Source organism: Achromobacter sp. (assembly GCF_049647645.1).
Classification (GTDB): domain Bacteria; phylum Pseudomonadota; class Gammaproteobacteria; order Burkholderiales; family Burkholderiaceae_B; genus Achromobacter.
The window spans coordinates 1-41,341 of record NZ_JBARYB010000007.1; the positions used below are offsets into that span (position 1 = coordinate 1).

A 41,341-nucleotide genomic window follows, 5' to 3' on the forward strand; every position below is an offset into this window, starting at 1 on the left:
CGCTGGGCGCGCGTGCCCGAACGCGCGCCCAGCCGCCGCGAGAACTGATAGCGCGTGCTCAGCAGGAAACTGCGAGGCGTCCCGTAGTAGTTGCCGCCGTTGTTGCCTGCCAGCGTATCGAAATAGCGCTTGTCGAACAGGTTATTCACGTTCAGCTGGAAGTCCAGCTGGCGATTCACCCGATAGCCCGCCACCAGATCGACCACCGCGTAGGGTGATTGCTTGATCACATACCCGGCGCTGCTGGTCAGAGACTGCGTCGTGATCTTGCTTTGCGCGCGCACCGCTCCGCCCACCCGCCACTGCTCCAACTTTCCTGGCAAGTGATACATCGCCGACACCTTGAACTGGTGCTGCGGAACATAGCTGGCGTAAGGTTGGCCGGATGCGCCATCCACGCCGCCGCTTGAGACCTTGGCCCGGGTGTACGAATAGCCGATGCCCACATTCAGGCGCGGCAGCAATTCGCCGTTGATGTCGACCTCCACCCCCTCGCTTTTCACCTCGCCGACGGCGCGGTAGCAATTGGTGGCCACGAAGCACGATGGGATGTCCGTGACGGCTTGCGGCAGGTTGGTCTGCGTGGTCGAGAACAGCGCAATGGCAGCGTTGACGCGTTCGTCCAGGTAGCTGCCCTTCAAGCCGATTTCGTAATTGGTGCCTTCCACCGGCTTGAGCACTGTGCCGGACGTGTCCAGGTAGTACTGCGGCTTGAAAATGCTGGAATAGCTGGCGTAGACCGAATGGTTGTCGTTCAGGTCATAAATCAGCGCGGCATAGGGCGTGAAGTGGGCATCTTCGCCAAACTTGCGCTGACTGCTCCAGCTGCCCTGGGTCTGTTTATTGTCGAAGTCGAACCAATCCATGCGGGCGCCCAGGATCATGCTCAACGGATCGGCCAGGCGGAAGCGGCCCGTGGCATATAGCGAGGTCAGCTCGGAGCGCTGGTCGCGGCGCCACATCGTATCTTTGACGAAGTCCTGACGGCGCAGGGAATCCGGGTCCCAGGTCGAGGGGTCGACGCCCGAGACCATCAGATACCCGCCCGGCTCGTTCAGGTAGCTGTAGCCGTTGTCGAGCCAATGGTCGTTGCGGTAGCTCGCGCCCACCGCGATGTCATGCTCGCGGCCAAACAGCGTGATCGGGCCTTGGGCGGACAGGTCGAAGCTACGCTGCTTCTTGTCATAGTCGTAGCGGCCTCCCATCACGTCGTACACGTTGCCGCTCAGGCCACTGTCGCTGGCGACGAAGTACGCGCCGTCCAGCGACGATTTGCCATTGACGCCCCGGGCCGCCGCGCGCGCCATCCAGCCGTTAGTGAAGGTGTGCTTCAGCTCGGCGAACAGGCTGTATTCACTCTTGTCCCAATAGCTCCATGACGGCGAAAAGCGGCGCGACCGCCGGATATCCAGCGGCGATCCGTCCACCGCCGTGGGCACGCCCATCCATTCGGAGCCAGGGTTGTCTTCGCGGTTGGAATGTCCGCCCAGCGTCAGCACGGTATTCGCGGTCAGGTCGATGTCCACCACGCCGTAGTACAGCTGCCTGCGGCTGCTATAGCCGTCGGTGAAATAGTCGCGCGACTGCTGCGAGGTGACGAAGCGCCCGCGCACCGAGCCGCTGTCGTTCAGCGGCCCGCTGGCGTCGAATTCGCCCGAGAAGTTGTTCCACGAGCCCGCTCGCGCGGTGGCAATGAATTGCGCGGCGTCGGTCGGCTGCTTGCGCACAAAGTTGATGGTGCCGGAAGGATCGCCCATGCCGGTCATCAAACCGGTGGGGCCGCGTACGACTTCCACGTGGTCGTACATGGCCGTGGTGCTGTAGGTGGAGGTGTCCGTCTCGTACGACACGGGCAGGCCGTCCATCAGGAAAGTGTTGATGGTGAAGCCGCGCGAAAAATAGCGCGACCGGTCATTGCTCCAATGGTTGACCGTGACGCCGGTGGTGCTGTTGGCCACGTCGTCGATCGTCTGCATGGCGAAGTCGTCCAGCTTCTGCCGGGTGACCACGCTGACGGATTGTGGTGTTTCCTGGATGGTCAGCGGCAGCTTGGTCGCCGTGCTCATGGCGCCGGTGGTGTAGGAACCGGTGTCCTCGGTGATCGAGTTGCCCTTGCCCACGACGGTGATGGTGTTCATCACCACGCTGTTGGCGTCCTCTGCGCGCGACACCGACACATTGCTGCCCGACCGTTCAAACGCCAGCCCGGACCCTGCCAGCAGCGCCCGCAAGGCCTGGTCCGGCGTCAGATTGCCCGCCACGGCGGGCGCCTGCAGCCCCCGCACCGTATCGGGCGCGTACGCCAATTCCAGCGACGCCTGCGTCGCCAGTTGCGTCAAGGCGCCTTCCAGCGACTGCGCGGGGATATTCACGGCCAGCGGCACTTCCTGCGCGTGGACCTCACGCTGCGGCATGGCCAGCGCCAGCATCAAGGACAGGGCCAGCACGGTCAGCCCGCGCGTCGGCGCGACAAGGCGCGATGTGCCGCGCAGAGCGGGTCCAGAGGGTATACGGTTCACGGGACTAGCGTTCCTGGAGGGGGCTTGAGACAAGGCGCGCCAGTCAGCCCATGACGGAAGACGCTGGCGCAACCGCGGCATCGGATCGATGCCCTTGGGAGACAAGACGCCTGTCGCGAACAAATCCCTGATGGAGAAACGCGATTGAATAGTAACTATTCGTAATTGAGCAAGCCGACCAGATGACCGCGAGAAGCTAGCGGCGCACGATCAAGGCCGAGCCATCCGCGCCGCTTTGCACGCGCACCGGCGCGATCGCGGGCAGCAAATCCAGGAAAGCCTTGGGATTGTCGACGCTGAACACGCCCGAAATCCGCATCGCCGCCACGTCATCACCCGACACGCGGATCGGTGCGCGGCCGTAGCGGTTCATTTCGGAAACGGCTTCGGACAGCGGCACGTCGCGGAAAACCGCTCGGCCACGCTGCCAGGCCAGCAGATTCGCCACGTCCAGCTTTTCGGACGGCGACAAGCGGCCATCCTGCGCCGTGCGCGTGCCCTGACCCGCCGTCAGCAGTACCTGGCTGCGGTCCCACCAATGGCCAGACTGGACCGCCACCGTGCCCGATTCCACGGCCACGCGCACCACGTCGGCGTCGCGCCGGACATTGAAGCGCGTGCCCGTCACGCGAATGGTCACGCCGGCGGCTTCGACATAGAACGGCCGGCTGGCGTCCGGGGTCACCGAAAACGTCGCCTCGCCCGTTTTCAACTCCACCACCCGGTGGTCCGCATGCAGCGCTACCGACAATTGTGTGGCGGTGTTCAGGTCGACGATGGACGCATCGGGCAGCGACACTTGCTGACGTTGCCCCAACTGCGTTGCGTATTGCGCGGCGTAGCCCGGATCGCTCTCGCCCCATCGCGGCAACGCCACGGCCGCAACCACGGCGGCGGCGCCTGCAAGGACCAGCCCCGCCACCAGGCGACGACGCGGCGGCGCGCGGCGGCTGGATGCGGCTAACGGCTCCTGCGTCAGCGCGCGCAGCCTCTCTTCCCCCAACTGCGCGCTGGCATTCCAGATACCGCGCGCGCGGCGGAACTCCAGGTCGTGCGAGGGATTCGCCCGCCGCCACGCTTCGAACTGCTGGCGCTCAGCCTGACTCATCTGTTCCGAATGCTCGCGGGCAAACCAATAGGCGGCCGCGTCGCGGGGATCGGTCAGGGTGTCGGGGTCGATGGGGTCGGTCATTGCGCGGCGGATCAATCCGGGCAGAAGTGTTTCAGCTGTTCGCGGACTTCTCGGGTGGCGTCCATGATATAGCGCTCGACCGTATTGAGCGCCAGCCCCATCCGCGCCGCGACTTCGGGCTGTGAATAGCCTTCCAGCCGGCACCAGACATAGGCTTGCCGCTTCTTTACCGGCAAGCTGGCCAGGGCGCACTCCAGCGCGTCAGCCAACTGGCGAGCGCGGGCGCTGGACTCCGGGTCATGCCACTGCGCGGGGTCATCGGCGGCCCAGGCTTCCAGCGATACCTCATCATGCCGCGCCTGCCGCCGCATCTCGCTGATCAGCCGATTCTGCGCCGCCCGGCGCAAATAGGATTTGCCGTTGGATACGCTGCGGCTGCCGCCGCTCAGCAGGCCGGCCATCACGTCCTGCGCGGCATCCTCCGCGTCGCTCGGCCTTGAATTGCGCTTGGCCCACGCGCCCACCAACTCGCCATAATGGGCGAGCCAACCTTTGAGGCTGCTGGGAGGACTGGACATGGCGGCAATCGCGGCGAATGCGGGAAGGCCGCAATATTAACAATGATTCTCAATTCGAATACAGCATCATTGCCCGCCTTGCCCAACGGCGCTTGTCGCCCGCCGTAACAAGATCGCGCCTGTGCCTCCAGGCAACGAGAAAATTCTACTTCTGACTACATCGCTTTTACGGGGGGATTACCGTCTGGCTCTTGCTGCTGCCGTAGTCGATGCTCAGCGTCATGCCACCCGCGCTCTGCGGGTCCGCCATCACTTCGTCGTAGGTGTTGACCGCCGCCAAGGCCCGTAGTCGCCGGGGCCAGGGCCTTTATGACTTCGCAGTCGGCGAGATCGACGGTGGCGCCCTGGTGCCTAGTTTTTCATTTTGTTAAAGACCAATTTTGTTGAGATGCAATTTCGCATTCTTTCATTTGGCAAAGCGCCAGTTAATTTGCCAAACGCATCGCTGATTTTTAAAGATCTCAGAGTCCGGACGTAGAGACTGACACCTTATTTTGCCGCTATTCTTCTTGACTGTCCTCCCCTCCTCGCGGCTTAAGAATACGACCAACATCCTCCATCGTGGAATCCAACACTAGAATTGGATCCTCATATTTCTCCAGATCCTGATCAACCCATGATTCGCCATCACGTAACAAATGGAACTTTACATTTGCGCCGAATTCATCACTGGAGACTATAGCTTGAAGAACTCCTTCCCTGCGCTCCCGCCATTTCTTGAAAAGGTCATCCAAAAAAATTAGCGAATTAAGAATATAGGCTGAAGAGCAATAATCATCGATATGAATAGAATTGACAAAACACTCCCAACCAGTTTTATCTGGGAAATCATCTTTATTCACATTTCGGCGTTTAGTCGCTAAAGAGGCAAGAAATACACATTCGTTTTCTATTGAAAATCCTGGACAAAGCATATCAAGCAATTTCTCCGGAATTTTTTCTCCCTCCCAAACAGTACCTACCAGCGCCTTTTTCATCTTGGCATTCATTGCGATCAAAACTATTCTCCCAGATACTTTTTCAAACCTTTTTCAATCGCCTGCATGAACTTCTTATCCAATAATAGTTTATTAACAGATTTTGGAGCATCGGGAAATGAATTTGTGGATGAATCGTAGAGATACTTGTTTCCCTCATTATCCTGATAGTGGATCTGCCCAGGACGTTGACCTGGATTGGGATTCTCAACGTCTAAACGTTCCTTGCCTGCCCCCTTCCATATAGTCTTACTAGCTGTTTGAACGCCCCCCGCGCCCAACATACTTTTCGGGTTATCTCCCGAACCAGAGGCACTATTCCCAGCCTTGGGCTTCCCTCCCACTCCTCCATCGCTATCAAGTGGTGACAATCCTTTCACCGCCGCAAAAACTACCGGCGATGCCATCATTGTCTCAACCACGAAACGATCCACTCCGTTTGCGTAGTCGGGCGAACCAACCTGGAAGCGCACCAGCGCATCCTTCAATTCCAACCGATCATAGGTATTGTTGTGATTGGCCGCGTCCAGCAAGTCCATCCCGGCAATCAGCGGATCACTCAGTCGGTTGGTGGCAGTGGCTAGCCCCGCAACATATGCCCCCCTCTCGCGGAGCTTGTCCTGGACGCACGAGTCATTGCTCCCGCAAGCAGGTAGATCCTGCTCGTCAATAACTTTGATCCACCCCTCGAAATGACCCACTGCGGTCTGACATCCGCGATCGCCCACACATTCCGCCAACTCCTTAACCTTGGATTCAAACTTGGCTGTGTGGACGTTTGCATGGTTCTTCAGTGTGTTGTTCTCGGTTTCCAGCTTCCCGCTGTTGACGACCGCGCTCGCGTCCAATCCCAGCCCAGCGGCCAGGCCGGCCAACAGCGAAGACACCAGGTTGTTGCGGGCCTCCTTCTCCTGCGGTGACAAGGTCGAACCAGATTTGCCGTTGGCGGCATCCAGCAAGGTGTTCACCACCGAAGCGGCTCCAGCGCCCAACGCGGAAGCCCCGCAACCATCGCCGCGCACCGAGCCCGCGGCGCATCCCGCCACCGCGTGCAACGCGGCGCGCGCAGCTTGCGCCTCGACGCCTTCGCCCAGCGCATCCGCATACAGCTTGATTTGCTGCGCGGTCAGACCTTGCAGATAATTGACCGCTGCCGCCTGGACCATTTCGCTGGCGCCGCCGGTGACGTTGCCGCCCAATGCACCGAGTATTGCGGTCGCCAAAAGACGACTTTTGCTGCCAATCTCCCATCTCTTGGCGTCTTCGTATTGCGCTTTCAGCTCGTCCCGGCGTGGCCCCTCGGGTTCATCCTTCAACGCCTCTTCAAGCGCCTTCGCCTTCGCCGCCCGATTCTCGAAAAACCGTCCCGCCTGATTTCCCATTTCCTCCACAATGTCGAACCCCGCCTCGATCTTCTCCTTGTCGAAGATCGGATTAAGCGAATTCAACGTATCGCTCGTATCGCGGTTCAACAACGCGATGGTCTCGGCCGCCGTCTTGCCGGTCAGCGCCTGCTGCCCCGCGATGTCGCGGATCTCCACCGTCCCGCCGCTGATGCCGCTGAGCGTCTTGGAGTCGCTTTCGCCGAAGGCGCCGAGCGCCACTGGCGTCCCTCCTCCACCGCTGCCGCCGCTCACGGAGACCCGGTCGGCCTTGTAGCGCGCCACGTTCTTCACGTCTTCGGCCACCAGCGTGCCTGTCTTCAGCAGGTTCAAACCATCCGCCACGGCCTGGTCGCTACTGGAGATGACGCCGCCTGTCAGTGTGGTGTTGCGCTTGACGTCCACCACGAAACCGCCGTCGCCCGCCATCAGGCCGGACTGTTCCTCCACCGACTTGTAGTCGCTCTTCATCCGGGTCTGCGACACGTTGCCCGAGACCGAGCTCTTGCAATAGCCGTAGCACAGGCTGCCCTGCACCCCGCCGCCCTGCTTCTTGGAGTCGTAGGTGCTGAGGTCCTGCAGGCTCTCGATGCGCAGGTCCCGTCCTACGTCGGCGATGATCTGATCGGCGCGGGCTGTCGCGCCGATCAGGGAGGTGTCGCCGCCCGATTGCAGCGCCAGCACATTGCCCGCGGTCAGCTCGCTGTTGGTCCAGGTGGTGTCCTTGCCGTCGCTGCGGCCGCGCGAGGCGTTGGCCCCGGCGGTCGCCACGAAGCCGACGCCGTTGCTGCCTGCCGTCACGCCCACGCCCACGCTGGCGCCCGTGCTCTTGCTCTGGGTGTGCTGTTCGTAGGTGTCGCGCGCGGCTTGCAGCAGGATGTCGCCGTCCGCCTTGAGCAAGGCGTTGTTCCCGGCCGACAGCCGCGAACCCGTGACCGTGAGGTCCGAATCGGCGCCCGCGCCCTTGGCGATGACGGTGAGATCGTTGCCTGCGGCGATGTTGGAGCCGACGGACGAGGTCGTGTTGCGGGTGGTGGTGGTCTGGCTCTTGCTGCTGCCGTAGTCGATGCTCAGCGTCATGCCACCCGCGCTCTGCGGGTCCGCCATCACTTCGTCGTAGGTGTTGACCGCCGCCACGCCCGTGGTCGCCAGGGCCAGGGCCTTCATGATCTTGTTGTCGGTCTTGTCGGCGGCTTTGCCCATGCGGTTGGCGGTTTGCATGGCGTCGAGCAAGGGGGACTTGGCGTTGATGCTCAGGCCGCTTTGCTTGACCTCGTGGAACTCTCTTTCGCGGGCGGTGTCCTGGGCGGCGGCGATGTTGACCTGCTGGCCAATCAGGGTCACGTCGCCCTTGGGCGCGATCACGTTGCTGCCCACGATGTTCAAGGTCTTGCCGGCGTTGATGAGCACGTCGCCTTCGACGCTGCCCACGGTGCTGGCCGTGTGGAAGACTTTCTTGCCGTCGAGCGAGTCTGTCTGCTGGCGTTTGCCGTAGCTCAGGCCGCCGGTCGCGCCCAGGCCGGACTTGGTGACTTTCTTGTAGTCATAGCTGTCCGAAGTGTTGACGCCGGGCAGGATGTTCACGTCGCGCTCGGCGTTCATGACCAGGTTCTTCTGCGCGCCGACGTTGGAGCCGATGACGTTCAAATCCCTTCCGGCCATCAGCACGGCGGTATCGCCGGTGAAGGTCGAGCCCTGCGCCTGCGCCCATTCGCCCGACTTGATCGTGTGGGTGGTCTTGGAGGACAGGAAGCCCTTGGTCTTGAAGTGGACCTCGTCGCGCGCAGAGCCCGTCTCCACGCCCGCGGTCAGGTTGATGTCGCGTCCCGCCGCGACCGCTAGCTGCTTGCCGGCAGTGACATCGGCCGCCCTCGCGTTGACGTCCTGGCCCGCGATCAGGGTCAGGTCGCGGCCGGCCTGCATGTCGAGGGTGCCCGCCTCCACCCGCGCCACGCCGGTGAGGTGCGTGCCCCAGGTGCTGCCATGGTTTTCGGAGCCCGCGGTCGAGGTCAGCGCAATGTCGCGCCCGGCGGTCTTCATTTGAAAATTATTAATTCAATATTTTTCTTGATGAAACCGCTATTGGGCGCAGCGATTCCGCTTGCCCGCATGGGTACGGTCGTTCTCATTGGGGATGAACTTCGTGCGAATGCGCGCCTCTGGCTGTTGAGCTCAACGCACGAGTTCCGGTCTGCAATACTTGCGGCAAGTTAAGCCATCGACCGGCCGTCCGGCACCAGAAAATTCTGATAGTTGACAGGGGATAGGCCCTTTTTCGGCCCTCCATACCCCCGTCCGACGCCGGAAAGAGGCTATGCCACAATTGCGCCCATGCACCTGGACAACCGCCTACTTCGTTCCTCGCTGGCCACTCAGGCCGAGCAGCTCTCCCCCGCCTGGAGAGCCGCTTTTGCAGCGCGCACCGTGGCCGACGCGCTGGCCGGCGCGATCGCCCATGTGGACAAGCGCCTGGAAGAAGGCGCGGTGGTCTACCCGGCCACGCCTTTCCGCGCCCTGCACGGCCTGGCGCCGTCGGACGTGCGCGTGGTGATCCTGGGACAGGATCCATACCATGGCCCCGGCCAGGCCCAGGGCCTGGCCTTCTCGGTGCCGGACGACTGCAAGCGGCCGCCCAGCCTGCGCAATATCTTCAATGAGATCGCCCAGGAATATCCCGGCACCCGCATTCCAGTCGGCAACGACCTGAGCGGCTGGGCCGATCAGGGCGTGCTGCTGCTGAATACCGCGCTGACCGTTGAAGACGGCCAGCCTGCGTCCCATGCCAAGCGCGGCTGGGAAACAGTGACGGATGCGTTGATCGCCCTGGTCGCCAGAGATCCCTCTCCGAAGGTTTTCATGCTCTGGGGCGCCCATGCCCAAGCCAAGCGGGCGTTGCTTCCGGACAACAGCGGCCACCTGGTCCTGATGTCCAACCATCCCTCCCCGCTGTCCGCCCGGAGGCCCCCTGTGCCCTTCCTGGGCTGCGGCCATTTCCTGGCAACCAACCAGTGGCTGATCAACCAAGGGAAAAACCCTATTGATTGGGGACTAGACAAAAAAATAATTCCCATGCAAGGCGAATTCGGGTTATGATCGCCGCACTGCACAAAACGAGTTCGGCATTTACCGCCTTGATTTAGCGGAAGTTTTCGCAGTTCGCCGGGTAACAGCCCCGGCCCCATGCCGAACTATCATCGATTCCTGACCCCTTTCCTTTCGCCCTGCGTTCCACTCAGTACTAGAGAACGCGCCACGCGCATGGTTGATCCGGTCGGCACGATGCTCCATCAACCGTCGCCTGGATCCGGCCGCCTACTCCCTTTGGCCCGACCAAGCACTGCGTCGCATTGATTGCGGCAAGGGAAAGTAATGTCTTTCGAAAACCTGGGTCTTGCGCCCGCTCTGTTGTCGGCCGTCCAAGAAGCTGGCTTCGCCACCCCCACCCCCGTCCAAGCCTCCGCCATTCCCCAAGCGCTGGCTGGCCACGATCTGATGGTGTCCTCGCAAACGGGTAGCGGCAAGACCGCGGCCTTCATGCTGCCGGCCCTGCACCGTATTGCCCAGATGCCCGCCAACAAGGGCGTCGGCGTGCAAGTGCTGGTGCTGACCCCGACCCGCGAACTGGCCCTGCAAGTCACCGACGCCACCGCCACCTACGGCCGCAAGCTGGCCGACCTGCGCACCGCCACCGTCGTGGGCGGCATGCCCTACGGCGCGCAGTTGAAGGCGCTGTCGCGCCGCGTGGACGTGCTGGTCGCCACCCCCGGCCGCCTGATCGACCACCTGAACTCGGGCCGCGTCAAGCTGAACACCGTGCACACGCTGGTGCTGGACGAAGCCGACCGCATGCTGGACATGGGCTTCATCGAAGATATCGAGACCATCGTCAGCCGCCTGCCGGAAGACCGTCAGACGCTGCTGTTCTCGGCCACGCTGGACGGCACCATCGCCAAGCTGGCGGCGCGCATGATGCGCGATCCGCAGCGCATCGAAATGGCCGGCGCCAAGGAAAAGCACACCAACATCACGCAAAGCCTGCTGTACGCGGACGATGCCAGCCACAAGATGCAATTGCTGGACCACGTGCTGCGCGACGCCGCGCTGGACCAGGCCATCGTCTTCACGTCGACCAAGCGCGGCGCTGACGATCTGGCCGACCGCCTGGCCGACCAAGGCTTTGCCGCCGCCGCCCTGCACGGCGACATGAACCAGCGCCAACGCACCCGCACGCTGTCGCAACTGCAACGCGGCCAACTGCGCATCCTGGTCGCCACCGACGTGGCCGCCCGCGGCATCGACGTGCAAGGCATCAGCCACGCCGTCAACTTCGACCTGCCGATGCAGGCCGAAGACTACGTGCACCGTATCGGCCGTACCGGCCGCGCCGGCCGCAGCGGCCTGGCCTTCACGCTGGCCACGCACTCCGAGCGCCACAAGGTCCGCCGCATCGAGCACTACATCGGCCAATCGATCACGCCTGAAGTGATCGCCGGCCTGGAACCCAAGCGCACCCCGCGTCCTTCGACCGGCGGCGGCGGCGGCAAGCCGTATGGCAAGCGTCCCGGCGGCGGCTACCAGGGCAACCGCGAAGGCCGTTCCTTCGGCGGCCCGCGTGGCGAATTCAAGCCGCGTGAAGGCGGTTACCAGGGCAATCGCGACAGCGCCCCGCGTGAAGGCGGCTACCAAGGCAATCGTCCGTTCGGCGATCGTCCGGCCCGCTCGTTCAGCGATCGTCCCGCCTTCGGCGACCGTCCGCAGCGTGAAGGCGGCTACCAGGGCAATCGTCCCTTCGGTGACCGTCCCCAGCGCGAAGGCGGCTTCCGCGGCGGCGACCGCGATTCGCGTCCCAGCTTCGGCGACCGTCCCAGCTATGGCGACCGCCCCCAGCGCGATGCCCGCCCGTTCAACGAGCGCGGCCCGCGTGAAGGTGGTTTCCGCGGCGGCGACCGTGACTCGCGCCCCAGCTTCAGCGATCGTCCGAGCTTCGGCGACCGCCCCAGCTTCGGCGACCGTCCGCAGCGTGAAGGCGGCTTCCGCGGCGGCGACCGCCCGGAAGGCGGTTTCCGTGGCAAGCCCACGTTCGACAAGCGCCCCGGCGGCCCCGCCAAGCGCTTCGCCAAGCCAGCTGATCGCCGCGGCTAATCGCCCCGCTTGAGCCCACAACAAACCCCGCGCCTGTCGCGGGGTTTGTTTTTTGGGAAAATGACGGCTTGTCCACACCTGCCCCGACCATGCAACGCTCCGCCCCCGGCAATCTGCCCGCCCTTGCCCCCGCCGCCCAGGAACACAGCGCCGCCGCCGCCGCGCACCTGCGCGCCACCATCGCCGCCCATGGCGGCTGGCTGTCGTTCGACCATTGGATGGCGCAAGCGCTGTACGCGCCCGGGCTGGGCTATTACGCGGCCGGCAACGTCAAGCTGGCCGATGCCGACGACGACGTCCGCGCGCCCGCTGGCGACTTCGTCACAGCCCCCCAGCTGACCCCGCTGTTCGCCCGCACGCTGGCCCGCCAGGCCGCCCAGGTGCTGCGCCAGACACAGACCGACGCCGTGCTGGAATTCGGCGCCGGCACCGGCGCGCTGGCCGAAGGCGTGCTGCGCGAACTGGACGCGATGGGCCTGGAGCAGACCCGCTATCTGATCCTGGAAGTCTCGGCCGACCTGCGCGCCCGCCAGGCAGAAAGACTGGCGGCGTTCGGCGACCGCGTGCAATGGCTGGACGCGTTGCCGCAAGCGTTTGCCGGCTGCGTGCTGGCCAACGAGGTGTTGGACGCGATGCCGGTATCGATCTTCCGCTGGAGCGACGCGGGCGAGGTGCTGGAGCGCGGCGTGGCGGTGGATGCATCGCCAGCCTTTGTCTGGCAAGACCGTCCCGCGCCGCCCGCGCTGGCAGCCGCCGTCGCCGCCCGCATGCCGGCCCTGCCCGGCTACGTGTCCGAGATCAATCTGCAAGGCGAAGCCTGGATCGCCGCCATGGGCGGCTGGTTGGAGCGCGGCGCGGCGTTGCTGGTCGACTACGGCTTTCCACGCAGCGAGTACTACCATCCGCAGCGCGCGGGCGGCACGCTCATGTGCCATCTGCGCCACCATGCCCACGGCGACCCGTTCACCGCGCCCGGCCTGCAAGACATCACCGCCCACGTCGATTTCACCGCCATGGCGGACGCGGCGCTCGAGGCCGGCCTACAGGTACTGGGCTACACCTCGCAAGCCCGCTTCCTGATGAACGCGGGGCTGATGGAGTTGTTGGCGCAGCTGGATCCGAGCGACGTGCAGCAATACGCGCAGGCCGTCGCGCCAGTGCAGAAATTGCTATCCGAATCTGAGATGGGCGAGCTGTTCAAGGTGCTGGCGGTGGGGCGCGGCATCACCGAGCCGCTGGCGGGGTTCTCGCGCGGCGACCGCCTGGGCAAGCTGTAAAGGCGCGGGCCGCCGCGCCCTCGGAACAAGAGCAGCATCACTGCGCCCGCAGCCGTTCCAACCGCGCTGCGCGCAACTGCTCCTTGATGCGCGCCGGGTCCCCGGCGCAAGCTTTGGCGATGGCGCCGGCGTCCACGCCGCGCACGGCGGCCGCGCGCGACTGCCAGGCTTCTCGGTCCACCGGCCGCAGCACCGAAGCCGCGTCCAGCAGATCCAGAAAGCGTTCCGGCTTGCGCAGGGCATCGGCACGCTCCATCAGCGCCAACTGCGCGTCGGCGGGGTCGGCCGCTTGTTGCGCGGCATCCAGCCCCGCCAGCACTTCCGGCAGTAGCCGCGCGTAATCATTGCACTCGGTAGGTACGCGCAAGCGTCGGCCCATGGCATCGCGCTCGGGCGTCAGCCGGCACAGCAAGGCGTAGCGGCCCGGCAGCGACAGGCCCTGCGCGGCGGCGCGGTCCACCTCCGCCGCGGTTTCGTCCACGCCTTGCAGTTCGGGCATCACACGCGCCAGCGCCCCGCATTGTTGCAGGATGCCCAGCATGCGCGACGGCGCGGCTGCCATCAGACCGCGCGACAATTCCTTCCAGACCCGCTCGGCCACCAACGCATCGGCCTCGCCGGCCTCGACCATGCGGCGACATAGTTCCAGGGTCTCGGGCGCCACGGAAAAATCACCGAAGCGCGCCGCGAATCGCCCCAACCGCAGGATGCGCACCGGGTCCTCTTCGAATGCATCGCCGACATGGCGGAAGATGCGGTCGCGCACGTCGGCCACGCCGCCCAGGGGATCGACCAGCTCGCCGTCACGGGTCTGCGCGATGGCGTTGACCGTCAGGTCGCGGCGCCGCAAGTCCTCTTCCAGCGTGACATCGGCGCCGGTATAAAACGTGAAGCCCTTGTAGCCGCGCCCCGATTTGCGCTCGGTGCGCGCCAGGGCGTATTCCTCTTTGCTGCGCGGATGCAGGAAGACGGGAAAGTCGCCGCCCACCGGCACGAAACCGCGCCGCGCCATGTCCTCGGGCGTGGCGCCGACCACGACCCAGTCGTGATCGCCGGGCGGCAGGCCGAGCAGCGCATCGCGCACCGCTCCGCCCACGATATAGACCTGCAGGCCGTCCGTGGCCGGATCCCGCGTCATGGAATCGAGGTGCTTTCCGCGCCCAGCGGCACGATGTTGCCCAGGCGCTCCTTCAGGGACTGGGACTGGCCGGTGAACATGGCCGCGTAATAGACCGAGTTGGACATCACGTTCTTGACGTAGGTGCGCGTTTCGTTGAACGGGATGGTCTCGGCGAAGATGGCGCCTTCCACCGGATGCGTGAAGGTCGAGCGCCAGTTGTGCGGACGGCGCGGGCCGGCGTTATATCCGGCGCTGGCCAGCATCTGCGACCCGTTGAGGTCGCGCAACACCATGTTCAGGTAGTTGGTGCCGAGTTCGGTGTTGGTGTCGAAGTCGTTGACGCTGTCGGGCGTGAAGTTGCTCATGCCGATCTTGCCCGCGACCCACTTGGCCGTGGCCGGCATCAGCTGCATCAGGCCGGATGCGCCCACGTGCGAACGCGCGTCCATGATGAAGCGCGATTCCTGGCGGATCAGGCCGTAGACCCAGGCCGGGTCCAGCGCGATGGCGTTGGCCTTGGCGGTGACGCGGCCTTCGAAGGGCGCAATGAAACGCTGGCTGAAGTCGAACTCTTTTTCGGTGCGGTCGGAGGTGTTGACCACGCGGTCGTAGATGTTCTCGGCGCGCGCCAGTTCGGCGGCGGCCATCAGCTGGCGGTCGCTCATGCCGCGCAGCGTGAAGTTCCATTCCGGCACGGCTTCGGCGCGCCAGCCCAGGCGGAAGAGCTGGATTGCGCGGCGCAGGCCGGGATTGGCGCGAGCCTCGGTGATTTCCTGGTCGCTGATGGGCGCGGGACGCGGCGGCACGGTGATGCGGCGGCCCATTTCCTCGGCGGCCAGTTGGCCGTAGAAATCGAAGCGGTCAGCGATGCTGGCGTAGGCGGTCGCGGCCTGCTCTTTGTTGCCGCGCGCGGCCTGGCCGCGTGCCTTCCAGTACACCCAGGACGAATCGGCCTGCTGCGAGGCAGGCATCTGGTCGATGGATTCCATCACCCACTTCCAGTCGATCTTCGGCTGGCGCAAGGCGGCTCGCACCTTCCAGGCGGCGTTGTACTCCGTCATGCGGATGTGGCCGGCCTCGTGGTACCAGTCGTCGGCGCGGCTGTCGAGATTCAGCGCGGCAACCAGCGCGTACTGGCCGCGGACCCAGGCCAGGTTCGACTTGGCCATGGACTTGGACCAGTCCCCGGACTTGCCCCATTCGCGGCGCAGGTAGGAATCGGCCACACTGACGTCGGAACGCGCCAGGCGCGCCAAGGCGATGGTCACCAGTTCCTTCTCGTTGCGGCCCACGGGCTGACGGCTCTGGCGCGTCAGCCACTTCATGGGATCCTTCATGAGCAGGTCATAGGTTTTCAGGTCGCCCGGCTCGAACATGTATTGCGCGAACTTGCGTGCGTCGGTCGTCTTGTTCGCTTCGATGGCGTCGCGCAGCTGGGGCTCCAGCTGCTCCCAGCCCATGATGCCGTCGGCGACCAGTTGGTCGTACAGCGCCCAGCACGCGCCGCCCGGCGCGAACACGGCCGCAGCCTGCGCCGCCGTGGCGCGCTGCCCGGTCATGTGCTTGGCATCGAGGATGGCGCACTCGATCTGCGCATTGCTGTTCTTGACGGGCGCGAGCTTGCGCACGGTTTCGAAGTCGCCGCTGCGGGCGGCGGCCAACAGCCAGTCGCCGCGCAGGCGGTCGGCCAGGTAGGCGTCGGAATTGCCGCTGATGAATTTCTGCAGGTCGGCGGTGGGCCGGCCGGTGGCGGGCGGGGTCCATAGCTGATAGCGCAGCAGCCAGTATTCCGGGTACATGCCCAGCGGGTCCGGCTTGGCCTGCGGCACCAGCGCGCCCAACACGGACCACTGCTTGCGGTTCATGGCTTCGCGCGCCGCCACCACGGCGGCCAGCGCGGGCGTCTGGGAAGTGGGCGGCAGGCCCGCCAGCACGGCCGGCGGCACGGAAATGGCGGGTTGCGCCGCCTGCACGGCGGGCTCGGGCTGAGCCTTGATGGACGCGCTGCGCTGTTGCGCATCCACCGGCGCACAGGCCGCGGTGAACAGCGCCAACAGCGGCAGCCAGCGGCGCAGGCCGGGAGTAACTTCGGATGTGGCGGCGGGCCCGGATTTCCGCGCGGTTTTCTGATACCGTCCGGATTGCATAGTCTGTGTCATGCCCTGTCCCTCATACACTGGCCTTGCCGTACGCCAGCATGCCGGCAATCCACATGTTCGTACGCGTGTTCGTCCGCACGTTCGCCATCATTTTTCCATCCCTTTTACAGCCACCGCATGACTACGCAAAATACTCCAGAGGATACCGCAGTACAGCTACGCGCGCGATTGCGAAAACTGCGCGCCGAACTGCCGGAAGACCAGCGTAGCCGCGGTGGCCTGCTCATGCGCGCCCGCCTGTTCACCTGGCTGAACGTGGCGCGCGACGAAGCCGTGCGCGCCGGCCGCCCCGCGCCCGCCACCGTGGCCGCCTTCTGGCCCATGGCCGACGAGCCCGACCTGCGTCCCCTGCTGGAACAATGGGTCGAAAACGGCGTGGCGGTGGCGCTGCCCGTGGTGCGCGAGCGCAACGCCCCGCTGGCATTCCTGCCGTGGACGCCGGACGCCGAATTGCGCGCCGGCCCCTACGGCATCCAGGAACCGGTCTCAGGCCCCGAACTGCTGCCGGACGTGGTGCTGGTCCCGACCCTGGGCTACACCGAACAGGGCGACCGCCTGGGCTACGGCGGCGGCTATTACGACCGCACCCTGGCCGCGCTGCGCGACCGGGGCCACCCGTTCATCGCCATCGGCATCGCCTGGAGCTGCGGCGAGCTGGATGCCGACCACGAACCCGCCGCGCACGACTTCCCGCTGGACGCGGTGCTGACCCAGGACGGCTGGGTGCCCCAGGCGCCGCTGGAACAAGGCGGCACTGGCGGCGCCACGCTGCACAGCTATCGCATGAACTGACGCACCAGCTTTGCCCCACAGGCTTGCACCAAAACGGTGCATGGCCTAACATAGCCCGCGGACCGGCCCCGTTCCGGCCCCATTACACAGCACTCCGCGCACCTTGCGCGGCCCGCCTCGGCGGCGCCCACGGCGCCACCCCACCCGTTCCCCCTGGCCAAGCTTTTCCGCGCCAGCCCGACTGACCCCGTTCAACCCGCCAGCCCTGGCCAGTCCGCGCCTGGCGCCTGCGCCATCCCGTGGCCTCAGCCGCCGCGGCGATGGCGCTGCAACGCCCTTCGGAGGATATTGGTCCCCAGGGGCGCCCCCCGCTCGTGCCAGCCAGGCTGGCACGCGTGTTGCTTAATCCATTGCAACCGGCCGGACATCGGCCGGGCGGCCGCCGCGCGCGAGCGCGGCCGCCAGCACCTGTACCGGAGGAGCCATGAAGGACAGATCATCCCGTCCCGCCGCCTATGACGAAATGCGCGACAGCGCCGGCGGCATACGCTCCCATTGCCAGGCTTTCGAGCGCTGGCACGACGAGCAGTCCGCGCAGGCCATGGCCGCGCGCCGCCTGGAGGCGGACCTGAGCTTTCGCCGGGTCGGCATCACGTTTTCGGTGGCGGGCGATGCGGCCGGCACCGAACGCCTGATCCCCTTCGACCTGATCCCGCGCATCATCCCCGCCGACGAATGGCGCCTGCTGGAGGCAGGCCTGAAGCAGCGCGTGCGCGCGCTCAACATGTTCATCCACGACATCTATCACGGGCACGACATCGTGCGCGCGAACATCGTGCCGGCCGAGCAGGTGTTCCTGAACGCCCAGTACCGCCCCGAGATGCAAGACGTGGACGTGGCCGAGGACATCTACTGCCACATCGCCGGCGTGGACATCGTGCGCGCCGGCGCGGGCGAGTTCTACGTGCTGGAAGACAATCTGCGCGTGCCTTCCGGGGTGTCCTACATGCTGGAGAACCGCAAGATGTCGATGCGGCTGATGCCGGACGCCTTCAGCCGCATCAAGGTGGAACCGGTGGCGCATTACCCCGACCTGCTGCTGGACAATCTGCGCGAAGTGGCGCCGCACGGCGGCGACGATCCCACCGTGGTGGTGCTGACGCCGGGCATGTACAACTCCGCCTACTTCGAGCACGCCTTCCTGGCGCAGCAGATGGGCGTGGAGCTGGTGGAAGGCCAGGACCTGTTCGTCGAGCAGAACACCGTCTACATGCGCACCACGCAGGGGCCCCGCAAGGTGGACGTGATCTACCGCCGCCTGGATGACGACTTCCTCGACCCGCTGTCGTTCCGCGCCGACTCCGCGCTGGGCGTGCCCGGCCTGCTGTCGGTGTACCGCGCCGGCCGCGTCACGCTGGCCAATGCCATCGGCACCGGCATCGCCGACGACAAGTCCACGTACCTGTACGTGCCGGACATGATCCGCTTCTATCTGGGCGAGGAGCCGATACTGTCCAACGTCCCGACCTGGCGCTGCAACCGGGCGGACGAGTTGTCGCACGTGCTGGCCCACATGCATGAGCTGGTGGTGAAGGAAGTCCACGGCTCCGGCGGCTACGGCATGCTGGTGGGGCCGTCGGCCTCGCGCGCCGAGGTCGACGCGTTCAAGCAACGGGTGCGCGCCAACCCCGCCAACTACATCGCGCAGCCCACGCTGGCGCTGTCCACCGTGCCGACCTACGTGGAATCGGGCGTGGCGCCGCGCCACGTGGACCTGCGCCCCTATGTGCTGTGCGGCAAGGACATCCGCACCGTGCCGGGCGGCCTGTGCCGCGTGGCGCTGACCGAGGGTTCGCTGGTGGTCAACAGCAGCCAGGGCGGCGGCACCAAGGACACCTGGGTGCTGGAGGAGGACTGAAGATGCTGAGCCGAACCGCTGACAATCTGTTCTGGATGTGCCGCTATACCGAGCGCGCCGAGAACACCGCCCGCATGCTGGACGTGAACCTGCAGATGTCGCTGCTGCCGCAGGACGCGCAGACGCGCGAAGGCTCGTGGCTGGGCGTGCTGCGCATCTCCGAGCTGCAGGGCCTGTACCAGAGCAAGTACGCCTCCATATCGCCGCACGACGTGCTGCAGTACATGGTGCGCGACGCCGAGAACCCGTCGTCCATCTATTCCTGCATGCGCGCGGCTCGCGAAAACGCGCGCGCCGTGCGCGGCAGCCTCACCACCGAGGTCTGGGAGACCTACAACACCACCTGGCTGGAACTGCTAAAGCATCTGCATACCGGCCTGCTGGAGCGCAATCCGGGCGAATTCTTCGAATGGGTGAAGTTCCGTTCGCACCTGGCGCGCGGCGTCACCATCGGCACCATGCTGGAAGACGAGGCCCTGTACTTCCTGCGCATCGGCATGCACCTGGAGCGCGCCGACAGCACGGCGCGCATGCTAGACGTGAAGTTCCACGAACGCGGCGCCAACGGCCACGACGGCCGCGCCGAACCGGCCGGCGCGGCGGCGCTGCAAAGCGAGTTCTACCGCTGGTCGGCATTGCTAAGCTCGGTATCGGGGCTGGAGATCTACCGCAAGGTGTATCGCGACGTCATCACCCCCGACCGCGTGGCCGAGCTGCTGATCCTGCACGGCGACATGCCGCGCTCGCTGCTGGCCTCGATGCGCGCGGTGGCCGACGACCTGGCGCGCGTCTCCAACCAGCGCTCGACCGAAACCGAAAGGCGCGCCGGCATGCTGTGCGCGGAACTGCAATACGGCCGCGTCGAAGACATCCTGGACAGCGGACTGCACCAGTACCTGGACCACTTCCTCAACCGCATCAACGATCTGGGCAACCGGATCAGCCAGGACTTCCTGGTGCCGCTGTCGGCCTAGGGCCGCGCGGCGCAAACACGGAGACAGGAATGAAACAGATCATCACGCACCTCACGCACTACCGCTACACCGCGCCGGTCACCTACAGCATCCAGACCCTGCGCCTGACGCCGCGCGACGATGAGCATCAGCGCGTGCTGCGCTGGCACATCGAAGCGCCGGGCGCGCTGGACAAGCAGGTGGACGCCTACGGCAACATCACGCACACGCTGACGCTCAACCAGCCGCACACCGACATCGAGCTGCGCGTGGTCGGGCAGGTGCAGGTGGCGCCGCTGGAACGCGGCCTGCTGGGCAGCGAGGACAGCCGCCTGCCGGTGCACGCCTATTGCGTGCAGACGCCCCTGACGCAGGCCGACGACACCGTCATGGCTTTCGCGCGCGGCGTGTTGCCCGGCGGCCTGAACACGCCCGACGACATCCTGGCCCTGGCCACCGCGGTCAGCGACCGCGTCGCCTACGAACCCGGCACCACCGACGTCACCACCGCCGCCAACCAGGTGCTGGCGATGGGCCACGGCGTCTGCCAGGACCATGCCCACCTCTTCCTGGCCTGCGTGCGCGGCCTGGGCGTGCCGGCCCGCTACGTCAGCGGCTACCTGTACACCACCGCCGAGCACGCAGCCAGCCACGCCTGGGCCGACGTCTGGCTGCCCGACGTGGGCTGGACCAGCGTGGACATCACCAACCGCCAGTTCGCCTCGGACTGCCACTGCCGGCTGGCGGTGGCGCGCGACTATGACTCGGCCTCCCCGGTGCGCGGCGTGCGCACCGGCGGCGGCCAGGAATCCATGGAGGTCAGCGTGCAGGTCCAGACCAGCGCCCAGCAGTAACATCCCGCCGGCCGCGCCGCAATACAATGCGGCGTGGTTTTCCCAATTTCAGATCATGACCTACTGCGTCGCCGCCCGCCTTGATTCCGGCCTGGTTTTCCTGGCCGACTCCCGCACCAATGCCGGAGTCGACCAGATCAGCGTCTTCCGCAAGATGACCGTATTCGAACGTCCGGGCGACCGCGTGATGGTGCTGATGAGCTCCGGCAACCTGGCGGTCAGCCAGGCCGTGCTGAACGCGCTGGCGCGCCAGCACGACGAAGGCGGCGAAACCGTCTGGAACGCTCCCGACATGTTCGAGGCCACCCGCCGCGTCGGCGCCGCGGTGCGCGACGTCTATCACCGCGAAGCCCCGGCCCTGCGCGAGCAGGGCGTGGACTTCAACGTCAACCTGATCTTCGGTGGCCAGATCGGCGCCGAACGCTGCCGCCTGTTCCAGGTGTATTCGGCCGGCAACTTCATCGAAGCCGGCCAGGAATGCCCGTACTTCCAGATCGGCGAAGCCAAGTACGGCAAGCCCATCCTGGACCGCGTGCTGCGCCCCGACACCTCGCTGGACGAGGCCGCCAAGTGCGCCCTGATCTCCATGGACTCCACGCTGCGCTCGAACATCTCGGTGGGCCTGCCGCTGGACCTGCTGGTCTACGACACGCACTCGCTGCGCGTCACGCACTTCGCCAGCATCGACGAGCACAACGAGTACTTCCGCATGATCCGCGGCACCTGGGGCGAACGCCTGCGCCAGGTCTTCGCCGAGATCCCGGACCCGCTGTGGACCCAGCCGGACTCGCCGGATTCGCTGGTACCGCCCAGCCGCGTGCACCAGCCGCTGCGCGCGGAACCCGTGGATGTGCCCGCGGCGAGCTATGCCGCGCCACAGGTGCTGGCAGAGGATCCGGGCAAGGATCAAGCGAATTAGGGTTGGGCTTTAAACCCGATTGGAGGTTGGCACATCCCCCAGCCTTAAACCGTGATTCCGTCTGATACCGAGGATTCTCGCGATCATTTCCCCATTTCGGGTGCCTTGCTCTCTTGCGACAAGACCTGCGTTTGCTCTACAGTTTCTTCAACGTATATGCACGCCATATGCCCACCTTCCGAGGCCCGCGCAATTTATTGCCGCGGGCTTTCGTGTTTTTGTGCGGCATGAGTCATTGAGCACGTGAAAGAAGGTGCGATCTTTCCATTCACTGACGGAAAATAGGCCTGCTCCCACGCCCTACACTGCATCGATTCGCATACAAACCATATGTCGGGCAAAGGGTTACGCCATGCATTACGTCATGTATCTGGACGAGTTCGGTCACATCGGTCCCTTCATCTCCCGTGATCACGGCAAGCACCGGACCAGCCCGGTTTTTGGATTCGCTGGATTGGTCCTACCTGTGGAAGCCGTTCGCGAATTCGCCATCTACTTCTATAAGCTGAAATGCCATCTCTTGAAGTTCGAACTCGAACAACAAGACCAACCTGCGTACCGGTGGGAAAAAAAGGGCGCGCAGCTCTATACCGTCCGGAATGTGGAGAGATACCAACAACTGCGAGCCGCTACCGGTCGATTGCTCAACCAGATCAAGCAGATCGGCGGGCACGTGATCTACTGCGGCGAGCAGAAGACTGCGGATGCGGCATCACATCAACCCGCCGCTGTTTTCAAACAGCAGCTGCTGCGCATCGTTCGACGAGCGGATCAGTTTTTCTCGCCAAGGCAGTCCACCTTCATGCTATTGATCGACGAACAGCAGGCTGGCAGCCGCTGGCGTGAGATGAATGTCGAGGCTTGCACATTGGCAATGTTCGAAGATGCCGCCCACCGATGCAGAACGCTGGTCGAGCCGCTTATTCAAGGCGAGAGTCATCTGTTCCGGACGCTTCAATGCGCTGACTGGATCTGCAGCTTGGTGGGCAGACTCTGCGCCTTCCAGGTGGCATCAGCCCAATATCGGGACTGGGAGATTTTTCATCGTTACTTTCACGATCGGCTGCAGACCGTGGCACTCCCGTGCAGCGGACTCGAACCCCAAACAAGAGCGGCAAATCCGCCTCTAACCCCGCCTTCCGCGTAAACCCTCCTTTCCAGCAACCGAAGCCCGGCTTGCGGAAGCGCGAATTCTCATCCGGGCGCGAGCGCGCCACACTGGTGTCCGGCCGTCATGCTTTGCCTTGGGGGCCCCGACTACACCACAAGGAGCGAGACATGCCCCCCATCTACGCGCGCGCTTTCAAGCGCGCGGCCTGGCCCCTGCTGGCCCTGTCCTGCCTGGTCTCTGGCAACGCCGGCGCGCAAGGCGCCTATCCCAACCATCCCATTTCGCTGGTCGTACCGTTCGCGGCAGGCGGGCCGACCGACGTGGTGGCGCGCAGCCTGGGCGCGTCCATGTCCAAGACGCTGGGCCAGAGCATCATCATCGAAAACCGCACCGGCGCGGGCGGCACGCTGGCGTCCCAACACGTGGCGCGCGCCGCGCCCGACGGCTACACCTTCCTGATCCACCATAACGGCATGGCCACCGCGCCAGCGCTGTATCGCAAGCTGTCATTCAATCCGCTGACGGACTTTGCCTATGTCGGCCAGGTGGCCGACGTGCCGATGACGCTGCTGGGCCGCAAGGACCTGCCCGCGGACGGCATGAAGGACTTCATCAAGTACGCCAAGGAAAACGGCAACAAGATCAACCTGGCCAACGCCGGCCTGGGCGCGGTGTCGCAGCTTTGCGGCATGCTGCTGCAGGAATCCCTGGGCGTGCAGTTCACCACCGTACCCTATGCCGGCACGGCGCCGGCCATGACCGCGCTGCTGGGCGGCCAGGTGGACGTGCTGTGCGACCAGACCACCCAGACCATTCCGCAGATCAAGGCCGAGCGCGTCAAACTGTACGGCGTCACCACGCTGGACCGCATCAAGACCCTGCCCGATGCGCCGACCCTGCAGGAAAACGGCCTGAAGGACTTCGAGGTCAAGGTGTGGCATGGCGTCTACGCGCCCAAGGGCACGCCGCCCGAGGCCATCGCCAAGTTCAACGAAGCCTTGCGCGCCGCGCTGAAGGATCCCGCCTTCACGCAGAAGATGGCGGAGCTGGGGGCCGAAATCGTGCCGGAATCCAAGCAGACGCCGCAGGGCCTGCAGACCTGGCTGCAATCCGAGGTCGACAAATGGGGCGGCATCATCCGCAAGGCGGGCGTGTACGCGGACTGATGGCATGGAGGGCTGCGGCGGTTGCCGCTGCCCGTTCATGAATATATATTCCCGTGCATGAGTACGAACGACGTAAAAAGCGCCAGGCGCGTCCTGGACATCCTGCAGTTCTTCGCCGCGACGCGGGCGCCGGCCACGCTGTCGCAGATCTCGGCCGGGCTGGGCATCCCCAAATCCAGTTGCCTGGCCTTGCTGGACACCTTGGAAGGCGATGGCTACGCGCATCAGACTGCGGGCCGTTATTACCTCACCCGCCGTTGGCTGAACGAGGCCCGCACGGTGGCCGAGCATGACCAGCTGACCACGCGCATCCGGCCCACGCTGGAAGCGCTGCGCGACGAGCTGGACGAAACGCTGATCCTGGCGCAGCGCTCCGGCGACCACGTGGTCTACCTGGACGTGGCCGAGCCCGAGCGCATCGTTCGCTTCACGGCCAGGGTCGGCCAACAAAAGCCGCTGCATGCCTCCGCCTCCGGACGCGCGCTGCTGGGAGCCATGTCGCCCGCCGACCGGGATGCGCTGGCCGCCAGCCTGACCCTGGACCGTTACACCGGCAAGACGGTCAAGACCCACAAGCAGCTGTTGCAGCTGATCGAAGCCGAAGCCCGCCGCGGCTGGCACGTGAACCTGGCGGAACACCAGGCCGACACCTTGTCGGTGGCCGCGCCACTGGTGTTGCACGGCGCCGTGCTGGCGCTGGTCGTGGGCGCGCCGCTGGACCGTTCGGCCGCCAAGGCCGACCTCATCGGCCAGACCCTGCTCGCGGCCAGCCGCGAACTTGCGCAGCGCATCGATAGCCCGACGCCCGCCGTGCCGGCGTACTAGGGTCCCCGCACAAGGGGGCTTCCCTGCCCCCGGTTCCTGCTTGGCTCCTGCTCAGCTCCTGCTCAGCTCCTGCTCAGCTCCTGCTCGGTTCCTACCCAGTTCCCCCGCCTCCATTCCCGGCCTCGGCGCGCGTGCCGTGTCCAGTCTTCCCCTACGCCTTGCTGCTGCACCGCGCCGTCCACGCTGGCGGCGCGCTGCCGCGTCCAGTGCCGCCTTCGTGCACTCCCCCGGGTTTACGCCAAGCAAAAACCATTGCCCGCCATCGTTCATACCTATAAACTTTTGTTCAAGAGTAAGAACGCAAATCGGATTTACCGGCAGCGCCCTCTCGAAATCCGGGCCGCTGCCCGGCGCTCTCCACACGAAGGAAAGAACATGGCTGGCCTTTTTTACGAACAGTTTTCGCCCGGACAAACGTTCGAACATGCTTGGACCCGCACCCTGACCGAAATGGACAACGTGCTGTTCAGCTCCCTGACGATGAACGTGCAGCCGCTGCATCTGGACGCGCATTTCGCGGCACAGACGGAGTTCGGCAAGCCCCTGGTCAACAGCCTGTTCACGCTGGGCCTGCTGATCGGCATGACGGTCAACGACACCACCCTGGGCACCACCGTGGCCAACCTGGGCATGACCGACGTGAACTTCCCCAAGCCCGTTTTCGCGGGCGACACCCTGCACGTGCGGACCCGTGTGCTGTCGGTGCGTGAAAGCAAATCGCGTCCCAACGCGGGCATCGTCGAGTTCGAACACACCGCGCTGAACCATCGCGACGAAGTGGTGGCCACGTGCAAGCGTTCGGCTCTGATGCGCAAGCGTCCCGCCTGAGCCCGCCGCCGCCCCAGGAGGACCGCAATGACCCGCTCCCTGTTGTTCGTGCCCGGCGATTCCGGGCGCAAATTCGATCACGCGTCCGCCAGCGCCGCCGACGCCCTGATCCTGGATCTGGAAGACTCCGTCGCCCCGGACCAGAAGCCCGCGGCGCGCGCGGAAGTCCGCGCCATGCTCGAGCACGGCGCTACGGCCAAGCAACTGTGGGTGCGCATCAACGCGCTGGACAGCGGCGAGGCCCTGGCCGACCTGGCTGCGGTGATGCCTGCCGCTCCTTACGGCATCGTGCTGCCCAAATGCGCCGGCCGCGCCGGCCTGCTGCAGCTGTCGCACTATCTGGACGCGTTCGAGGCCGCCGCCAAGACGGCGCCCGGCGCCACCCGCATCCTCGCCATCGTCACCGAAACCGCGCAATCCCTGTTCGGGCTGCATGACTACCGCGATGCCACCCCCCGCCTGTGGGGACTGTCCTGGGGCGCGGAAGACCTGGCCGCCGACGTCGGCGCGCTGCGCAACCGCGACGCGGGCCGCTACACCGAGCCCTTCCGCCTGGCGCGCTCGCTGTGCCTGATGTCGGCCGCCGCCGCCGGCGTACGCGCCATCGACACGGTCTGCGTCGACCTGGACGCGCCCGATGTGCTCGCAGCCGAGGCCGGCGAGGCGTTCCGCGATGGTTTCGTCGGCAAGATGGCGATCCATCCCCGTCATGTAGACGCCATCAACGCGGCGCTGGCTCCGGACGACGGCCAACTGCTATGGGCTCGCGCCGTGATCGCCGCGTTCACGGCCAATCCGGGCGCAGGTACCTTGCGGCTGGACGGCAAGATGATCGACCGGCCGCACCTGCGCCTGGCGCGCCGCCTGCTGGGGGAGGACTGACCATGCCCGGACCGCTGCACGGCATACGCGTCATCGACATGACCAGCGTCGGCATGGGGCCCATGGCCACTCAGATGCTGGGCGACATGGGGGCCGACGTGATCAAGGTGGAATCCGCGGAGGGCGACGTGTTCCGCCACGTCACGCCCCAGCGCCACGCCGCGATGAGCCATACCCATCTGAACCTGAACCGCAATAAGCGCAGCGTGGTGATCGACGCCAAGACCGCCGAGGGCCGCGCGCAACTGGACGCGCTGATCGGCGGCGCCGACGTGTTCATTTCCAATATGCGCGCTCCGGCGATGCGCCGCCTGGGCCTGGACTACGCGACGCTGCAGGCGCGCTTTCCCGAGCTGGTCTATTGCGCCTGCTACGGCTATTCGGAGCAAGGCCCCTACGCGGGACGCGCCGCCATCGACGACACCATCCAGGCGGCGTCCGGCATGGCCTGGCTGCAGGGCGGCGCGGGCGCCCAGGCGCCGCGCTACGTCAATTCCGTGGTCGCCGACAAGGTGGTGGCGCTGTACGTGGCCAACGCCGTGACCAGCGCGCTGCTGGCGCGCGAACGCGGCGCGGGCGGCCAGGCGGTCGAAGTGCCGATGTTCGAATGCATGGTCGCCTTCCTGGCGCCCGAGCATCTGGCCGGGCTAACCTTCGTGCCGCCCGAAGGACCGGCGGGCTATGCGCGCCTGCTCAACGAGTACCGCCGTCCATTCCGCACGCAGGACGGCTACATGAGCGTGGTGCCTTACACCACGCCGCAGTGGCAGCGCTTCTTCGCGCTGGCCGGCAATCCCGAGATGGCGCAAGACCCGCGCTACCTGACGCTCAACAGCCGCAGCAAGCATTTCCCCGAGCTGTACAGCTATGTCGAAAGCGTGTTGGGCGAACGCACCACCGCGCAATGGATCGAGCTGCTGGCGACCGCCGACATCCCCTACGCGCCGGTCAATGGCTTTGAAGATTTGCTGCAAGACCCGCACCTGCGGGCCACTGGCTTCTGGCATGAATCCGAGCACCCCACCGAAGGGCGCCTGATCCAGGCGGGCCTGCCGGTCAGGTTCAGCCGCACGCCGGCAGATATCCGGCGGCACCCGCCCGGACTGGGCGAACACACGGCCGAAATCCTGGCGGAAGCCCAGACCGGCCGGACTGCCTGAGTCCAGGTTCCAAGCACGAGGAGACAAACATGAAAAACAATATCCAATCCGCCCTGATCGCCGCCGCGCTGTGCCTGCCGTCCCTGGCAGGCGCGGCCTCCAGCTACCCTCAGGCGGACAAGCCCATACACTTCGTGGTCGGCTTTCCCGCCGGCAGCACCATCGACAACGTCTCGCGCGTGGTGGTCGACGATATCCGCGCCCGCAGCGGCGCGCAGATCATCGTCGAGAACAAGCCCGGCGCCCTGGGCGTGCTGGGCGTGGACACCGTGGCGCGCGCCGCGCCCGATGGCTACACCATGATGCCGAGTTCCAGCGCCACCAGCTCGTCCGGTCCCTACCTGTCCAAGGCCTTCCAGCGCTACGACGCCATGAAGGACTTCACCCAGGTCGGCCGCGTGGTGCGCTTCGACGTGGTCATCGTCACGCGCGCAGCTGGCCAACATAGCGATGCGCACCAGCTGGTGGCGGCGGCCAAGGCCAAGCCGAACGCGGTGACCAGCGGCTATGGCTCGGGCACGGGCCAGGTCGTGGCTGCGGCCTTCAGCCGCGCCGCAGGCGCCGAGGTGCTGGGCGTGCCCTACAAGGGCCAGCCGGCGGCAATCACGGACCTGCTGGGCGGGCGCATCGATTTCGTGGCGGCCGACCTGGGAGCCGTGCTGCCCCAGATCCGCGCCAAGAACCTGAACGCCGTGGCCCTCGTTTCCACCAAGCGTTCGACCATCCTGCCGTCCGTTCCCACCGCCCAGGAACTGGGCATGGGCAGCCTGGACCTGACCGGCTGGATCGGCGTGGCCGGCCCCGGCGGACTGGCGCCCGAGGCCGCGCAGTGGTGGTCCGATCAACTGACGGCCACCATGCGCGAGCCCGCCATCCAGGAAAAACTGCGCGCTATGGGCATGGAGCCCGACCTGGCCACGGGCGACCCCCTGCAGCAGTTCGTGCGGTCGCAGTACGACGCCTGGGGCCAGCAGATCCAGCAGGCGGGCATCAAGCCGGAGTAGACGGCCGGCGCGCGCCCAAAGAAAAGCCCACCCTCGCGGGTGGGCTTGGCCTTTATGGCAGCATGCCGCCGTTACGCCTGCAGCGACAGTTCCTTCCACACCGCCATCGGCGCTTCCGCGTGGTTCAAGGTGTAGAAATGCAGGCCCGGCGCGCCGTTGTCCAGCAGCGTCTGGCACAGCTCGGTCACCACGTCCACGCCGAAGGCGCGGATGGAGGCCTTGTCGTCGCCAAACTCGGCCAGGCGCAGGCGGATCCAGCGCGGCACTTCCGCGCCGCACATTTCCGAGAAGCGCAGCAGCTGCGTGTGGTTCGTGATGGGCATGATGCCCGGCACGATGGGCACGTTCACGCCCTTGGCCTGGGCCCGGTCGATGAAATCGAAGTAGGCGTCGGCGTTGAAGAAGTACTGCGTGATGACCGCGTCGGCGCCGGCCTTCACCTTCCTCACGAAATGGTCCAGGTCGGCCGAGGGATTGGCCGCCTGGGGATGCATTTCGGGATAGGCCGCCACTTCGATGTGGAACCAGTCGCCCGTTTCCTCGCGGATGAACGACACCAGTTCATTGGCGTAGCGCAGTTCGCCCGCGTCGCCGCCCATGCCCGAGGGCAGGTCGCCGCGCAGGGCCACCACGCGCCGCACGCCGTCGTTCTTGTAGGCCTGGAGGATGTCCCGCAGGTCCTGGCGCGTGGCGCCGACGCACGAGAGGTGCGGCGCCGCATCGCAGCCCAGGTTGCGCAGCGTGCGGACGGCGTCCGCGGTGCCGGCGCGGGTGGAACCGCCCGCGCCGAAGGTCACGCTGACGTACTTCGGCTGGATGGCCAGCATCTGCTTGGCCGCGCGCACCAGCCGCTCTTGGCCGGCCAGGTCGCGCGGGGGAAAGAATTCCAGACTGAATGCGGGAGTAGTCGAGTCAGACATCAGGGGATCAGTTTGGTAAGCAAGCCAGAGATGATGCTGTAGAGGATCGCGCCACCCACGGCCCACCAGAACCCGTTGACCTGGAAGCCCTTCAGCACGGAGCCGACGAACCAGAACAACAAGGCGTTGATGACGATGAGGAAGAGACCGAGAGTAACGATCGTGATGGGCAGCGTCAGCAGCACCAGCACCGGCTTGACCAGCATGTTGACCAGGCCCAGCACCAGGGCGGCGATGAGCGCCGATCCGAAGCTGGCCACGGTGATGCCGGGCAGCAGGTAGGCAACGGCCAGCAAGGCCACCGCGTTCAGGATCCAGACGAGTATCAAGGCCATGTTCGATCTCCTGTTGTGGGTCCGCCGGCCCTGCCGCGGCGATGCAATCGCGGCAAGGGTCCCACGGACCGGAAAGCCCGCGCCGACATGGCGCGGCACTTTCCTATTTTGCTACAACCCTCAATAACGGTAGTGCTCGGGCTTGTAGGGGCCTGCCACCGGCACGTTGATGTAGTCGGCCTGGTCCTGGCGCAGGGTCGTGAGCTTCACGCCCAGCTTCTTCAGGTGCAGGCGGGCGACCTTCTCGTCCAGATGCTTGGGCAGCACGTAGACCTGGCCCGAGGTGTAGGCTTCGTTGCGCGTGAACAGTTCGATCTGGGCGATCGTCTGGTTGGCGAACGAGGACGACATCACGAACGAGGGGTGGCCGGTGGCGCAGCCGAGGTTCACCAGGCGGCCCTGGGCCAGCAGGATGATGCGCTTGCCGTCCGGGAAGATGACGTGGTCGACTTGCGGCTTGATCTCTTCCCACTGGCAGTCGGCCAGGCCGGCGACGTCGATTTCGTTGTCGAAGTGGCCGATGTTGCACACGATGGCCTGGTCCTTCATGGCGTTCATGTGCTCACGCGTGATGACGTGGTAGTTGCCGGTGGCGGTGACGAAGATGTCGCCATGGGCGGCGGCTTCTTCCATGGTCACGACCTTGAAGCCTTCCATGGCGGCCTGCAGGGCGCAGATCGGATCGACTTCGGTGACCCAGACCTGGGCGCGCAGCGCGACCAGCGCCTGGGCGCAACCCTTGCCCACGTCGCCGTAGCCGGCCACGACGGCAACCTTGCCGGCGACCATCACGTCAGTCGCGCGCTTGATGCCGTCAACCAGCGATTCGCGGCAGCCGTACAGGTTGTCGAACTTGGACTTGGTGACCGAGTCGTTGACGTTGATGGCGGCGAAGGCCAGCTCGCCCTTCTGCGACATCTGGTACAGGCGGTGCACGCCGGTGGTGGTTTCTTCCGTCACACCCTTGATCAGGGCCAGGCGGGTCGAGTACCACTTGGGATCGCGCTTGAGCGTTTCCTTGATGGCGGCGAACAGGATGCGCTCTTCGTCGCTGCCCGGCTTGGCCAGCACCGAGATGTCCTTTTCGGCCTTGGTGCCCAGGTGCAGCATCAAGGTGGCGTCGCCGCCGTCGTCGAGGATCATGTTGGCGTTTTCGCCATTGGGCCATTCAAAGATCTTGTGGGTGTACTGCCAGTACTCTTCCAGGGTCTCGCCCTTGACGGCGAAGACCGGCGTGCCCGACGCGGCGATGGCGGCGGCGGCGTGGTCTTGCGTGGAGAAGATGTTGCACGAGGCCCAGCGCACTTCGGCGCCCAGCGCCACCAGCGTTTCGATCAGCACGCCGGTCTGGATGGTCATGTGCAGGCTGCCGGCGATGCGCGCGCCCTTGAGCGGCTGCTTGGCGGCGAATTCCTCGCGGATGGCCATCAGGCCGGGCATTTCGGTTTCGGCGATGGCGAGTTCGCGACGGCCCCAGCCGGCCAGCGACATGTCGGCCACGAGGTAGTCGGAAAAGGATTTATCAGTCACAGCATTCATGGTGTGTAGGCTCCACGTGAAATACGAACGGCGCACGATATGGCCGGACAACGCGAAGACACCACGATGGTCGAGTGCTCGCCTTTCCCGCCATATGCGACAAAGGTGAGCGCCGTTGCTGTAGCGCCGCGCAAAACGCGCCGCTTGAACAAGGATTCCTGAGCCTGGCGAGCCTGGTTCCGCAGCCGTACAAGCTGGCGGGAACCGCAGGGTCGTCGCAACGCTCCTCAGGATTGCCGGGGATTGTACCCGGGAACCATCCCCCAGGGATCAAACCCCTGGCTCCCTGGCGGGCATTTCGCCGCCAGGCCGCCTGGGGAGCACGGCGCCTTCGGGCGCGCACGATAGCTCCGTGTGCTCCGCGCCGCGGGCGCTCCCGTCCAGGGGCACCAGTGCGGCCAGCAGGGTCGAGGCGACCGAGTCCCAGCTGCGCGTCAGCGCGTGTTCACGCACCGCGTGCCTATCCAGCGACAGGGCCGCGCGGCAGGCGTGGGCCAGGTCCTCGTCCAGGAAGCCGGTGACGCCTTGGCTCACCACCGCCAGCGGCGCTTCGCTGCGGAAGGCGGCCACCGGCGTGCCGCAAGCCATGGCCTCCAGCATGACCAGGCCGAAGGTGTCCGTCAGGCTGGGAAACACGAAGGCGTCGGCCGATCCGTAGAGCGCCGGCAACGCTTCGTCGTGCCGCATGCCCAGGAAGACGGCGCCGGGAAAGCGCTTCTTCAACCGCGCCTCATCCGGGCCCGCGCCCACCACCACCTTGCTGCCCGGCAGGTCCAGCGACAGGAAAGCGTCCAGGTTCTTTTCGCGCGCCACGCGGCCCACGCTCAGGAATACGGGACGGGGCAGATCGGGGAAGGCCTGTTCGGCGCCGGGTTGGAACTTGCGCGGATCCACGCCACGCGACCAGATCTGCAGGTTCGCCAGGCCGCGCCGCGCCAGCACGTCGCGCACCGTCGGGGTAGGCACCAGCACCCGCTGCGAGGGCCGGTGGAACCAGCGCAGATAACGCCACGGCAAGGCAGCGGGAATGCCCATGCGCGCCTGCAGGTAGTCCGGAAACATGGTGTGGAACGAGGTCGTGAAGCGCCAGCCCCGCGCCAGCGCCATGCGACGCGCGGCCAGGCCCAGCGGACCTTCGGTGGCGATGTGCAAGGCGTCGGGCACGATGTCGCCCAGGATGCGGCGCAATTGCCGCCCGGGCTGCAAACACAGCCGCAAGTCCGGCTCGGACGGCGCCGGCACGGTGCGGCTGCCCTGCGGGTTCACCACGATCAGCTCATGGCCCCATTCGCCGAGGATCTGCTGCATGGTCGTCCAGGTGCGGACGACGCCATTGACTTGCGGATGCCAGGCATCCGTGACCAGGACGATGCGCATGATGGAGCCGAAAGTGGGCAATAGCGCGATTTAGCCCGCGCCATGTGACATGCCCAAGACGGCCTGCGCGGCCGGACGCTAGTTGTTGCGGCGGGGATACCCTTGCGCCTTGATGCGCACCCAGACTTCGCGCTTTTCTTCTTCCGTCATGAAGACCCAGTTGGCGACTTCCATGGCCGTGCGGCCGCAGCCGCGGCAGATGTCGTCAAACAGCGTGGAGCAGACCGCTACGCAAGGCGAGTCCGTGGCTTTGAAGGCGCGTTGCGCGTCTTCGGCGTCGGGCAATTCGGACAGGTCGGCAAAGTAACGATTCATGGGCCGAAGGTTAACACCCGAAGTGCGTCCCTTTTTAGATAGCCCTATTGCGCGCCCAGGCATGGTTGCGTCCCCGCCGCGAAGGCGCGGACGGCGGTCCGCCACGGCGCCCACAGACAGGCGCCGCGCACCGACCCTCGGCGTCAGCGGGACGCCGAAAACAGGCTGTCAACGCCAGCCGAAAAACTCCGCCGCCTGCGCCAGCAGCGCGTCCGGGCATTCTTCGGCCAGATAGTGCGCCCCCGGCAGCGCACCGCCGGACACGTCCTCCGCCACCGCCCGCCACAGCGCCAGTACGTCGAAGTTCCGGCCTACCGCGCCGCGCTCGCCCCACAGCGCCCGCAAGGGCATGCGCAGGCGCTCGCCGATGGCGCGGCCGGCGCGGTCGTGTTCCAGGTCCAGCGTGGCGGAGGCGCGGTAGTCCTCGCAAATGCCGGTGGCCCAGCCGGGCAAGCGCGCGGCGCGTTCGTATTCGGCCATGGCCTCGGCGGAAAAATGCGTCAGTCCACCGGGCCGTCCGCCCATCACGGAACGCAGGTAGAACACCGGGTCGCGCTCGATCATGGTTTCAGGCAGGGGCGCCGGCTGGATCAGCCAGAACCAGTGGAAATAGGCCTGGGCGAAGGCGCGCGTGGTGCCTTCGTACATGTCCAGCGTGGGCGCGATGTCCAGCAGCATCATGTGGCTGACGGCGGCAGGATGATCCAGCGCCAGCCGGTGCGCCACCCGCGCGCCGCGGTCGTGCGCCAGCACCTCGAAGCGCTCGTGGCCGAAGGCGCGCATCAACCCGACCATGTCGGCCGCCATCGCGCGCTTGGAATGGGCCGAATGGTCCGCCGACGCGGCCGGCTTGTCGCTGTCCCCATAGCCGCGCAGGTCCGCCGCCACGCAGGTGCGATGACGGGTCAGCTCGGGCCAGACGCGGTGCCAGATGGCGTGGGTCTGGGGGTGTCCGTGCAGCAACAGCAGCGGCGGCCCCGAGCCTTCGACACGCGCGGCGATCTCGATGCCGTTGGCGGCGATGCGGCGCACGGGCAGGTCGAAGAATGCGGTCATACGGCCTCTCGGTCCAGGCGGTCGCGCACGCGGCGCGCCAGGTCTTTCATCCAGGGATGCCGCGCCCAGTGGCGGGCCTCGAAACGTTCCACCTCGTCCAGCTGCTGCAATGATGCGCCCACCATGTCCTGCCCTTGCACATACATGCGGCGATGCCGCTCGGGCAGCGTGAACGCCGCCGTCCAGCCGTCCACGGCCGTGACGCGCCCGGCCGCCACGTCGATGCCGAGGCGGTTGGTATCCGCATTGGACACCCGCGCGAGCAAGGCGTCGATCTCGGCCGGCGTCAGGCTGATCAGCAGCAGGCCATTGTTCACCGCATTGAAATAGAAGATCTCGCCGAAGCTGGGCGCGATCACCGCGCGGATGCCGAACTGCTGCAAGCCCCACACCGCATGCTCGCGGCTGGAGCCGCAGCCGAAGTTCGGCCCGGCCACCACGATGGACGCGCCGGCATAGGCGGGCTGGTTCAGCACGAAATCGGGCCGGGGCGCGCCGCTGGCGTCAAAGCGCAGGTCATGCAACAGGCCCCGGTCCAGCCCGGCCTTGTCGATGATGCGCAGGAACTGCTTGGGCATGATCTGGTCGGTGTCCAGATTGGAAAAAGGCAGCGGCGCGGCGACGCCGGCTATGGTTGCGGTCATGCTTGTTGCTCCCAGGCGCGGACGTCGACGATGCGGCCGGCCAGCGCAGCGGCGGCGGCCATGGCCGGACTCATCAGATGGGTGCGGCCCGCGCGCCCCTGCCGGCCTTCGAAATTGCGGTTGGTGGTGGAGGCGCAGCGTTCGCCGGGGCTGAGCACGTCGTCGTTCATGGCCAGGCACATGGAACAGCCGGGCTGGCGCCATTCAAAACCGGCCTCGATCAACTGCGCGGCGATGCCCTCGGCCTCGGCCTGGGCGCGCACCGCGCCCGACCCAGGCACCACCATGGCCCGCACCCCCGCAGCCACCTTGCGGCCGCGCACCACGGCCGCCGCCGCGCGCAGATCCTCGATGCGTCCGTTGGTACAGGAGCCAATGAACACGCGGTCTATCGGCAGGCCGGCGATCGGCATGCCGGGCGCAAGGCCGATGTAGTCCATGGCTTTTTCCAGCGCCAGGCGGGCCAGCGCGTCGGGCTCGGTCTGCGGATCCGGCACCACGCCGTCCACCGGCATGGCCTGGTCCGGGCTGGTGCCCCAGGTGACGAAGGGCGCGATCCCGGCGGCGTCCAGCACATGCTCGGCGTCGAACGCGGCGTCCACGTCCGACTGCAGCGTGGCCCAGTAGGCGCGTGCCTGCGCCAGCGTCTCGCCATGCAGTTCGGGCGCATGCGCGGCGACGTAGGCTTCGGTGGTGGCGTCCGGCGCGATCAGCGCGGCGCGAGCGCCAGCTTCCACCGTCATGTTGCACAAGGTCATGCGGGCCTCGGCGGACAATGCGGCGATCGCCTCGCCGCAGAACTCCACCGCATGGCCGCGCGCGCCCTGCGCGCCGATGCGATGCACGATGCAGATCACCAGATCCTTGGCCGTGGCGCCGGCCGGCAGCATGCCGTCGACGCGGATGCGCATGTTGCGCGCCACGCGATAGGCTAGCGTCTGCGTCGCCAGCACGTGTTCGACTTCGGACGTGCCGATGCCAAAGCCCAGCGCGCCCAGCGCGCCGTAGGTAGTGGTGTGGCTGTCGCCGCACAGCACCACCATGCCCGGCAGGATCATGCCGTGCTCGGGCGCGATCACGTGTTCGATGCCTTGCAGCGGATCGGTAGTGTCGAACAGCGCGATGCCTTGCTCGTCGCAATTGCGCTTGAGATTGAGCGCCTGGCGCGACGACGCATCGTCGGCGATCACGCGCAGCGCCGCCGGCACCGGATGCGTGGGGATGATGTGGTCCACCACCGCCATCTGCTGCCCGGGACGCAGCACGCCGCGCCCGCGCGCGGCCAGGCCGCTGAAAGCCTGCGGGCTGGTGTACTCGTTCATGATGTGCAGGTCGACGTAGAGCAGGATGTGCTCCGCGTCGATCCGGGCCACTTCATGGCTGGCCACCAGTTTGTCGTACAGCGTCATGCCGGGCATGTCTTGCGTCCTTCAATGTTTGGGTCTTGCGGCCCGATCAGTTGGCCTGGATGCCGGCGTCCTTGACGATGCCGGCCCAGCGCGTCATCTCGGCGGCCACCATGGCATCGGTCTTGGCGGGCGAGGAGATCAGCGGATCGAAGCCCTCGCGGCCCATCCGTTGCGCCAGCTCCGGCGAACGCAACGCCTGTTCGAGCTTGGCGTTCAAGGTATCGATCACGGCTTGCGGCGTGCCCGCGGGCGCGCTGATGACGAACCAGGTGTTGAACTCGTAGCCGGGCAGGCCGGATTCGGCGATGGTGGGGACATCGGGCAGCAGCGGCGAACGCGTGGTGCCGGTCACGCCCAGCGCCTTGAGCTTGTTGCCGTCGACCTGCGGCTTGGCCGCGGACAGCACCGGAAAACTCATCTGCACCTGGCCGCTGATGGTATCCACCATGGCGGGGCCGCCGCCCTTATACGGCACGTGCAGGATCTGCGTCTTCGATACCGACTTGAACAGTTCCGCGGCCATGTGGAAGGTGCTGCCGGTGCCCGCCGAACCGAAGCTCAGGTCATTGGCGGGACGCGCGCGCACATAGGCCAGCAACTCGCCCACATTGGCCACCGGCAGGCTATTGGTCACCGTCAGCACGTGCTGCGACGTCCCTATCGTGCCGACCGAACGCAGGTCCTTCCGCGTGTCGAACGGCATGTTCTGGAACAACGCCGGGTTGATGGCCAGCGACATGGTGTTGACGGCCAGCGTGTAGCCGTTGGGCTCGGCGCGCGCCACCGCGGCCATGCCGATATTGCCGGAGGCGCCGGCGCGGTTCTCCACCACCACGCTCTGCCCCAACGCGCGGCCCCAGGCATCGGAAATCAGGCGCGCGGCGATGTCCACGCTGCCGCCGGGCGCGAACGGCACGATGAGTGTCACGGCGCGCTGGGGAAAGGCGTCGGCGGCGGCCGGCGGGGTCCAACAGGATGCGGCGATGGCCGCGCACAAGGCGCCGGCCGCTATGTTGATCTTCATTCCTGGTCTCCTCGGTTGGCCGCGCCAGGCGGCTCTGTAGTGGTGAACCCAGTGTATAAGCCCATCCTGTTCTTATAATTAATGATCAAGATAAAGCTTTATTAAATTTAGTTTATAAATAAGCCCATGGACGCCCTCTCCGACCTTGCCTTCTTCTCGCTGGTGGTCAAGCACGGCAATCTGTCCGCCGCCGCCCGCGAACTGGGGCTGACTCCGCCCGCGGTCAGCACGCGCCTGGCCAAGCTGGAACAGCGCCTGGGCGTGCGGCTGCTGAACCGCACCACCCGCCGGGTCAGCGTCACACAGGAAGGCGAGCTGTACTTGGCCGAGGGCGGACGCATCCTGACGGACCTGGAGGCGCTGGAACGTTCCGTGTCGAGCGCCCGCGCCCGGCCCCAAGGGCTGCTGCGGCTGAACGCGACCTTCGGCTTCGGGCGCGCCCACATCGTGCCCGCGGTGTCGGACTTTGCGCGCCAATATCCGGAAGTGGAAGTGCAGATGCGCCTGACCGACAGGCCTCTGAACCTGATCGAGGAAGGCTTCGACGTGGCGGTGCGCTTTGGCGACCTGCCCGACGCGCGCCTGACCGCGCGCAAGATCGCCTCCAACCGCCGGCTGCTGTGCGCTTCGCCGCGCTATCTGGAAACCCATGGCGAGCCGCGCGCGCCGGGCGACCTGCAACGCCACCGCTGCATCGTGGTGCGCGAGAACGACGTGGCCTACGGCACCTGGCGCCTGGAATCGGGCCTGCGCGCGGAAACCGTGAAGGTGCGCGGTCCACTCAGTTCCAATGACGGCCAAAGCGCCTTGGAATGGGCGCTGGACGGCCACGGCATCGTGATGCGTTCGGAATGGGAAACGGCGGACCATCTGCGCGCCGGCCGCTTGCGCGTGGTGCTGGCCGACTGGCGCACGCCGCCCGCCGACATCCATGCCCTATACCCCGAACGTCTGAACCTGCCGGCCAAGACGATCGCGTTCGTGGAGTTCCTGTCGCAGCGCTTCGCCCGCCATCTGCGGGCGCCGGGCTCGGACGACGCGGTCTGGTGAACAGACTCCCGCATCCCGTCCCGCAACGGCCGGGACCGGGACGGAGCCGCTAAACGTCCGCCCCCAGCCGCGCGCCGGCGCGGACAATGCCGCAGCGCTTGTGCGCCCGCATCACCACGCCGACTTCGCTGTTCAACACGCCGTCCAGCTCGCCCAGGCGGCGTGTCACCACGTCCCACAGATGCAGGCTGTCGCGGCACAGCACGTGCCAGAACAGCTGCGACGCGCCGCTGGTGCCGAACAGGCAACGGGTGTTGGGATCCAGCGCCAGATGCGCGGCCAGCGCGTCCACGGCCTGCGGGCGCACCTGCACGGAAATCACCGCCTCCACCGGAAACCCGACCAGCGCCGGCTCCACTTCCACGCGGAAACTCAGCGCGCGGCGCTCCACCATGTTGTGCAGCAGGCGCTGCGCGGTGGGTTCGCTCACGCCGGCATGCTCGGCCAGTTCCGCCAGGCTGGCGCGGCCGTCGCGCATCAGGTAGGCCACCATGCGCTGTTCAGCGTCGGTCAGGGCGGCGGGCGGCTGCGACAACGTGGGCTCGGCTGCGGCGCCGGCCGCCTGGGCCTGGATGCGCCACTGGCCGGCGCGCCGGAACGGCCGCAGCACCAGCCGCGCCTCCACGTGTTCCACCCCGTCGATAGACGGCAGCACGCGCGTCACTACATCCGGCATGTCGGCCGCGTCCGCCAGGGTCAGCTCGGCCATCAGGTCGGCCGAGCCGGCCAACGTGACCACCAACTGGCTGATCTCCAACCGCGCCAACTGGTCCGCTACCTCCGGCACGCGGCCCGAACGGCAGCGCACCCAGGCGTGCAGCACCACGCCGCGGCCGGTCGCCAGCGGATCGGGTTCGGCGATGACACGCAAGGCGTCGGCATCCATCAGGCGCTTGAGGCGGCGCGCGACGGTGCGCTCGGCGATGCCGGTCGCCGCGCCCAGCTCGCGCCAGGACGCGCGCGGGTCCGCCTGCAGCGCGATCAGGCAGGCGAGATCGGTATCGTCGAGCCCCGGAGCTAGGGGCTTACCCTTACTTGACGTGTCCATATTCATTAAATTAACGTTCGCGCATTGATAAAAACATAAAATTAAATGGTCTTTTTGACCAAAAATAAATTCTTATTTGAGGTTTTCATGAGCAGCACATCAGCGCCCCTGCGCAAGCCGCAGGGGGCAGCCGCCTCGGCCGGCCCCGCGCCCGTCTCCCGCGCGCGCACCATTCTGGCCGGTAGTGTAGGCAATGCCGTCGAATGGTTCGACTGGACCATCTACGCGTCCTTCGCCATCTTCTTTTCCAGCCAGTTCTTCCCCGAAGGCAACGAAACCACGGCCCTGCTGGCCACGTTCGGCATTTTCGCCGTGGGCTTCTTCATGCGTCCGGTCGGCGGCTGGCTGTTGGGCATTTTCTCCGACCGCTACGGCCGCAAGGCCGCGCTGGGCCTGACGATTCTGATGATGGCCGGCGGCTCGCTGATCATCGCCGTCACCCCCACCTACGCCGCCATCGGTCTGGCCGCCCCGCTGCTGCTGACCGCCGCGCGCCTGCTGCAAGGCCTGTCGCTGGGCGGAGAGTATGCCTCGGCCACGACCTTCCTGGCGGAAATGGCGCCGCCCAACAAGCGCGGCTTCTATTCCAGCTTCGTGTTCTTCAGCGCCGCCGTGGGCATCCTGGCCGCCTCGGCCATCGGCTGGGTGCTGACCTCGACCCTGAGCAAGGCCGAGATGGCCGCCTGGGGCTGGCGCATTCCGTTCTTCCTGGGCGCCCTGGGCGGCCTGGCCGGCATGTGGATCCGCCGCTCGATCCCTGAAACCGAGGCGTTCTCGCACGCCAAGAAGGCCGGCGTCGAAAAGCAGCCGCTGCGCACCCTGCTGCGCGACCATCCGCGCGAAGTGCTACGCATCGTGGGCTTTTCCATCCTGACCACGTTCGCGTTCTACATCTTCGTGGCCTACGTGCCCACCTATGCCATCCGCCAGGTGCACGCCGACCCGAAGACCGCGTTCGCCGCCAACACCGTCGCGCTGATCGTGTTCATGCTGGTGCAGCCGTTGTTCGGCATCCTGTCCGACCGCATCGGCCGCAAGCCGCAGCTGATCTTCTTCGCCGCCGGCTACCTGGTGTTCTTCTATCCGCTGATGACCACGCTGGGCCCCTCGTTCGGTTCGATCCTGGCGGTGGAACTGTTCGGCCTGGTGCTGTACGCCATGTACACCTCGATCGCGCCGGCCATCATGTCCGAGCAGTTCCCCACCAGCGTGCGCGCCGTCGGCATCGGCACGCCATACAACCTGGTCGTGGCGCTGCTGGGCGGCACCACGCCCTATCTGCTGACCTGGCTGCAAAGCAAGGGCATGGAGCGCTGGTTCTTCTACTACGTGCTGGCGGGCGCCGTGATCACGCTGATCACCTTCATCCGCATGCCGGAGACCAAGGGCCAGACCCTGAAATAAACCAAACGAGCGTCACGTACTCGCGCTTTCCGGTTCCCGCAGGACCGGAAAGCTTTTTCTTTTTCGATGAGATCCATGCCAGCACAAGACACCGCCCTGCACTTCCAAGACGCCCAGGCCCTGGCCGGCGCCATCCGCCGGCGCGAACTGAGTTCGCGCCAGGTCACCACCCACTTCCTGGACCGCATCGAGCGCGCCCCCGCGCTCGCCGCCTACAGCGAAGTCACGGCCGAGCGCGCGCTGGCCCAGGCCGACGCCGCCGACCGCCTGCTCGCGGCGGGCATGGTGCTGGGTCCCTTGCATGGCGTGCCGGTGGCGGTGAAGGACAGCGTGCAATGGGCGGGCGTCAGCGCCAGCCTGGGGTCACTCGCCCTGCAGGGTCGGATCAGCGGCGAGACCGCGGCGCCGCTGCACAGGCTGGCCGCGCAAGGCATGGTGGTGCTGGGCAAGACCCGCATGACCGAGTTCGCCTTCGGCCTGTCAGGCCAGAACCCCACCCAAGGCACGGCGCGCAATCCCTGGGATGCACAGGCCGCGCGCGCGCCGGGCGGTTCGTCCAGCGGCGGCGGCGTGGCGGTGGCC

Annotated in this window: 35 protein-coding genes and 1 riboswitch; of the genes, 18 read left to right on the forward strand and 17 right to left on the reverse strand. The window is 66.1% G+C overall.

Going from position 1 to position 41,341, the window contains the following annotated elements; genetic code table 11:
- The 5 genes from WBB14_RS00495 to WBB14_RS00515 all read right to left on the reverse strand — a co-directional run.
- Positions 1-2,519: TonB-dependent siderophore receptor (locus WBB14_RS00495; protein ID WP_424238096.1), on the reverse strand; the 2,519-nt coding region annotated here is incomplete at its 3' end.
- 196 nt (positions 2,520-2,715) lie between these two features.
- Positions 2,716-3,711: a FecR family protein gene (locus tag WBB14_RS00500; RefSeq protein ID WP_424238097.1), complete on the reverse strand. Its 996-nt coding sequence runs from the start codon at positions 3,709-3,711 to the stop codon at positions 2,716-2,718.
- 11 nt (positions 3,712-3,722) lie between these two features.
- The gene (locus WBB14_RS00505) at positions 3,723-4,229 is read right to left on the reverse strand and encodes an RNA polymerase sigma factor (protein WP_424238098.1); all 507 of its coding nucleotides are present in this window, start codon (positions 4,227-4,229) and stop codon (positions 3,723-3,725) included.
- A gap of 500 nt (positions 4,230-4,729) precedes the next feature.
- A complete protein-coding gene (locus WBB14_RS00510) occupies positions 4,730-5,206 on the reverse strand; it encodes a hypothetical protein (RefSeq protein WP_424238099.1) in 477 nt (158 codons plus the stop codon).
- 23 nt (positions 5,207-5,229) lie between these two features.
- Positions 5,230-8,628: a hemagglutinin repeat-containing protein gene (locus WBB14_RS00515; RefSeq protein WP_424238100.1), complete on the reverse strand. Its 3,399-nt coding sequence runs from the start codon at positions 8,626-8,628 to the stop codon at positions 5,230-5,232.
- A 291-nt stretch (positions 8,629-8,919) separates the two neighbouring features.
- On the opposite strand from WBB14_RS00515, the gene WBB14_RS00520 reads away from it, so the two are divergent.
- From WBB14_RS00520 to WBB14_RS00530, 3 genes are all read left to right on the forward strand, one after another.
- Positions 8,920-9,681 (forward strand): uracil-DNA glycosylase, encoded by a 762-nt coding sequence (locus tag WBB14_RS00520; RefSeq protein ID WP_424238101.1) that lies wholly within the window; start codon positions 8,920-8,922, stop codon positions 9,679-9,681.
- Positions 9,682-9,957: 276 nt separating this feature from the next.
- Positions 9,958-11,730, forward strand: a complete 1,773-nt coding sequence (locus WBB14_RS00525) for a DEAD/DEAH box helicase (protein ID WP_424238102.1) — start codon at positions 9,958-9,960, stop codon at positions 11,728-11,730.
- Between the two features lie 89 nt (positions 11,731-11,819).
- Positions 11,820-13,007, forward strand: a complete 1,188-nt coding sequence (locus WBB14_RS00530; protein ID WP_424238103.1) for a class I SAM-dependent methyltransferase — start codon at positions 11,820-11,822, stop codon at positions 13,005-13,007.
- 37 nt (positions 13,008-13,044) lie between these two features.
- On the opposite strand, the gene WBB14_RS00535 is transcribed toward WBB14_RS00530, so the two are convergent.
- Both WBB14_RS00535 and WBB14_RS00540 read right to left on the reverse strand, forming a co-directional pair.
- Positions 13,045-14,145: a CCA tRNA nucleotidyltransferase gene (locus WBB14_RS00535; RefSeq protein WP_424238104.1), complete on the reverse strand. Its 1,101-nt coding sequence runs from the start codon at positions 14,143-14,145 to the stop codon at positions 13,045-13,047.
- Positions 14,142-16,286, reverse strand: a complete 2,145-nt coding sequence (locus tag WBB14_RS00540; RefSeq protein ID WP_424238105.1) for a transglycosylase SLT domain-containing protein — start codon at positions 16,284-16,286, stop codon at positions 14,142-14,144. Before WBB14_RS00540 ends, WBB14_RS00535 begins: the two co-directional genes overlap by 4 nt.
- 117 nt (positions 16,287-16,403) lie before the next feature.
- Here WBB14_RS00540 and WBB14_RS00545 point away from each other — a divergent pair, with 117 nt between their 5' ends.
- The 12 genes from WBB14_RS00545 (at position 16,404) to WBB14_RS00600 (ending at position 28,638) form a co-directional block, all read left to right on the forward strand.
- Complete coding sequence (locus tag WBB14_RS00545) at positions 16,404-17,078, forward strand: 5-formyltetrahydrofolate cyclo-ligase (protein WP_424238106.1); 675 nt, start codon at positions 16,404-16,406, stop codon at positions 17,076-17,078.
- Positions 17,079-17,502: 424 nt separating this feature from the next.
- Positions 17,503-18,936, forward strand: coding sequence for a circularly permuted type 2 ATP-grasp protein (locus tag WBB14_RS00550; protein ID WP_424238107.1), 1,434 nt, complete (start codon positions 17,503-17,505; stop codon positions 18,934-18,936).
- Positions 18,937-18,938: 2 nt separating this feature from the next.
- Positions 18,939-19,910: an alpha-E domain-containing protein gene (locus WBB14_RS00555; RefSeq protein ID WP_424238108.1), complete on the forward strand. Its 972-nt coding sequence runs from the start codon at positions 18,939-18,941 to the stop codon at positions 19,908-19,910.
- A gap of 29 nt (positions 19,911-19,939) precedes the next feature.
- Entirely contained in the window at positions 19,940-20,743 is an 804-nt protein-coding gene (locus WBB14_RS00560; RefSeq protein WP_424238109.1) for a transglutaminase family protein, read from the forward strand.
- A gap of 55 nt (positions 20,744-20,798) precedes the next feature.
- Entirely contained in the window at positions 20,799-21,662 is an 864-nt protein-coding gene (locus tag WBB14_RS00565; RefSeq protein WP_207472647.1) for a proteasome-type protease, read from the forward strand.
- 352 nt (positions 21,663-22,014) lie between these two features.
- Entirely contained in the window at positions 22,015-22,809 is a 795-nt protein-coding gene (locus WBB14_RS00570; RefSeq protein ID WP_424238110.1) for a DUF3800 domain-containing protein, read from the forward strand.
- A gap of 131 nt (positions 22,810-22,940) precedes the next feature.
- Positions 22,941-23,939 carry a tripartite tricarboxylate transporter substrate-binding protein gene (locus WBB14_RS00575; protein WP_332016123.1) on the forward strand — a complete coding sequence of 333 codons (999 nt, stop codon included), beginning with the start codon at positions 22,941-22,943 and terminating at the stop codon, positions 23,937-23,939.
- 57 nt (positions 23,940-23,996) lie between these two features.
- The gene (locus WBB14_RS00580; protein ID WP_424238111.1) at positions 23,997-24,764 is read left to right on the forward strand and encodes an IclR family transcriptional regulator; all 768 of its coding nucleotides are present in this window, start codon (positions 23,997-23,999) and stop codon (positions 24,762-24,764) included.
- 375 nt (positions 24,765-25,139) lie between these two features.
- Positions 25,140-25,592: a MaoC family dehydratase gene (locus tag WBB14_RS00585; protein ID WP_424238112.1), complete on the forward strand. Its 453-nt coding sequence runs from the start codon at positions 25,140-25,142 to the stop codon at positions 25,590-25,592.
- Between the two features lie 27 nt (positions 25,593-25,619).
- Positions 25,620-26,474: an HpcH/HpaI aldolase/citrate lyase family protein gene (locus tag WBB14_RS00590; protein WP_424238113.1), complete on the forward strand. Its 855-nt coding sequence runs from the start codon at positions 25,620-25,622 to the stop codon at positions 26,472-26,474.
- Between the two features lie 2 nt (positions 26,475-26,476).
- Positions 26,477-27,634 carry a CaiB/BaiF CoA transferase family protein gene (locus WBB14_RS00595; RefSeq protein ID WP_424238114.1) on the forward strand — a complete coding sequence of 386 codons (1,158 nt, stop codon included), beginning with the start codon at positions 26,477-26,479 and terminating at the stop codon, positions 27,632-27,634.
- Between the two features lie 29 nt (positions 27,635-27,663).
- Positions 27,664-28,638: a Bug family tripartite tricarboxylate transporter substrate binding protein gene (locus tag WBB14_RS00600; protein WP_424238115.1), complete on the forward strand. Its 975-nt coding sequence runs from the start codon at positions 27,664-27,666 to the stop codon at positions 28,636-28,638.
- A gap of 71 nt (positions 28,639-28,709) precedes the next feature.
- Here WBB14_RS00600 and metF read toward each other — a convergent pair whose 3' ends face one another.
- From metF to WBB14_RS00645, 9 genes are all read right to left on the reverse strand, one after another.
- Positions 28,710-29,558, reverse strand: coding sequence for a methylenetetrahydrofolate reductase [NAD(P)H] (metF, locus tag WBB14_RS00605; protein ID WP_424238116.1), 849 nt, complete (start codon positions 29,556-29,558; stop codon positions 28,710-28,712).
- The gene (locus WBB14_RS00610; RefSeq protein ID WP_006389784.1) at positions 29,558-29,893 is read right to left on the reverse strand and encodes a phage holin family protein; all 336 of its coding nucleotides are present in this window, start codon (positions 29,891-29,893) and stop codon (positions 29,558-29,560) included. Before WBB14_RS00610 ends, metF begins: the two co-directional genes overlap by 1 nt.
- 120 nt (positions 29,894-30,013) lie before the next feature.
- The gene (ahcY, locus tag WBB14_RS00615) at positions 30,014-31,432 is read right to left on the reverse strand and encodes an adenosylhomocysteinase (RefSeq protein WP_424238117.1); all 1,419 of its coding nucleotides are present in this window, start codon (positions 31,430-31,432) and stop codon (positions 30,014-30,016) included.
- A 100-nt stretch (positions 31,433-31,532) separates the two neighbouring features.
- A riboswitch (S-adenosyl-L-homocysteine riboswitch) is annotated at positions 31,533-31,667 on the reverse strand.
- 35 nt (positions 31,668-31,702) lie between these two features.
- Complete coding sequence (locus WBB14_RS00620) at positions 31,703-32,809, reverse strand: glycosyltransferase family 4 protein (protein WP_424238118.1); 1,107 nt, start codon at positions 32,807-32,809, stop codon at positions 31,703-31,705.
- Between the two features lie 78 nt (positions 32,810-32,887).
- Positions 32,888-33,124: a DUF1289 domain-containing protein gene (locus tag WBB14_RS00625; protein WP_332016115.1), complete on the reverse strand. Its 237-nt coding sequence runs from the start codon at positions 33,122-33,124 to the stop codon at positions 32,888-32,890.
- 168 nt (positions 33,125-33,292) lie between these two features.
- Positions 33,293-34,180, reverse strand: a complete 888-nt coding sequence (locus tag WBB14_RS00630) for an alpha/beta fold hydrolase (protein ID WP_424238119.1) — start codon at positions 34,178-34,180, stop codon at positions 33,293-33,295.
- Positions 34,177-34,824 carry a 3-isopropylmalate dehydratase small subunit gene (gene leuD / locus WBB14_RS00635; RefSeq protein WP_424238120.1) on the reverse strand — a complete coding sequence of 216 codons (648 nt, stop codon included), beginning with the start codon at positions 34,822-34,824 and terminating at the stop codon, positions 34,177-34,179. Before leuD ends, WBB14_RS00630 begins: the two co-directional genes overlap by 4 nt.
- Positions 34,821-36,242 carry a 3-isopropylmalate dehydratase large subunit gene (gene leuC, locus WBB14_RS00640; RefSeq protein WP_424238121.1) on the reverse strand — a complete coding sequence of 474 codons (1,422 nt, stop codon included), beginning with the start codon at positions 36,240-36,242 and terminating at the stop codon, positions 34,821-34,823. Before leuC ends, leuD begins: the two co-directional genes overlap by 4 nt.
- A gap of 37 nt (positions 36,243-36,279) precedes the next feature.
- Positions 36,280-37,257: a tripartite tricarboxylate transporter substrate binding protein gene (locus tag WBB14_RS00645; protein WP_424238122.1), complete on the reverse strand. Its 978-nt coding sequence runs from the start codon at positions 37,255-37,257 to the stop codon at positions 36,280-36,282.
- Between the two features lie 126 nt (positions 37,258-37,383).
- Between WBB14_RS00645 and WBB14_RS00650 the strand changes: the two genes are divergently transcribed.
- Entirely contained in the window at positions 37,384-38,307 is a 924-nt protein-coding gene (locus tag WBB14_RS00650; protein WP_332012648.1) for a LysR family transcriptional regulator, read from the forward strand.
- A 49-nt stretch (positions 38,308-38,356) separates the two neighbouring features.
- On the opposite strand, the gene WBB14_RS00655 is transcribed toward WBB14_RS00650, so the two are convergent.
- Positions 38,357-39,361 carry an Lrp/AsnC family transcriptional regulator gene (locus WBB14_RS00655; protein WP_424238123.1) on the reverse strand — a complete coding sequence of 335 codons (1,005 nt, stop codon included), beginning with the start codon at positions 39,359-39,361 and terminating at the stop codon, positions 38,357-38,359.
- An 81-nt stretch (positions 39,362-39,442) separates the two neighbouring features.
- On the opposite strand from WBB14_RS00655, the gene WBB14_RS00660 reads away from it, so the two are divergent.
- Together WBB14_RS00660 and WBB14_RS00665 are read left to right on the forward strand one after the other, a co-directional pair.
- Complete coding sequence (locus WBB14_RS00660; RefSeq protein ID WP_207472661.1) at positions 39,443-40,759, forward strand: MFS transporter; 1,317 nt, start codon at positions 39,443-39,445, stop codon at positions 40,757-40,759.
- Between the two features lie 75 nt (positions 40,760-40,834).
- On the forward strand, positions 40,835-41,341 hold a 507-nt coding region (locus WBB14_RS00665; RefSeq protein ID WP_424238124.1), incomplete at its 3' end, for an amidase family protein.

Coding starts and splice junctions, on each gene's coding strand:
- leuD (WP_424238120.1), bottom strand. CDS start 34,824: ATGACCGCAACCATAGCCGGCGTCGCCGCGCCGCTGCCTTTTTCCAAT.
- WBB14_RS00620 (WP_424238118.1), bottom strand. CDS start 32,809: ATGCGCATCGTCCTGGTCACGGATGCCTGGCATCCGCAAGTCAATGGC.
- WBB14_RS00580 (WP_424238111.1), top strand. CDS start 23,997: ATGAGTACGAACGACGTAAAAAGCGCCAGGCGCGTCCTGGACATCCTG.
- WBB14_RS00585 (WP_424238112.1), top strand. CDS start 25,140: ATGGCTGGCCTTTTTTACGAACAGTTTTCGCCCGGACAAACGTTCGAA.
- WBB14_RS00590 (WP_424238113.1), top strand. CDS start 25,620: ATGACCCGCTCCCTGTTGTTCGTGCCCGGCGATTCCGGGCGCAAATTC.
- WBB14_RS00515 (WP_424238100.1), bottom strand. CDS start 8,628: ATGAAGACCGCCGGGCGCGACATTGCGCTGACCTCGACCGCGGGCTCC.
- WBB14_RS00520 (WP_424238101.1), top strand. CDS start 8,920: ATGCACCTGGACAACCGCCTACTTCGTTCCTCGCTGGCCACTCAGGCC.
- WBB14_RS00500 (WP_424238097.1), bottom strand. CDS start 3,711: ATGACCGACCCCATCGACCCCGACACCCTGACCGATCCCCGCGACGCG.
- WBB14_RS00625 (WP_332016115.1), bottom strand. CDS start 33,124: ATGAATCGTTACTTTGCCGACCTGTCCGAATTGCCCGACGCCGAAGAC.
- WBB14_RS00530 (WP_424238103.1), top strand. CDS start 11,820: ATGCAACGCTCCGCCCCCGGCAATCTGCCCGCCCTTGCCCCCGCCGCC.
- WBB14_RS00575 (WP_332016123.1), top strand. CDS start 22,941: ATGCCCCCCATCTACGCGCGCGCTTTCAAGCGCGCGGCCTGGCCCCTG.
- WBB14_RS00595 (WP_424238114.1), top strand. CDS start 26,477: ATGCCCGGACCGCTGCACGGCATACGCGTCATCGACATGACCAGCGTC.
- WBB14_RS00600 (WP_424238115.1), top strand. CDS start 27,664: ATGAAAAACAATATCCAATCCGCCCTGATCGCCGCCGCGCTGTGCCTG.
- WBB14_RS00610 (WP_006389784.1), bottom strand. CDS start 29,893: ATGGCCTTGATACTCGTCTGGATCCTGAACGCGGTGGCCTTGCTGGCC.
- ahcY (WP_424238117.1), bottom strand. CDS start 31,432: ATGAATGCTGTGACTGATAAATCCTTTTCCGACTACCTCGTGGCCGAC.
- WBB14_RS00525 (WP_424238102.1), top strand. CDS start 9,958: ATGTCTTTCGAAAACCTGGGTCTTGCGCCCGCTCTGTTGTCGGCCGTC.
- WBB14_RS00565 (WP_207472647.1), top strand. CDS start 20,799: ATGACCTACTGCGTCGCCGCCCGCCTTGATTCCGGCCTGGTTTTCCTG.
- WBB14_RS00555 (WP_424238108.1), top strand. CDS start 18,939: ATGCTGAGCCGAACCGCTGACAATCTGTTCTGGATGTGCCGCTATACC.
- WBB14_RS00655 (WP_424238123.1), bottom strand. CDS start 39,361: ATGAATATGGACACGTCAAGTAAGGGTAAGCCCCTAGCTCCGGGGCTC.
- WBB14_RS00650 (WP_332012648.1), top strand. CDS start 37,384: ATGGACGCCCTCTCCGACCTTGCCTTCTTCTCGCTGGTGGTCAAGCAC.
- WBB14_RS00550 (WP_424238107.1), top strand. CDS start 17,503: ATGAAGGACAGATCATCCCGTCCCGCCGCCTATGACGAAATGCGCGAC.
- WBB14_RS00505 (WP_424238098.1), bottom strand. CDS start 4,229: ATGTCCAGTCCTCCCAGCAGCCTCAAAGGTTGGCTCGCCCATTATGGC.
- metF (WP_424238116.1), bottom strand. CDS start 29,558: ATGTCTGACTCGACTACTCCCGCATTCAGTCTGGAATTCTTTCCCCCG.
- WBB14_RS00645 (WP_424238122.1), bottom strand. CDS start 37,257: ATGAAGATCAACATAGCGGCCGGCGCCTTGTGCGCGGCCATCGCCGCA.
- WBB14_RS00660 (WP_207472661.1), top strand. CDS start 39,443: ATGAGCAGCACATCAGCGCCCCTGCGCAAGCCGCAGGGGGCAGCCGCC.
- WBB14_RS00510 (WP_424238099.1), bottom strand. CDS start 5,206: ATGAAAAAGGCGCTGGTAGGTACTGTTTGGGAGGGAGAAAAAATTCCG.
- leuC (WP_424238121.1), bottom strand. CDS start 36,242: ATGCCCGGCATGACGCTGTACGACAAACTGGTGGCCAGCCATGAAGTG.
- WBB14_RS00570 (WP_424238110.1), top strand. CDS start 22,015: ATGCATTACGTCATGTATCTGGACGAGTTCGGTCACATCGGTCCCTTC.
- WBB14_RS00545 (WP_424238106.1), top strand. CDS start 16,404: ATGACTACGCAAAATACTCCAGAGGATACCGCAGTACAGCTACGCGCG.
- WBB14_RS00630 (WP_424238119.1), bottom strand. CDS start 34,180: ATGACCGCATTCTTCGACCTGCCCGTGCGCCGCATCGCCGCCAACGGC.
- WBB14_RS00560 (WP_424238109.1), top strand. CDS start 19,940: ATGAAACAGATCATCACGCACCTCACGCACTACCGCTACACCGCGCCG.
- WBB14_RS00535 (WP_424238104.1), bottom strand. CDS start 14,145: ATGACGCGGGATCCGGCCACGGACGGCCTGCAGGTCTATATCGTGGGC.
- WBB14_RS00540 (WP_424238105.1), bottom strand. CDS start 16,286: ATGACACAGACTATGCAATCCGGACGGTATCAGAAAACCGCGCGGAAA.